This window comes from Pseudomonas sp. TSO6, from assembly GCF_056098905.1.
On record NZ_JBLZWV010000022.1, the window covers coordinates 113,814 to 171,154 of the forward strand.

Genomic DNA, 57,341 nt, shown 5'->3' on the forward strand with positions numbered 1-57,341 from the left:
CAAGTCGTAGGGCTAGAGGCGGTGCTGCAAGAGCCCGCACTCCCATGGCACGCGGCAACCAGCTACTTCCGGTGTGTGGGTCATGCCAGTCAGGACATGATTGTTGCCATGCACCTGTACACCACTGCCTTGGAGCGGCAGTTGGGGCATCGCTGCAACTACTTCGTCAGTTCCATGACGAACCTCACCTAAGCGCACGGGCAATAAGCGTCCAATGGAGAAGGATAAGCACGTGAAAATTCTGATGATCGACTCATTACAGGTGAACTACGTCGAGCAAGGCGAGTTCGATGGCCTGCGTGATGACGGCTGCGAGATCAAGGTGACCTGTACCCCGACGCCCGTGCAGCTGGCATGGGCCGATGGCATCGTTGCATTCCATTCCGTGAAGGTTGACAGCGCACTGTTGGCGCAAGCGTCGCGATGTCGGGCTCTAGTGAAGGCAACCACTGGGGTGGATGATGTTGATATGGCCGCCCTGATGACTAAAGGTATCCGCTTTGCCAACATCGGCCAGGTGGGTGTGGAGGAGGTGGCCGAACACAGCTTAGCGCTTGTGCTGCTAGCTCAGCGCAGGCTGCTTGACTATTTCCAACATACCCAGCTGGGTGGATGGTGCTGGCGTGAGTGCGGTACCCACTCGCCGGGTGGGTTGCTCAAGCCCTGCCATGATACGGTTCTCGGGGTTTTGGGTTATGGCGCCATCGGCCGGGCAGTGGCCAGGCGTGCGGCTGTATTTGGCTACCAGGTGAAGTTCCATGATCCAGCGTTAGTGCATTGCCCTGATGGGGTGGCGCAGGCTTGTTCGTTCGAGGCATTGCTGGAGCAAGCCGACATTCTGACGTTGCACCTGCCGCTGACGCCGGCGACTCACCACCTGTTCAATCAGTGCAATCTGGCCAGGCTCAAACCTGGGGCGGTACTGGTCAACACATCCCGAGGCGGGCTGATTGACACCGACAGTTTGTTGTGGGCGCTGGACAATGGGCAAGTGAGTCAGGCGCTGCTTGATGTCGTCGAGCACGAGCCGGCGATCCTACCTGCACTGCGTGCACATGCACGCGTGGCGCTGACGCCCCATGCTGCGTTTTGCAGCGAACGGTCATTGTCGACCTTAAAGGCACGTGCGCTTCAAGCACTGCTGGCCATGCTGGAGGAAACCTCGTTAGTGACTGCCAACCAGTGGTGGCCCAAAGATCGGGAGGGCGACGCACATGCCTGAACCGATCATCAAGCGTAATCCTGAAGGGAATAGCGAGTTACCGGTCTGGTTCGACCGGGCAATCGCTCAAGACATTCGGGTGTACGGGCAACGGCTGGCTGCTAGGCAACTGCTTATGAATACCTTTGGAAACATCGCGGTGCGCCGCAGTTGCCCACATCGCCGGCGCGATGTCATTTACACCAAACACGGTGGTCTGTCCCTGGAAGAGTGTGGGCTGGAGAATATTGTGGTGCTCGACTTGCTTACAGATGAGTTGGTGCACGGCACTACGAGGCCCAGCTTGGGGCACCGGATGCACCGAGAGATTTTCAGTTGTCGCCCGGACATCAATGCCACCGTGCACCTGCATCCCAATGAAGTGCTGGCGTTCTTTTCGGTCATGCGCTGGCGAACGATGAAGTATGTCTCCAATGATACGGCCCTGGTGTTGGGCAAGCCTCCATGCATCCTTGGCGAGGGCGTGAATATCGAGCTGGACATACGGGCCATTTCTCAATGTGTGACTACGACCAACTGCATCGTCATGCCTGGTCATGGTATCACCACCTTAGGGCGTAATCTCTCAGAGGCATTTCATCGTGCCCTAGCATTCACAGCGGAGGTCGGGCGGCTAATTGTTAGCCAGCAGCTGGCTGTCGCTAGTGGCCGCCCTGTGGTCTATGCAAGCGAAGACGATGTTCGGCATATGTATCGGCAGGGCGAGGAAGTTATTTATGGAGGGGGCAGCTTGTGAAATTGCATTCGCATACCCTGTCTGCAGGGCACTGGAAGGCACCGGAGCGGGACTTCTCCTCGGTGTTGCTCGACCTCAACGAGAATCAGTTTCTCGAGTCCTTCCTTAAGACATTCCTCTCCGATGCCTTGGCTCCGAGGGATCTATACACCTACCCTAACTACCGACAGTTGCTCGATGGGCTCAGTGACTACTGTCAGGTACCTCGCCAGAACCTTCTGCTGACCAATGGCGCCGACCAGGCCATCGACCTGGTGGTACGTCTTATCTTCCCGCCGGGTGCGCAGGTGGTTGTTCCGTCACCCGTGTTCTCGTTCTACTACCAGATGCTGGACGTCAATGGTGTGGGCACAGTCGTGGTGCCATACGAGCGGCGCGGGCAATCATTCCACCTTCCATGCAATGTTGTGCTCGAAGCCTTGTCAGGTCGTGATGGGCTGATTCTGTGCAATCCGAACAATCCGTTGGGAGTGCAGATTGAGCCTGATGATCTGCACCGCTTGATAGTTCGCTGCGTTGAACTTGATAAGCCAGTGATTGTTGATGAGTGCTATTACGAGTACCTACGCCACTCTTGCCTTGGAACCTTCAGCGGCCTTGAGCAGTTGTTCGTTATCCGCTCGTTTTCCAAGTATTTCGGCTTGGCTGGTTTGCGTCTCGGCTACGTGGTGGCCAGCACCCATGCTGTTAGGCAGTTGCTCAAATTGCGTGGTCCTTGGGATATCAACCACGCGGCTGTCAAGGCGGCCCTGCATTGCCTAGCCAATCAGCCAGAAATCGCAGCGGCGCATGGTCGCCAAGATTGGGTACGTACGCGGATTGTTGAGTGTTGCCAAGGCCTGGGAATCGGCGTCATTGATACCCTTGCCAACTTCCTACTCCTCGAGGACGGCCCTGATCAGCGTATGGCCAAAGCGTTGCACAGGGCGAGGATACGATTCAGCGATTGCTCAGTATATCCTCATGCTGGTTCATTGCTGACCAATGTGCTGCGGGTGGCAATTCCAAAGGATGACGATCTGCAGTCGTTTATCCAGGCATTGCAAGAAGCATGAATCCAGCGCTCGGGGCAGGGACGCCCCGCATTAACAGTCACCGACATCAGCCAAGAAGTCGCAGGATGCAGGTATGCCTATACAACAACAATATTCTTTGATCAGAAAACTCTATACCTCCCAGCCACGCGAGATGTTGCTCGACCTCGATGTCTTGCAACACATTGGAATATCGAGCCAGAGGGCTGCCAGCTATGCTAGGAATGGTTGGCTGAATCGCGTAGCTCGCGGTATCTATGCCTTTCCAAATAATGAGCTGAGCCTTGCGGTGGGCTGCTCATACCTGGAACGTCAGAATGCCTGCCTACATTTAGGAGGTAGCAGTGCGCTTCGCGAAGTTTATGAAAATGATCCTCCGCTAGTATTGTGGGGCGATAACCGAGCCTCATTGCCTCGGTGGTTTACCGAGCGTTATCCGGTGCGCTATGTGTATGCACGATTGTTTGATTGGAGTGGTGAGATAAATCTGCGCACATCGACCCTTGAGCGGCGGGGTGGGGTGCTCAGGTCAGTGCCCGAGCGTGCGTTGCTGGAGATGCTCTATGAAGTCGGCAGCAGCCGTGATTTGCTGAAGGCCAGAGAGTGTTTCTATGCCGCTGGCGAGGTCTGTCCTTTGGCCAGTGGCCAACTACTCCAGTGTTGCACCAGCGTGAAGGCTGTGCGCTTGTACCTGCGCTTAGCTCGTCAGGCGAGATTGCTGGATGTCGATGAGTTGCTCGGGCTCTGGAATATTCAAGTTGGTAGCGAGCGTCGCTGGATTTCAAGGTTCAAGGACGGCACGACGTTGTGCCTCGGTCCTCATGGGTAGCGCCGTAAGCCACGGCATTAAGCGAATGAGCCCGCTAATGCATAAGGTGGCATTGCTCAAGTTGCTGTTTGTCCTGGCCAACGGGGTCGGGTCGTTTGCGGCGTTATTTATGAATCGGCACTTTGCTTTGGCAGATGCTGAACTGGCGACTACGGTGTCGCTGATGATCATCAGCTATTTGGCCGGAAACCTGCTGGGTGGACAACTGCCAGGTCGTGTGGGCAGTCGACTTCTTCTGTTGGGCTGTTCGTCGACGGCGCTGCTCGCGCTGTTGGGCAGTCTGCTGCCGATCTTACCCATCGCAATCGGCATGATTTTGCTTTTTATGTTCAGTGCGGGCGCCATCACACCGCTTTTCAGCGTGATGACCGCCCGGGCTGCACCGTCAGACGATCAGGTGGGGGCCTTTGCCTATCTTCATCTAGCCAGTAATGCAGGTGGTGTCCTGCTGTTCGTCGTAGGGGGTGTTCTTCTTAGTTGGCAAAGCCAGTATCTCTTGTGGTTTACCGCAGCGATTAGTCTAGTTTGCCTGGTGACGAGCGCTGCCTTGGCTCTGCCGCTAACCGGAAGTCATCTCGATGCTAAGGATACGCCGCTTAAGGCAAAGGATGTGCCGATACCCGCGGTGGTGATCTTGGCGGGTGTGATGTTTTTCGTATTGTCCCTGCTTGATGGTCAGCGCGAATACCAGTTCCCTCTCTGGTTAGAAGCATTGGGGGTGAGTGATGCGGCTCATCTTTTTGGAGTGGCAGGAATTGTTAATGGGTTACTGGTTATTGTCCTAACTCGACCGCTGATTGCCTTGAGCCGGCGTTGGTCTGCCATGGCTAACATGGCGCTGGCGGCGATCTGCTACGGCATTGGTTTCGGCGCCTATGCCTTGGTCGATACTTGGCCCGCAATACTATTGTTAGTGGTGATCTGGACCTTGGGAGAGATCATCGGTATCACCTACATGGCGACCTTGATTGCCCAGCGAGCGCCGGTGTCGCGACAAGGGTTTTTGTTTTCCTTGATACCTGTAATTCAGGCTGCGGCACGAGTGCTATGCGTAATCTTGGCTGTGCCGATGCTGGCTGGCCTTGGCTTCAGTGTTACCTGGACGGTTTTTGGTTGCGCGGGTGTGATTTTTGGCCTGACCTGTCTCTTCCTACGACGTGGAAGGCTTGATTACTGACAGAAGGGACTTGAAGGCATGAGCAAGGTTGTTGTTATTACTGGTGGCAATTCCGGTATCGGAGAGGCGTGTGCATGGAAATTTGCCAGAGAGCAATACACAGTCATTGTGTGCGGACGTGATCATGTTCGGAACCTTCGTGTGTGTGAGGGTATCAACAGGGAGATGGCGTGTGCGCATTCGTACTCGGTCGATTTGCGTAGCCCTACCGAGTTGACCGACCTTTTTAAGCAACTGGCTCTCGATCACCCACCCATAAATTGTCTCGTCAACAGCATCGGTATTGACGGTCGATCATTCACGATGACCGAGGACTATCCCGAGGCTGATTTCGATGATGTCATGTCCACGAATGTACGTGCGCCATGGCAATGCATGAAGGCGGTGTTGCCTGCAATGCGTGAGGCGGGACATGGCACCATTGTCAACGTCGCCTCGCTAGCGGGTCTGAATGCCAGTGTCACGGGTGGCTCTGTATACACTGCCAGCAAGCACGCGCTAGTTGGAATTACCAGAGCCGTTGCAAAGGAATATGCCCCTTATGGCGTCCGGGTCAATGCCGTGTGTCCGGGGTTTGTATCAACGCCATTGGCGAAGCATGTACTGGGGAGCAAATTTGATTCGGTGTGTGCCTCGCAGCCTATGCGGCGAGTCTGTGAAGCCCATGAGGTTGCTGAGCTTGTGTACTGGCTTAGCTCGGAGGCGGCTTCTTATGTAACTGGTGTGGCGGTACCAATCGATGGTGGATTCCGCGCTTAGAGTTCGCCCGGAGTTTTGGCAGCGCGTATTCGAATCATGCATGAAAGAAGCCCAGGGCTTTCGCAGCCCTGGGCCTTTCTTCAGCGGCAAGCCACTATCAGTGGAACTGCTCTTCCTCGGTCGAGCCGGTCAGCGCAGTCACCGACGATGCGCCACCCTGAATCACAGTGGTCATGTCGTCGAAGTAGCCAGTACCCACTTCCTGCTGGTGCGCCACGAAGGTGTAGCCCTTGCTGGCGTCAGCGAATTCCTGCTCCTGCAGCTTCACGTAGGCGGTCATGTCGTTGCGGGCGTAGTCGTGCGCCAGGTTGAACATGCCGTGCCACATGTTGTGGATGCCCGCCAGGGTGATGAACTGGTGCTTGTAGCCCATGGCCGACAGCTCGCGCTGGAACTTGGCGATGGTGGCGTCGTCCAGGTTCTTCTTCCAGTTGAAGGAAGGCGAGCAGTTGTACGACAGGATCTGGTCCGGGTACTCCTTCTTGATCGCTTCGGCGAAGCGACGGGCTTCGTCCAGGTCCGGCTTGGCGGTTTCGCACCAGATCAGGTCGGCGTATGGCGCGTAGGCCAGGCCGCGGGAGATGGCCTGGTCGAGGCCGGCGCGGACCTTGTAGAAGCCTTCACGTGTACGCTCGCCAATCACGAACGGCTGGTCGTACGGGTCGCAGTCGCTGGTCAGCAGGTCGGCGGCGTTGGCGTCGGTACGGGCCAGGATGATGGTCGGTACGCCCGACACGTCAGCTGCCAGGCGCGCGGCCACCAGCTTCTGTACGGCTTCCTGGGTTGGTACCAACACCTTGCCGCCCATGTGGCCGCATTTTTTAACCGAGGCCAGCTGGTCTTCGAAGTGCACGCCCGCGGCGCCTGCTTCGATCATGTTCTTCATCAGTTCGTAGGCGTTCAGTACGCCGCCGAAACCGGCTTCGGCGTCTGCCACGATAGGCGCGAAGTAGTCGATGTAGCCTTCGTCGCCCGGGTTCTTGCCGGCTTTCCACTGGATCTGGTCGGCGCGGCGGAACGAGTTGTTGATGCGCTTGACCACGGTCGGTACCGAGTCAACCGGGTACAGCGACTGGTCAGGGTACATCGACTCGGCCGAGTTGTTGTCGGCGGCAACCTGCCAGCCGGACAGGTAGATGGCCTGGATGCCAGCCTTTACCTGCTGTACTGCCTGGCCACCGGTCAGGGCGCCCATGCAGTTGACGAAATCTTTTTCTGGGCGGAAGGACGGGTGGGCACCTTGGGTGACCAGCTTCCACAGTTTTTCTGCACCTTGGCGGGCCAGGGTGTGCTCTGGCTGGAGGGAGCCACGCAGGCGAACGACATCAGCGGCGGTGTAGGTACGGGTCACGCCTTTCCAGCGCGGGTTTTCGGCCCAGTCTTTCTCGAGGGCTGCAATTTGCTGTTCGCGTGTCAGTGCCATGGAAATAAACCTCGTCGCATCGATCTTGGGTTAATTGTGCTGATGCTCGGGTGCAGATCAGGGCGCTTGGCGGCTGTCCTGTTCTAAGGAGTGCGGCGGCGAACGCGAAGGCTCGAAGGGGAAGGGTGGGCAGCCCAGGCGAAGGTGTGCTCCGGCAGGTCGGCTCGTGGTTGCCTTGCTGCGGTGCTACGCGATTGCCAGTACTGCGGTGATGCGCTTCCGTCCCTCGGGACAACTTCTTCGTTGCAGTCGCAATCCCGTCGAACCGCCTTGTGGGCCGTATAGACACGAGGCGCCTCCAGGGGTGGGAGGAGCACGCCTCGAAGGCCCTTGCCAGGGCCCCTGATTAGCGGGAGCGAGGCCATCATGCCCTTGGGAAAAAGACCCTGTCAAATGTTTTGTAGTGGTTTTTTTCGCTTACTACATCTTTGGTCTAATGCGACTTGTCAGTCAGTTTCAAGGCCTTTGGTCGAGGCCTTGAATTGCCTGGGATCAGTCGAGAAGGTCGACTTTTACCCGCAAAGTCATGTTTTCACCGCGCTGGGTGCTGTAACTGCGGCTTGACGCGCTCCGCTCGGCTTGGCTCTGCTGGTTGTAGCCTGCCAGGGTGATCCATTCACCGAGCTTTCCGGTGACTGTCGTGTCGGTACTTTGCACTTTCACTACATCTGCACGTTCCTGGCTGATGCGATCATTATTGGTGCTGATTTGCAGACGAACCGTGTCACCGCTCAAGCTTGGCGTGACGTAGAAGCCCTGGGTCACGTTGCGGTATTCGGTGTTGCTCTCTATGCGCCCATAGCCGTCGGTGCTGGTGCTGGTGATCGGGATGCTCTGGCCTACCTGAATGAGCGCAGGCTGGCCTTCGCTGGCTTGCACCTGCTGCATGCCGCCTTCGCGGTTGCTGGTGCCGTAGTGGATGACGCGTGCGTTGCCGCGGTTGTCCTGGAAATTGCTGTCGTTGTTGTCGACGCTGATCAGCAGCCGCTTGGGAGCAGTGTCCAGTTGCTGCAGCAAGGCGCGCAGGTCGTCGATGCGCTCGGGGCTGGCGTTGACGATCAGCTTGTTCTCGAAGGCGTTCACCGTGCCGTCCTTGCCGATGAATGCCTGCGCGGCAGGCAACAGTTCGGCGCTGGCGCGGTGCTGCAGCGGCACCACCTCGGTAGCGGCCTGCGCGGCGAGGCTGGCAAGCAGCAGCAGGGAAGTGAAAAGGGGGCGTAGCGGCATGTCCATGATCTCCGCAGGTGGAATGAACATGATGGCAAATTTGCCGGCTTCCTGCCGGATCTGGATCACGCCGGCGCTGTTCAGAAGGTCGTATTAACCTTATTTATCTTGTAGGCTATAAATTATAGTAGGCAAGATAATTGAGGATAATGACATGGCTGCTGTTCGCCCGCTCCTGCGCCGTGATCAACTGGCCAACGCTCTGGCCCAAGACCTGGCAGGCGAGTCGCTGATCGATTACAGCGCTGGCATGTTCCTGGCCGCGCCCCGGCGCACGGGCAAGAGCACCTTCCTCAACAACGACTTGATACCGGAATGCATACGGCGCGGCTGGCGACCGGTTTACGTGGACCTGTGGTCGGCCCGCCACGCGGCCCCGGCGCAGCTCATCAGTGGCGCCATCGGCACTGCGCTGGCCAGTTTCGAAGGTGCGCTGGCCAGGACCGCGAAAAAGGCTGGTATCGAAAAAATAAACCTGCTGCGCACCCTGAGCTGGGATTTCACCCGCCCGCAACTGCCTGCGGGTACTACCTTGGCGCAGGCACTTTCCGTGCTGCATCAAGTGTCAGGGCAGATGGTAGTGCTGATCATCGACGAGGCTCAGCACGCCCTTAACAGCGAAGATGGCCTCAATGCCATGTTCGCGCTGAAAGCCGCGCGTGACCACCTCAACCGTGGCGACCGTCCGGACGGCTTGCGCCTGGTGTTCACAGGCTCCAGCCGCGACAAGCTGGCCAACCTGGTACTCAAGAGCAAGCAGCCGTTCTTTGGTGCCACCATCACGCCGTTCCCGTTACTGGGGCGGGAATATGTCGAATTCATCACGGGTTTGTGGAACCGGCGCCTGGCCGATAGCAATCAGTTCAAGGTAGAGGACCTGGCGTACGCTTTCGAGCTGGTCGGCCGTCGCCCGGAAATGCTCAACAAGCTGTTGGCCGAAGTCAGCGTCGGCCTGGGTGAGGCGGGCAACTTGGGCGATCTGCTGCGCACTGGGGCACTCAACCATCAGGCTGGTGTCTGGAGTGACTACGAAAGTGCCTGGAACGAGCTTTCGCCGTTGCAGCAGGCGGTGCTTGAGGTAATGGCCGAGCGCACGCTAGGCCGACATCCGTTCTCGCCGTTCACAGAGCAGACCTTGATCGACATCAGACGCAAGCTGGAGCAGGCCCAGGCAGAAGCCAACGCCAATACGCCTAACGTACAGAAGGCCCTCGATGCTCTGCGCGACAAGGAGCTGGTGTGGAAGGCCAATCGTGGCGAGTACGCGCTGGAGGATGCTTCCATGGCTGAATGGCTTGCCCGCGACAAGGCAGTTGCTGGCCGTAGATGAACCTTTGAGTTGTCCCGCCAGTCGCACTCAGAGGGAGTGCATGGGGTGATCGCATGAGGGGTGGCCTGTTCTTGCTGTTGTGGCTTTGTAGCCTTGGTGCAGAGGTAGCAGCCGATGGGCTGCGCATCAAGCAACTGCAGCGCTGCGGCGACCTGCTCGGCGAAGGCGGGCAGCAATGGTGCCTGCGTGCCGAGGGGCTCGGTGCAGATGTGCCAAAGGTATGGCTGGGCGGTGTGCGACTGCCAACAGCTGATATCGAGCGCAAAGGTGACCGGCTTACCCTGAACCTGGCGAAAAAAGCCCAGCGCAGCGCGCCCCTTTGGCTGGAATATGATGGGCGCACCAGCAACCCGATCTGGCTAACCCGCCAGCGCAGTCATGTTGTAGCAGCAGGGCCTGATGAAGTGGCCAAGAACATGGATGGCCTGACTACCTATGTCGATCTGGTCAGCCTGTTGATCGAAGAACAACACGACGGCCTTGGCGAGGCCCGGCGCATTGCCGGTAAATACGGCGCCCAGGTTGTCGGTGCCATACCGCCGCTGAATGTCTATCAGCTGCGCTTACCGGTGGACGACCTGGTGCAGCGTGACGCGATGATCCTGCGCATGGGCAGTGAGGTCAGCGTGGATGCCGTAATTGTCGAGGAGTCCGCCCCGGAGGGTGGGGAAGAGGGCAGCGGGCGCGACACCAGGGCCATCGACCAAGCGGATGAATGGGCGGCCAACCGCTTCATGGACGCGCTGTATTTCTACCAGCGACGGATTGGCGCCTCGCGCTTGCCGGTGCAGCCCGTGCGGGTCGGGGTAATCGAGCGTGAAGTGGACTTTGACGCCCCGGGGTTCAGCCAATACCGAGGCGGCTGCGAACAGGGTCAGACGTGCGTGTATGCTCGCGACGGTGATCGCCCGACAAGCCACGGTAGCCATGTCGCAGGCATTCTCGCCGCGCAGGGTGAGGGTTTTTTGCCGGGGCTGGGCAAGCACAGCCCTGGCTTCGAGATGATTGTAGAGCGCAACTCGGATGCAGGTATCACCGCCAACATTGCTGCATCGGTGAACCTGGTCGAGGATGGCGTGCGGGTGCTGAACTGGAGCTGGGGCATCCACCGGGTCGGCGCACGCGACGTCAACGGTGATGAGGTTGATTCGCTGGTGCGTTCCGGGCTGGCGATGAGTGGCTACGAGGAGTTGCTTGAGGAGTTCTTCCTCTGGCTGCGCAAAGAGCACCCGGATGTGGTGGTGGTGAATTCGGCGGGCAACGGTGCGTCGTGGTCAGGTACCGATGAATACCGCCTGCCGTCGTCGTTCATCACCGAACAACTGCTGGTGGTGGGCGGGCACCAGCGCAGCGACAAGGCGACGGCGGTCGAAGCCCCCGACCATGTGCGCAAGCGCCACAGTTCCAACATCGACATGCGCGTGGATGTCAGTGCTGCTGCCTGCATACGCCCGGCGGCTGCCGCGGCTGCGCATTGCGGCACATCGTACGCAACACCCCTGGTGACTGCCACCGTGGCGGCGATGCTGTCGATCAACCCGGCCCTGACCCCGGAACAGGTGCGCATGCTGTTGCGGCGCAGTGCCCTGACCCTGGGCACCGAGCAGGATTTCGAGGCGATGGATGCCGAAGACCTGACGGCGCCGATCCTGCCTTCGGAGCGTGGTGGGCGCCTGAACCACCCCGACTTGGGGCGTTCGGCGCGCCTGGACATGCAGCGCGCGCTGGACCTGGCAGTGCAGAGCCGGGAGCGGGTGCGCTGAACGGTGGCCGCTGTCAGACAAATTCCGTAACATCGCGGCCCTCGTTTTTGTAACGTCCGCCCGCACTGCCCCACAGGAAGCCCATGAAGCCCGCCCGACTACGCGCCGACCTGCTCGCCGGCCTGACCACCTCGTTCGCCTTGGTGCCCGAGTGCATCGCCTTTGCCCTGGTGGCTCATCTCAACCCGCTGATGGGCCTGTATGGCGCTTTCATCATCTGCACCCTTACGGCGCTGTTTGGCGGTCGACCGGGGATGATTTCCGGCGCGGCCGGCTCGATGGCGGTGGTGATCGTGGCACTCGTTGTGCAGCACGGCGCGCAATACCTGCTGGCCACGGTTTTGCTGGGTGGCGTGGTGATGATCCTGTTCGGCTTGCTACGGCTGGGTAAACTGGTGCGCCTGGTGCCGTACCCGGTCATGCTCGGCTTCGTCAACGGCCTGGCCATCGTCATTGCCATGGCGCAGCTTGAGCACTTCAAGGCGGGTGAGCACTGGCTCAGCGGCGCGCCGCTGTACCTGATGATCGGCCTGGTGGCACTCACCATGGCGGTGGTCTACGTCCTGCCGAAACTGACCCGTGCGGTGCCGCCAGCGTTGGTGGCGATCCTTGGCGTGGGCCTGCTGGTGTACCTGCTCGGCCTGCCCACCCGCACTTTGGGCGACATGGCGCACATCGCCGGTGGCCTGCCGGGGCTGGCACTGCCGGATGTGCCCTGGAACCTGGAAACCCTGAAGATCATCGCCCCCTACGCCGTGCTGATGGCCATGGTCGGCCTGCTGGAAACCTTGCTCACCCTCAACCTGACCGATGAAGTGACCGAGAGCCGTGGCTTTCCGGACCGCGAGTGCGTGGCATTGGGCGCGGCGAACATGGTTTCGGGCCTGTGCGGTGGGATGGGTGGTTGCGCAATGATCGGCCAGACGGTGATCAACCTCAGTTCCAATGGCCGCGGCCGGCTGTCCGGGGTAGTGGCCGGGGTGATGATCTTGCTGTTCGTGTTGTTCCTGTCGCCGCTGATCGAGCGTATTCCGCTGGCGGCGCTGGTCGGGGTTATGTTCGTGGTGGCTCAGCAGACCTTCGCCTGGGCGTCGCTGCGGGTGCTGCACAAGGTGCCGGTGAACGATGTGCTGGCGATCATTGCAGTGACCGTGGTCACCGTGTTTACCGACCTGGCCATGGCGGTGCTGTTCGGCATCATCATCGCGGCGCTGAACTTTGCCTGGCAGCATGCGCGGGAACTCTATGCGGACAGCCATGAGGATGCGGAAGGCGGCAAGCGTTATCAGGTCCATGGCACGCTGTTCTTTGCCTCGACCGCCTCGTTCCTCAACCAGTTTGACCCGGCCCAGGACCCGACCCAGGTCACGCTGGATTGCCAGCATTTGAGTTTTGTCGACTATTCGGCGGTTGCGGCGCTCAAGACCCTGCGTGAGCGGTATGCGAAGGCGGGCAAGCATTTGCGCGTGGTGCATTTGTCAGAGCGGTGCAAGAAACTGTTGAAGCGGGCTGGCGAGCAACATTGAAAATTATGGCTGCCTGTACCGGCCTCTTCGCGGTTAAAACCGCTCCTACAAGGGTATGCGATCCCTTGTGGGAGCGGCTTTAGCCGCGAAGGGGGCGGGACAGGAGAGCCGCTTACTCCCCGCGGTTTTTCTTGACGATGCCATCGGCAATGCTCGCCGGGGCTTCGGCATAGCGGGTGAACTCCATCGAGAAGCTGGCCCGGCCCTGGGTCATCGAACGCATCGAGGTGGCGTAGCCGAACATCTCGCCCAACGGCACTTCGGCACGGATCACCTTGCCGGCCGGTGTTTCGTCACCGTCCTGGATCATCCCGCGGCGCCGGCTGAGGTCGCCCAGAATGTCGCCCTGGTATTCCTCCGGCGTCACCACCTCCACTTTCATCACCGGTTCCAGCAACACCGCGCCGCCTTTCTGCGACAGCTGCTTGGTGGCCATCGAAGCCGCGATCTTGTAGGCCATTTCGTTGGAGTCGACATCGTGGTACGAACCGTCGAACACGGCGGCCTTGAGGCTGATAAGCGGGTAGCCGGCAAGCACGCCGTTCTTCATCTGCTCTTCGATACCCTTCTGGATCGCCGGGATGTACTCGCGCGGTACCACGCCGCCAACGATTTCGTTGATGAACTCCAGACCTTCCTTGCCTTCGTCGCCGGGGGCGAAACGGATCCAGCAATGGCCATACTGGCCACGGCCGCCGGACTGGCGCACAAAACGCCCCTCGATTTCGCAGGTGTTGCGGATTTTTTCCCGGTAGGCCACCTGCGGCTTGCCGATGTTGGCCTCGACGTTGAACTCGCGGCGCATGCGGTCGACGATGATGTCCAGGTGCAACTCGCCCATGCCCGAGATGATGGTCTGGCCGGTTTCTTCGTCGGTACGCACGCGGAATGACGGGTCTTCCTGGGCCAGCTTGCCCAGGGCGATGCCCATTTTTTCCTGGTCGGCCTTGGTCTTGGGCTCCACGGCCACGGAAATCACCGGGTCAGGGAAGTCCATGCGTTCGAGGATGATCGGTTTGTCCATGTCGCACAGGGTGTCGCCGGTGGTCACGTCCTTCATGCCGATCAGCGCGGCGATGTCGCCGGCGCACACGTCCTTGATTTCGGCACGCTGGTTGGCATGCATCTGCACCATGCGGCCGATGCGTTCCTTCTTGCCTTTAACCGAGTTGAGTACCGCGTTGCCTGAGCTGAGCACGCCGGAATAAACGCGGGCGAAGGTGAGGGTGCCGACGAATGGATCGGTGGCAATCTTGAAAGCCAGGGCCGAGAACGGCTCTTTGTCGTCGGCGTGCCGTTCCAGGTGCTTGTCTTCATCGTCCGGGTCGGTGCCGCGAATGGCGGGGATTTCCGACGGGGCGGGCAGGTAGTCGATTACCGCATCGAGCATCAGCGGTACGCCCTTGTTCTTGAAAGAGGAGCCGAGGATGGTCGGAACGATTTCGTTGGCGATGGTGCGTTTGCGCAAACCGGCCTTGATCTCGTCGATGCTCAGCTCTTCGCCTTCGAGAAACTTGTTGAGCAGTTCGTCATTGGCCTCGGCGGCTGCTTCTACCATGTGCGCGCGCCATTCGTCGGCAAGCGTCTGCAGTTCGGCGGGTATGTCTTCTTCGCGGTAGCTGGTGCCGTGGTCAGCGTCGTTCCAGTAGATGGCTTTCATCTTCACCAGGTCGATCTGGCCGATGAAGTTCTCCTCGCTGCCGATGGCCAGCTGGATCGGTACCGGGTGGTGCCCCAGGCGTTGGTCGATCTGCTTGACCACACGCAGGAAGTCGGCACCCTGGCGGTCCATCTTGTTGATGTAGGCCAGGCGTGGCACATGGTATTTGTTGGCCTGGCGCCAGACCGTCTCGGACTGTGGCTCTACCCCGTCAGCACCGCTGAACACCACCACCGCGCCATCGAGCACGCGCAACGAGCGCTCCACCTCGATGGTGAAGTCGACGTGGCCGGGGGTGTCGATGATGTTGAAGCGGTACTTGTGCTCAAACTGCTTGGTCGAGCCTTGCCAGAACGCCGTGGTCGCCGCCGAGGTGATGGTGATGCCGCGTTCCTGCTCCTGGGCCATCCAGTCCATGGTCGCCGCGCCATCGTGCACCTCGCCCATCTTGTGGTTGACCCCGGTGTAGAACAGGATCCGCTCGGTAGTGGTGGTCTTGCCGGCGTCCACGTGGGCGACGATGCCAATATTGCGGTACAGCTCGATGGGCGTTGTGCGGGCCATGGCGGACTACCTGCGAATGGGCGGATTCCACCACGTTAGCAGACCGGTGGAATCCTGCCCTGCCGCCGGGCCGTCAGTCGGCCTGGGCTTGCAGCATCCACTGGCCATCCACTTCACGGGCCAGGCCGCTGGCCGTCAGCAGCGCCAGCAGACGGGAGTGCAGGGCGGCTTCGGTGAAGGTCTTGAGGGTGGTCAGGTCCAGTGTGCCGACCAGGTTGAGGTCGGCCTTGGTGTACGAAAGCCAGGCCTTTTTCAGTACCTGGGCGACATCGCTGCCCGAGGTGCTGGCGAAGCGGCGGTGGCACTGGCGGCTTTCGAAGGTGAAGGTGTGGGCGTGGCTGTAGGTGCTTTCGTCGCCATCTTCAGTGCAGCGGTGGCAGCGGCACGGGCCTTCGCCGAAGGCGTTGCGCAGGTAGCTGTTGAAGTCCACGACGGGCTTGAGGGACAGGCGTTTGTCGACATCGAACAGGTCGGCGATCAGGGGTTCTTCGGCGCTCACTCGGGATCCTCGTGTGGTGTGGCGTGCATCGGCGGGCACCCTAACAGATCGGGGCATTCAGATCACCTGTAGAGACAACAGAGACCGCCTGCCGTACTCTACGCGCCCTTACGCCTATACACCCACTGAGGTAACCCCGCTTGAGCACCAAGTACCCGTACACCGCCACCGTGACCATCAGCGCCGAAGACCGTGGCGGAGATACCGAAGCTTCGGAAAACCCCAGCATGCGCGTGGGCCTGGAAGCGGTGACCGAAACCCTGAAGAAGGTGCATTTCGTCGGTACGCTCGCGGCACCTGAAAAACAGGCCACGCACATCTGCGTGACCCTGGAGAACGGCCTGACCTACTACGGCCCGATCGTCAACGGCCACGCCGAACTCGAAGGCGGCTGGATCGCCTTCGAATCCGACATGCTGACCCCCGAAGAACTGGGCCTGTAAGCCTCAGTTCAGCTCCACCAGGCACTGCTCGAGGATATCCAGGCCTTCCTCGAGCACCTCGGCCTCGATGGTCAACGGTGCCAGCAGGCGGATGATGTGCCGCGCCTTGCCGCTGGGCATCAGCAGCAAGCCCTTGGCCCGTGCCGACTCCATTACCTTGGCCAGTTGCGCCGGCGCCGGGCTGCCGTCGGCATTGACGAATTCGATGCCGCGCATGGCGCCCACACCCGTCAGGCGGCCGATGTACGGGCTCAGGCCCGACGCCTTCCAGCGCTGGTGGCGGCTGACGATGGCCTGCTCCTGGCGCTCACCCCAGGTGGCGATGTTCTCGTCGGTCATCTGCGCCAGGCTGGCCAACGCCGCCGCACAGGCAATCGGGTTGCCCGAATAGGTGCCACCGAGGCCGCCCTTGGGCAGTGCTGCCATCAATTCCTTGCGCCCGACCACCGCACCCAGCGGCATGCCGCCGGCAATGCTCTTGGCCAGCAGCAGCAGGTCGGGCTCGAGCCCTAAGCGCGGGAAGGCGAAGCGCTGGCCGGTGCGGCCGAAGCCGGACTGGATCTCGTCGATGATGATCAGGATGCCGTGTTGGTCGCAGAAGCGGCGCAAGGCTTGGGCGAAGGCCGGGTCGAGGGCGAGGAAACCGCCTTCGCCCTGCACCGGTTCGAGGATGAACGCTGCCACGTCTTCCACGGGCAGCTCGACGCTGAACAGGCGTTCCATGGCCTTGAGTGCCTGCTCGCAGGTAACCCCGGTATCCACGCCAGGGTAGGGCAGGTGGTACACCGGCCCGGGCAGCTCGCCGACCCGTTGCTTGTACGGTGCCACCTTGCCGTTGAGGTTCAGGGTGGCCAGGGTGCGGCCATGGAAACCGCCGTCGAAGGCAATGATGGCGCGCTTGCCTGTAGCACCGCGGGCAACCTTCAGGGCGTTTTCTGCCGCTTCCGCACCGCTGTTGGTGAGCATGCCGGCCAACGGGTAGCTGACCGGTACGAACTGGCTCAGCTGTTCCATCAGCGCCAGGTACGGGCCATGGGGCGCGGCGTTGAAGGCATAGTGGGTCAGGCGGGTGGCCTGGGCCTGGATCGCTTCGACCACGGCGGGGTTGCAGTGGCCCAGGTTGAGCACGCCGATACCGCCGACAAAGTCGATGTAACGTTTGCCGTCGGTGTCCCAGACTTCGGCATTGCGGCCATGGGAAAGTGTGATCGGGTGAACGATGGCGATGGATTGGCTGATACTTTCCTGGTTCATGGGCACGCGGGACCTTTGTTCAAGTTTCTTATTATCCAAGCGTGTTGAGGGGTTATGCCGCAAACGAATTATTCGATTGCGGTCATTCCCTGAATTCGTGATCTGGCCGGTTTTTGCGACTACCATTCCGGCCCTATCGCCGGCAAGCCAGCTCCCACAGGCACGGCGCAGGTTTTGATGGCTGTGGAGTACCTGTGGGAGCTGGCTTGCCGGCGATAGGGCCAGTGCAAGAACAATCAGTCCCCCTCAGCCACCCGCTCCCGGATCCACTGCACAAAGGCCCTGATCTTGGGCACTTCGGCAGCATGCTCGGCATGCGCGATAAAGTGCTTGCCGTTGCTCGCCACCGGGTGGTCCCAGGCCACCACCAGCTTGCCCTCGCTCAGCTCCTCGGCCACCAGGTAGCGCGGAATCAGGGCGATACCGCAGCCGGCAATCGCCGCGCGAATGCACAGGTAGAACGTGTCGAAACGCGGCCCGTGGTAGCTGTTCTGGCTGTGCAGCCCCAACCCCAGGAACCATTCATGCCAGGCCTCTGGCCGTGACACGCACTGCAACAGGCGGTGCTCGGTCAGCGCCTGGGCGCTTTCAAAGGGGTGGTTGGCCAGCAACTGCGGGCTGCACACCGGCACCACTTCTTCGCTGAACAGCTCGATGCAGGTTGCCCCAGGCCAAGTGCCCTGGCCGAAGAAAAAGGCCACGTCGGCCTTGGCCTGCACCAGGTCGAATGGCTCCAGTTCGTTGCGCACATCCAGGTGGATACGGGGGTAGCGATCGCCGAAACCCTTGAGTTTGGGCACCAGCCAGCGCGCACCAAAGGTGGGCTGGGTGGCGATGCGCAGTACTTCGGTTTCGTCGCCGTAGCTGAGGATGTAGCGGCTGGAAATATCGATCTGGGTGAGGATCTTGTTCACTTCGGTGAGGTACAGCGCGCCGGCCGGTGTCAGGTGCAGGCGCCGACGAATGCGCTGGAACAGCGAGTGCGAAAGCATGTCTTCGAGCTGCGCGACCTGCTTGCTGACGGCGCTCTGGGTCAGGTGCAGTTCCTGGGCCGCGCGGGTGAAGCTGAGGTGGCGGGCGGCCGCTTCGAAGCACTGAAGGGCGGTGGTCGAAGGCATCAGGCGTTTGGACATGACAGGCAAATACCGAGCAAAAAAGGAAGGAGTTCATTCCAAAGCGGAATCATGTGGTTCGAAAAGGTCGTTTGTTGACCCCGGCCTATAGATTAATACTGACCTGGATCAACGATTACAACCGGTCATGTGAAGAGGAGGTCTGTACCCGCTTCCGGCATCTGCAAAACAACAAAAACGACTATCAGAAATTTACAAGAATTCTGCTCCGACCTTCAGCCGCCTCAAAGCGGCCGACCCATTCGAGGGTTCTTCATGGCTTCGCAAGACAACAAGAAACAGCGTTCCCTGCAGCACGGCCTGACCTCCCGTCAGGTTTCCATGATCTCCATTGCCGGCATCATCGGCGCCGGCCTGTTCATCGGCTCGTCGAACGCCATCGCCACCGCCGGCCCGGCCATCCTCATTTCTTACGCCATGACCGGCCTGCTGGTATTGCTGGTGATGCGCATGCTGGGCGAAATGGCCATCGCCAACCCTAACAGCGGGTCGTTCTCCACCTATGCCTCCGAGGCCATCGGCCCTTGGGCAGGCTTTACCATCGGCTGGTTGTACTGGTGGTTCTGGGTGCTGATCATTCCGGTCGAGGCGATTGCCGGCGCCGACATCCTGCATGCTTACTTCCCAGGCGTACCGTCCTGGTTGTTCGCCTTCCTCATCATGCTGGTGCTGTCGGGTACCAACCTGATCAGCGTGAAGAACTTCGGCGCCTTCGAGTACTGGTTCGCGCTGGTCAAGGTGGTGGCGATCATTGCCTTCATCGTGGTCTGCAGCCTGGCGGTGTTCGGCTTCTGGCCGCTGGCCGAGGTGTCCGGGGTCAGCCGGCTGTGGGAAAACGGCGGCTTCATGCCCAACGGGTTCGGCACTGTGCTCGGTGGCGTGCTGATCACCATCTTCTCGTTCTTCGGCGCCGAAATCGTCACCATTGCCGCTGACGAAACCGCCAACCCGAAAGACAAGATCCGCCGTGCCACCAACCTGGTGGTGTACCGCATTGCCATCTTCTACCTGGCGTCGATCTTCCTGGTGGTGTCGCTGGTAGCCTGGAACGACCCCGCGCTGAAAGCGGTCGGTTCGTTCCAGCGCGTGCTGGAAGTGCTGAACGTGCCGGGCGCCAAGCTGCTGGTCGACCTGGTGGTACTGGTGGCGGTGACCAGCTGCATGAACTCGGGCTTGTACACCGCGTCACGCATGCTCTATTCGCTGGGCGCCCGCGGCCAGGCACTGAGCATGACCAAGCGTATCTCCGGTTCGGGCGTGCCGACCGTGGCGGTCATCTTCTCGACGCTGGCCGGTTTTGCCGGGTGCCTGGTCAACTATGTGTTCCCGGGTAAGGTCTTCGGCTTCTTGCTGTCCACCACCGGCGCCATCGCCTTGCTGGTGTACTTGGTGATTGCCGTGTCGCAGCTGCGCATGCGTGCCCGCGCCGACCGTGAAGGGCGCCCGCTGGAGCTGAAGATGTGGCTGTTCCCATGGCTGACCTGGCTGGTGATCGGCACCATCGTCATGGTGCTGGGCTACATGCTGTTCAGCGATGCCTACCGCTATGAAACGCTGATGACCGCTGGGGTGACTGCGTTCATCCTGCTGGTTTCGCTGACCCAGCGGCATGCCAAGGTGGTTGCCCAGGCGGCCTGATGTATCTGCTTTAATGGGGGCGTTGCGCGCCCCCATTCCAACAAGCACAGGAAGCGTATGACTGACCACCCACTTTCCCTTCAGGCCCTCGCGGCGCCGGAAGGCACCTGCTACGGCTGCGGTTGTTCCCACCCCAGTGGCCTGCATCTGCAAAGCCACTGGGACACCGATGGCATCCACCTGGTATGCCGCCATGCACCCGACAGCACCTTTATCGGCTGGCCTGGCCTGGTCTACGGTGGCCTGCTGGCGATGCTGGTCGATTGCCATTCCAACTGGACGGCCATGGCCTACCACTACCGCAACGAAGGCCGCGAGCCGGGCAGCCTGCCGCGTATCGACTGCGTTACCGGCACACTCAACCTGACCTACCTGAAACCCACGCCGATGGGCGTCGAGCTTTTGCTCAAAGCCCGAGTGGAAGGGGAAGTGGGGCGCAAGAGCCGGGTGCTTTGCGAAGTCTGGGCCGAGGATGTGCTGACCGTGACCGCCGACTCGGTGTTCGTCCGTGTCGATACCGAAAAGCTCAAGCTCAAGGCCCACGGCAAGGCTTGAGTGACCCGGGCTGATGAGTGGTCGGTGATGGTCAGCGGCCGGGGATGTCTCTAGAGTGACAGGTCCATTCCCCTGGCAAGGTTGATCATGACCGATCTCAGTGCTTTCCCTGTTACCCGCAAGTGGCCCGCCAAACACCCCGAACGCCTGCAGCTGTACTCGCTGCCGACGCCCAACGGCGTCAAGGTGTCGATCATGCTCGAAGAAATCGGCCTGGCCTACGAGGCGCACAAGGTCAGCTTCGACAACGATGACCAGTTGAGCCCTGAATTTATCTCGCTCAGCGCCAACAACAAGATACCGGCCATCCTGGACCCCAACGGCCCGGGCGGGCAGCCGTTACCGCTGTTTGAGTCAGGGGCGATCTTGCAGTACCTGGCGGAGAAAAGTGGGCAACTGCTCAGCCAGGAGCCTGCACAGCGTTACCAGACCCTGCAGTGGCTGATGTTCCAGATGGGCGGTATCGGGCCGATGTTCGGCCAGGTCGGGTTCTTCCATTTCTTTGCTGGCAAGGACTATGAAGACAAGCGCCCGCGTGACCGTTATGTCAACGAGTCCAAGCGGCTGCTGGGTGTGCTGGACCGGCACTTGAAAGGCCGGGAGTGGATGGTGGACGAGTACAGCATTGCCGACATCGCCATCTTCCCTTGGGTGCGCAACCTGGTGGAGCGCTACAACGCCCGGGACTTGGTGGGTTTTGACCAGTTCAAAGAAGTGCAGCGGGTGCTGGCCACGTTCCTCGAACGGCCAGCGGTGCAGCGCGGCCTGAAAATCCCGAGCTGATAACGCAGAGCCAGCCACGCACACCGGTCCCTGTAGGAGCGGCCTTGTGCCGCGAAAGGGCCGCAAGGCCGCTCCTACAGAGGGCGTAGTACAGGTTAGAAAATGTGGCTCAGCAGCCAGTACAGGCTGCCAGCCAACAGCATCGCCGCCGGCAGGGTCAGCACCCAGGCCATCAGCAAGTTGAGCAGCGTGCGCTTCTGAATCCCCGACCCATTCGCCACCATGGTCCCCGCCACCCCCGAGCTCAGCACGTGGGTGGTCGAAACCGGCAACCCGAACATGTCCGCTGCGCCAATGGTGCACATGGCAACGACCTCCGCCGAGGCGCCTTGGGCATAGCTCAGGTGGGTCTTGCCGATCTTCTCCCCCACGGTCACCACGATGCGCCGCCAGCCAACCATGGTCCCCAGCCCCAGCGCGATGGCCACGGCCACCTTGACCCACAGGGGAATGTAGCGGGTGGCGTCGTCCAGTTGGGTCTTGAACAGTTGCACATGGCTGCGGGTGTCGGCGTCGAATGCCACCAAACGGTTTTTCTCGATCAGGCGAATGGCTTCGCTGGTCAGGTACATGTCATTGCGAACGTTGGCCATGGCTTCGGCGGGTATGCGCTTGAGCGAGCCGTAGCCTTTGACCTCTTCACCGATCATCCCGGTCAGCGCTGCCAGCGCCGGTACCAGTTGCGGGCTGGCCTTGGGTTCGCCAATGAATGCGGTCAGCGTCTGGCGTGGGTCGGCCGGAGGCGCTTGCGGGTTGCTGCGCACCAGCGCCTGGCGGGTCACTTCGGCGACGGCGGAAAACTGCAGGGCCTGCTCATTGGGCATGGTCTTGTTCAACGCATACGCCATTGGCAGGGTGCCGACCAGAATCAACATGATCAGGCCCATGCCTTTCTGGCCGTCGTTGGAACCATGGGCGAAGGACACCCCGGTGCACGTCAGGATCAGTACGCCACGAATCCACCATGGCGGCGGTGTCTGGCCTTGCGGCGCCTGGTATAGCGCTTGACGCTTCACCAGTGCTCGAAGGGCGAGCAACAACAAGGCGGCGCAGGCAAAGCCGATCAGGGGGGAGAACAGCAGGGCGTAGCCCACCTTGCTGGCCTGGGCCCAGTCCACGCCGCTGGTGCCGTCACGCCCATGCATTAGCGCATTGGCCACACCCACACCGATGATCGAGCCGATCAGGGTGTGCGAGGATGATGCCGGCAGCCCCAGCCACCAGGTGCCCAGGTTCCAGATGATCGCCGCCAACAGCAGGGCAAAAACCATCGCGAAGCCGGCCGAGGAGCCTACCTGTAGAATCAGCTCCACCGGCAGCAGGGCAATGATGCCGAATGCGACCGCGCCACTGGAAAGCAGCACGCCCAGGAAGTTGCACAGGCCCGACCACACCACCGCGACCGGTGCCGGCAGCGCATTGGTGTAGATCACGGTGGCCACCGCATTGGCGGTGTCGTGGAAGCCATTGACGAATTCGAAGCCCAGGGCAATTAACAGTGCCAGGCCCAACAGCAGAAACGGCGTGACTGTGGTGATCACCGTGCCGCTGGCGTTTACATCCTGCTTCAGGCTCCAGGCGGTGTAGGCGATACCGGCCAGCAGCAGGCCGAAGAACAACACGAGGGTGGCGCGCCCAGGCTTGTGGGCAAGCTGCGGGCGGGCGTCGCGCTGGGCCAGGTGCGGCTGGCTGGCCAGTGACGGGGTTGCCATGATGGCTCCGGTTGGCGTTGGGCAAGTTGCCGAAGGCCTTGAGCATAGAAACAATTCGCAACCCGACCGTGACCTCGATCAATGAATTATCTAGGCTCAAGACGGACGGTAAAAGCAGGAGAAACCCATGATCCGCTGCAAGCGTGTCTACGATGCAGCCGCAGCCGACGATGGCCAGCGTGTGCTGGTAGACCGCCTATGGCCGCGCAACCTGCGCAAGGAAAACCTGCACGGGCAGTGGTTGCGCGAAGTGGCACCCTCGCATGATTTGCGCAGGGCGTTTCACCAGGGCGCGGTCGACTTTGCCGGTTTTACCCAGCGCTACCAGCAAGAGCTGGCTGCCCACCCCGAGCATTGGTACCCGCTGCTGGACCTGGCCGGAAATGGGTCACTAACCCTGCTTTATGCAGGCAAGGACACCGAGCACAACAACGCCCGGGTGCTGGCCGAATGGCTGGAAAGCGAACTGGACCGGCATGGGCCTGGCAGTTCACCGGTATGCTATGCCCAGTGAGTGATATTTGCTGCACCGGCCTTATCGCCGGCAAGCCAGCTCTACAGGTACAACACTGGCTTCAAGTCTATCGCTGTGCCTGTGGGAGCTGGCTTGCCGGCGATGAGGCCGGCCCTGCCAAACTCCAGAGCCCATTGTGCGATGCCGCTACATTTGATTCCTGCCAACGACAGTCACCGTTCGTTTGCCCGCGACCTGACGCGGCGCGCCATGCTGCCGTACTACCGTGAATTTGACCTGCTCTGGATCGAGGACGCCTTCGACCAGGCCTGGGGTTGGCGCGAGCAGTGGCTGATCAGCGAAGGCGACAGCCTGTTGGGTTTCTGCAGCCTCAGCCAGGACCGCCAGGCACTGTTTATCCGCGAGTTGCACCTGTTGCCCGAGCATCGCGGGCGCGGTGTCGGCAGCTGGGTGTTGGAGGAGCTGGCGCTGTGGGCCGGGCAACGGCGCCTGCCGTTGCTGAGGCTGATGGTGTTTCGCAGCAACCCGGCGCGCGGGTTGTACCAGCGCCATGGCTTCGTCGAAATGGGTGAGGACGCGTGCTTTGTGCGCATGCAGCGCACGATTGGCTAGTAGCGCAATGATGGCTTGTCGCGACCGAAGCGCAGGGGCATAGTAAACCCAGGCGCTCACGGTCGCCCGCAGACGGGGCGGTTAGGGATGAGCGTGATCAGGGGATAAGGAGAAGCCCACAATGAACGGGATTGGTCCGCGGCTGCGGGAAGAGCGTGAGCGCCTGGGCATGACCCAGCGCGTGTTTGGCGATATCGGTGGGGTGGAGCCCAATGCCCAGGGCAAGTACGAAAGCGGCGAGCGCACGCCACGGGTCGATTACCTGGCAGCCCTCGCGGTCAGGGGGGTGGATGCACTGTACGTGCTTAGCGGCATCCGCACGCCGGCCCCGCTGGAGGGCCTGAGCACGGATGAGTCGGGGCTGCTGGGCGCCTTCCGGCAATTGCCCATCGACGACCAGGCGGCCATCTGGCACCTGCTGGGCCGCTTGAGCAGCGATAGAAAACCCAGGCAAACAGTGAGGCCTGTCACTGTTGAGCGTCAGGCGTTTCTTACAGAAGTAATGCGTTAGACCCGTTTGGAAAAATTTTGTTAAGGTGGCGGGATCCAATCGCCCTGTTGACGAGGTGTGTGCTTGATTAGGGTCTTAGTGGTCGACGATCACGATCTGGTACGAACCGGTATCACCCGCATGCTGGCCGACATCGATGGCCTGCAGGTGGTGGGTGAGGGGGACTCGGGCGAGTCCGCGCTCAAGCTGGCCCGTGAGCTGAAACCGGATGTGGTGCTGATGGACGTGAAAATGCCCGGCATCGGCGGCCTGGAGGCCACCCGCAAATTGCTGCGCAGTCACCCGGACATCAAGGTAGTGGCCGTGACCGTGTGCGAGGAAGACCCGTTCCCCACGCGCCTGTTGCAGGCCGGTGCGGCCGGTTACCTGACCAAAGGCGCAGGCCTTGACGAAATGGTCCAGGCCATCCGCCTGGCGTTTGCCGGCCAGCGCTACATCAGCCCGCAAATCGCCCAGCAGCTGGCGCTTAAACCGTTCCAGCCGCAGGGGTCACCGTTCGACACATTGTCGGAGCGGGAAATCCAGATTGCCCTGATGATCGTCGGCTGCCAGAAAGTGCAGATCATCTCAGACAAGTTGTGCCTCTCGCCCAAGACCGTCAATACTTACCGTTATCGGATCTTTGAAAAACTCTCGGTCACCAGCGACGTCGAACTGACCTTGCTGGCCGTTCGCCACGGTATGGTCGACGCAAGCCTGTAAAACCTCATGTCCCAAGCTTTTGATGCCAGCGCATTCCTGGCGACCTGCAGTGGTCGCCCGGGCGTTTACCGAATGTTCGACGCCGAAGCCCGGCTGCTTTACGTGGGCAAGGCCAAGAACCTCAAAAAACGCCTGGCCAGCTATTTCCGCAAAACCGGCCTGGCGCCCAAGACCGCCGCGCTGGTAGCCCGTATCGCCCAGGTTGAAACCACCATCACCGCCAACGAAACCGAGGCGTTGCTGCTGGAGCAGAACCTGATCAAAGAATGGCGGCCGCCGTACAACATCCTGCTGCGCGACGACAAATCCTACCCCTACGTGTTCCTGTCCGACGGCGAGTTCCCGCGGTTGGGGATTCACCGTGGGGCGAAGAAGGCCAAGGGCCGCTACTTTGGCCCATACCCCAGCGCCGGGGCCATCCGCGAAAGCCTCAGCCTGCTGCAAAAGGCCTTTTCGGTGCGCCAGTGCGAAGACAGCTACTACGCCAACCGCACCCGGCCGTGCCTGCAGTACCAGATCAAACGCTGCAAAGGGCCCTGCACCGACCTGGTCACCGCCGAGGAATACGCCGACGACGTGCGCCATTCGGTGATGTTCCTTGAAGGCCGTAGCCAGCAATTGGGCAACGAGCTGAATGCCGAGATGGAGAAGGCCGCCATGGCCCTCAATTTCGAAAAAGCCGCCGAGCTGCGCGACCAGATTGCCCTGTTGCGCCGCGTGCAGGACCAGCAGTACATCGAGGGCGGCAGCGGCGACGTCGATGTCATCGCCGCCTTCGTAAACCCGGGTGGTGCCTGCGTGCACCTGATCAGCGTGCGCGGTGGCAGGGTGCTGGGCAGCAAGAACTTCTTCCCGCAGGTGGGCATCGAGGAGGAGGTGGCCGAGGTCATGGCCGCATTCCTCTCCCAGTACTACCTGGGCAACGCAGAGCGCGAACTGCCCGGCGAGCTGATCGTCAACGTTGTTCACGAAGACTTCGACGCCATCACCGAAGCACTGCACACGCTGCGGGGCCGTGAGCTGACCATCAGCCACCGGGTACGCGGCACGCGCGCCCGCTGGCAGCAGCTGGCAGTGACCAATGCCGAGCAGGCGCTCAATGCTCGCCTGGCCAACCGCCAGCACATGGCTGCACGCTTCGAGGCCTTGGCCGAAGTACTGGGCCTGGACGAAGTGCCGCAGCGCCTGGAGTGCTACGACATCAGCCATTCCAGTGGCGAAGCTACCGTGGCCAGCTGTGTGGTATTCGGCCCGGAAGGCGCGCTGAAGTCCGACTATCGCCGCTTCAACATCGAAGGCGTCACGGCCGGCGATGACTACGCCGCCATGCACCAGGCCCTGACCCGCCGTTACGGGCGCATCAAGGACGGTGAGGGCAAGCTGCCTGACGTGTTGCTGGTGGACGGCGGCAAGGGGCAGCTGAACATGGCTCGCGATGTGATGCAGGAACTGGGCTTCACCGACCTGACCTTGCTCGGTGTAGCCAAGGGCGTAACCCGCAAGGCCGGTTTTGAAACCCTGTACCTGAACGACGTGCACCACGAGTTCACGCTGAAAGGTGATTCACCGGCCCTGCACCTGATCCAGCAGATCCGCGACGAAGCCCACCGTTTCGCCATTACCGGCCACCGCGCTCGCCGCGGCAAGGCCCGCCGGGTGTCCAGCCTGGAGGATGTAGCCGGGGTAGGGCCCAAGCGCCGGCGCGACCTGCTGAAACATTTCGGCGGCCTCCAGGAGCTCAACCGCGCCAGTGTCGATGAAATCGCCAAAGCCCCCGGCATCAGTAAAAAGCTTGCCGAGTCGATTTATGCCAGCCTGCATAGCGAGTAGAATGCCGGGCTCAACTTGCAGCCAGTCGTACCGATGAATATTCCAAACCTGCTCACCGTTCTACGCGTCCTGCTCATTCCGTGCTTCATTCTGCTGTTCTACATGCCCTATCACTGGAGCTACATGGCAGCCAGCAGCGTGTTTGCCGTTGCCGCCGCCACCGACTGGCTGGACGGCTACCTGGCGCGTCGCCTGCAGCAGAGCACGCCGTTCGGTGCCTTCCTCGACCCGGTGGCCGACAAGCTGATGGTGGCGGTGGCTTTGGTGCTGCTGGTGCAGACCCACGCCAACTTCTGGCTGACCCTGCCGGCGGCGGTCATCATCGGCCGCGAAATCGTGGTGTCGGCCCTGCGCGAGTGGATGGCCGAGCTGGGCGCGCGGGCGCACGTGGCGGTGTCCAACCTTGGCAAGTGGAAGACCGCGGCGCAGATGCTGGCGCTGGTGATCCTGCTGGCCAACCCGCCAGCGGTAACGTTCTGGGTGATTCTGGGCTACGGGCTGCTGCTGGTGGCGGCGGGGCTGACGCTGTGGTCGATGGTGCACTACCTGCTGGCTGCCTGGCCGCACCTGCGCGAAGGCTCCGAGCAGAAATAAACTTTTTTTGAATCAAGGGGTTGACGCTGTTTTAGAAATCGCTAGAATGGCACCCATCACGACGCGGGAATAGCTCAGTTGGTAGAGCACGACCTTGCCAAGGTCGGGGTCGCGAGTTCGAGTCTCGTTTCCCGCTCCAAATTCGATCCTCAGTGCGTCGCTGGGATCAAGAAAGAAGAGGCCATAGGGCCTCTTTTTTTATGCCTGCATTTTATTGATGTTCTCCTTTCTCAAGGCAAACACAAGCCCTGTAGCAGCAGCCTTGTGCTGCGAAGAGGTCATTGCAGCCGAAGATAATCTTCAGCCTTACCGGCCTCTTCGCAGCACAAGGCTGTTCCTACAGGTTGATGCGTTAGTCTGAGTGATGGTGCAAGACCGTTGCTCTGATAGCCCCGCGCAGGGTTGCCGGGCTATTTCAGAAAGTTCAGGTCCAGTGGGTAGTCCAGAATGATTCGGGTCTGGTCCAGGTCATTGGCGATTGCGCCGTAGTCGCCGCCCGTGCGCATCGACGCATGCAGCAGCCGCACGGAAAGGTTTTTCGCAGGCCCTGACTGCACCACGTATTTCACCCACAGGTCCCGTTCCCATTGCGACCCGTCGCGCACCGCCTCGAACCGTGTGTAGGCACCCCCGGCATCGCGGCCATCGATATCGGTACCGCGTATGTAGCGCGCTGTGAAGCTCAGCCCAGGGACGCCAAAGACGGCAGCGTCCAGGTCGTAACGTGCGCTCCAGGCCCTTTCGTTGGGGCTGTTGAAGTCGCTGCCTTGTGAGGCCGCATCCAGTTCGATGTCGAAACTGTTCCATACATAGTCGAAAGGCTGGTCGCCATCGATGCGGGTATAGGCAACTTCGAACTTGTGACCACCCATTGCGTAGCCCACCCGGGCACTCCAGGCATCGTTGCGTATGTCGCCAAGCAGCGAGGTGCCGGTGTCGCGGGTGCGGTAGTAATTGGCGCCGGTATTGAACACGCCACCCACCTTCAACGGCACCCGGTATTCGATGGATGCAAATTGCTGGTTCCAGATATTGTCCAGTTCGGACCCGAACAGCTTGACCTTCACGTTGTCGAGGCCGGTGTAGATACCGCCGTAATAACTGACAAAGTCACTGTCGGCCTGGCGGCCACCGTACGCGGTACCCAGCTTGCCGCCGTGATTGGTGGCTGCCCGGTCGCTGCTGGAGGTGAAGCGCCCTCCATTGAGGGCCAGCCCTGCGAAGGTATGATCGGTGACGTTCCAGCCTCGCAGCGTTTGCGGCAGCAGGCGGATATCACCGTATTTGAGTACGGGTGAATCAGGGAAGAGGTCGCCATAGGCCAGTTCAGTGCTGCCAACGCGCATCTTTACCGCGCCACCGGCCTTGGCGTACTCATGCTTGGGGTCGCCCTGGTTGTCGCGCGCGACGATGCCGCCATTGCCGACACCGTCGCCAACCCGGCCTTTGCCACCGTCGAGCTTTATTGCGCCCATGTAATGCAAGTCTAGGCCGAACCCTACCAGCCCTTGGGTATAGCCGGAATTGAACTTGGCCATCACACCTTGCGCCCATTCCTGGCGATAACTTTGCCGCTCACGGGCCGGGTTGAGGTAGCTGCCGTTGCGGTTGTCGGCGTTCCAGTAGAAGTTTCGCAAGCCGACCGTGGTGGTACTGTCTTCAATAAAACCATGGTCCGATTCTGCCGCGCAGGCAATCGAGCCAAACAGGCAGGCACTCGCGCCTGCCATCCCCAAGGTGAAAGTTTTGAACGACATGAAGACTTCCTTATTGCCAGATTCAAGAACGGCAGCGTGAAGATTTATTGTTATTGCCCCTGCGTCTGCGTCTGCGGCGGGCAGCCGGGGGCCTGATCGCTAACTTGCGGGTGCGGCAAGTTGCGCTCTTTATTGTTGTATTACTCGGTAGGCCGGGTTGCTCGAGGCAACCCGGAGCACATCGGGTTTTGCCTCAGGCAGTCATGCCGGTAAAGAAGCGCGCGGCATTTTCATCCAGGGTCGCAATGTCGTAGCCACCCTCCTGGACCACCACGCAAGGCAGGCCCAGCGCCTTGATCCGCTGCCCCAGCAGGCGGAACCCTTCATGGCTGACGTGTACCTTGGACTGCGGGTCGTTTTCGTAGATGTCAAAGCCCAGCGACAGCACCAGCACGTCCGGGGCGAAGGCGCGCAGCGCCGTTGCCGCCTTGTCCATGCAGGCAAAGAAATCCGCTTCGCTGGCGCCATGGGCCATGGGCAGGTTCAGGTTGAAGCCAGCCCCTGCGCCAGCCCCGGTCTCATCATCGAACCCGGCGACCACCGGGTAGAAGTTGGTCGGGTCGCCATGAATCGACACGTACAACACATCGTCCCGCTCGTAGAAGATTTCCTGGATGCCTTGGCCGTGGTGCATGTCGGTGTCGAGCACTGCGACTTTGCCGAATTTGCCACGCAGCACCTGGGCGGCGATTGCGGCGTTGTTCAGGAAGCAGAACCCACCTGCCGCTTCGGCGCGGGCATGGTGCCCTGGTGGCCGGCACAGGGCATAAGCGGCCTGGTCGCCTTCGATCACCGCATGTGCCGCGGCTACCGCGCTCTGCGCCGACCAGTAGGCGGCCTGCCAGGTGTGCTCGCCGATCGGGCAGCTGCCATCGGCCAGGTAGCGGGCCGTCTTGCCGAGGATACCGCGCAAGGGGTTGCCTTCACGGATGTAAATGTTCGACATCACCTCGTCGCCCCAGTCTTCCGGCACTTCGTGCCACTGCTGGTAGGCACTGCCCAGGTAGTCCAGATACGCTTGGCCATGCACGGCCGCCAGCGGGGCCAGGCCGTGGTCGGCTGGTTCGAGCAGCGGGTAGCCGAGTTTTTCGACTACTGCCAGTAGCGGGTCGATGCGGGCCGGCACTTCCTGCGGTTGGCGCATCTGGCCACGCGACAGGTAGGAGCGGGGGTGGTGCAGGCGTTGAGCAGGATGGAAAAACGTTTTCATGAATCACCTCTTGGTAACGCGTGCGGTCAATAACCCAGTTCGGGATCGACCAGATTGTTCAGTCCCAGCCCGGCGCTCAGGCGCGACACGTTGTCGGCCACTTGCCGGGCGATGCACAGGTCGGACGCGGCCGACGCCATGTGCGGTGTCACCCACACGCCGGGCGTGTGCCACAGCGGCGAATCGGCAGGCAACGGCTCCTGTTCGAACACATCGAGCAATGCGCCGCGCAACTGCCCGCTGGCCAGCGCCTGGCGCAGGTCGTGCGGGTTGAGGTGCTGGCCACGACCACAGTTGATCAGGGCGCTGCCTTCGGCCATGTGCCGGAATACGGCATGGTTCAGTACGCCATGCGTGCTGGCGGTGAGGGGCAGCAGGTTGACCAGCACATCCAGCCCGGCGAGGAAGCCTTGCAGCGAAGCCGCGCCTGCGAAGGTGGTTACGCCATCGATCTGGCGCGGCGTGCGGGCCCAGCCGCGCACGTCATAACCCGCCGCCGCCAGCCGCTGCGCCACTGGTGCGCCAATCGCGCCCAGGCCCATCACGCCAACCCGGAAATCCCCCGCCTTGCGCTGTACCGGGCGCTGCCAGTGCTGGCTGGCATTGCCGGCGATCACCCGGTCGAAGCCCCGGTGAAAGTGCAGCACGCCCCAATGCACGTACTCGCTCATGCCCTGGGTGTGGTCAGGGTCGACCACCCTGCACACGGGCAGCGACGCATCGCGTGAGCTGTCCTGGGCCAGGTGATCGATGCCCGAGCCGATCGAGTGCACCAGGCGCAGGTTCGGCAAGCGGCCAAGGCTACCTTCGGGCGGGAACCAGCATACGGCCACTTCGGCGTGCCTTGCGCCGGCATCTTCCGGGCGCAACACGTTCAGCTGCGGGGCGTGCTCGGTGAACAGCGCGGCCAGCCAGTCAGTCAGCGCCGGGTTCTGGCAAAGCAATACGAGGCTGGCCATGTCAGCTGCACCACTCGCTGCGCTGCGCGTCGATCAGGCTGAGCGCGGCCTGCCAGGCCATGTCGATGATGCCGTCGATGCCATCGCGCCCGAACTGTGCGGCGGTGTGCCGGCACACTTCCTCGCTGGGGATGTTCAACGCCACGCCGGCAGACATCGCCTGGATTTGAGCCTGGCAAGCGCGCTCCAGGAAATAGATTTCGTGGAACGCTGCCGCCACGTTGCTACCTGCGGCCAGCAGCCCATGGTTGCGCAGGATCATCGCCTTGTGCGTACCAAGGTCGGCGACCAGCCGTTCGCGTTCTTCCAGTGACAGCGCGATGCCTTCGTAGGTGTGATACGCCAGGTTGCCGTAGAACTTCAGCGCGTGCTGGGTCAGCGGCAGCAGGCCGTCACGTTGTGCTGCCACCGCCATGCCCGCTGCCGTGTGGGTGTGGATGATGCAGTGCAGGTCCGGGCGCGCCTCGTGGATCGCCGAGTGGATGACAAAGCCGGCCGCATTGACCTTGCCGCCGTTGAAATGGCTGTCGACCACGTTGCCGTCCAGGTCGATCAGCACCAGGTCGCTGGCGCGCATCTTCTCGAATGCCACGCCATAGCGGTTGATCAGGAAGTGCCGGTCAGGCCCGGGTACACGCAGGGTGATGTGCGTGTCGATCAGGTCGGTCATGCGGTAGTAGGCGATCAGGCGATACAGCGCAGCCAGCTCGCAGCGTGCTTGCCATTCGGTTTCTGACATGGCGTGAGGCTTGTTGCTCATCAGGCGATTCCTTGCGAAGTGGAGAGGGCGACCGGCCTGGCGCTGGCGTTGCGCAGGTGCGAGAGCCCCAGCACGCCGGCCAGCGACATCAAGGCCAGCACGCTGAAGAACAGCGCCAACGGTAGCCATTGCCCGGCGAACTGGCCGGCAACGAAAGTGCCCAGCATTGGCGTAAGGCCACCGGTCAGGCCGCTGCCCAGCTGGTAGGCGATCGAAATGCCCGAGTAACGGACCCGGGCCGGGAATGCTTCGGCCATGTAGCCGGCAATCACGGCATACAGCGCCGACAGCAGGACCACGGCCATGGCGATACCAGCGGTCATGTAGACCACGTTGCCGGTCTGCACCAGCAGGAACATCGGATACGGCACCACCATGCACAGCGCCGCGACCCACTTCAGGAAGCGCCCTTCACCAAGGCGCTCGGCGAGCATGGCCGAACAGGGTTGCGAGAGAAACTGCAGGATGGTGACCACGAACAGGCAATCGAGAATGGTGGTCTTGGCGATGCCCTGATACTGGGTGACGTAGGTGATCATGAAGGTGTTGGTGAAGAAGAACCCGCCAGAGCCTATGGTTACGGCCAGGGCTGCGAAGACGATGTTCCGCCAGTGGTTGCGCAGCACTTCGCGCACCGGGTTGTCGCTGGTCTGGTCGCTGTCCTTGACCTCGGCAAATTCTGGTGACTCCGGCACGCCGAACCGGATCAGCAAGCCGACGATCATCAGCAGCCCGCTCATCAGGAACGGAATACGCCAGCCCCAGCTCATCAGGTCTTCCGTCTCCATTGCAGTGATGAAGCGGAAGGCGATCAGCGCCAGCAGCAGGCCCGCCGGGCTACCCCACTGGGCAAACGAGGCGAAGAACACCTTGCGGCCCTTGGGCGCATGCTCGCTGGCCATCAGCACCGCGCCGCCCCATTCGCCACCGACTGAAATACCCTGCAGCAGGCGCAGGAATATCAGGCCGATGGGGGCCCAGATACCGGCCTGTGCGTAGGTCGGCAGCAAGCCGATACAGGTGGTGGCCACGCCCATCAGCACAATCGTGACCAGCAGCATTTTCTTGCGCCCCAGGCGGTCGCCCAGGTGGCCGAACACCATGCCGGCGAACGGCCGGGCGATAAAGCCCACGGCAAAGCTGCCGAACGCGGCCATGGTGCTGAGCATCGGGTTTTCGCTGGGGAAGAACAGCTGCCCGAGCACCAGGGCTGCGGCGAAGGCGTAGATGTAGAAATCGTAGAATTCGATGGTGGTGCCAATAAAGGCAGCCGCCGCGGCACGACGCGGGGTGGGGGTATTGCTCTTCATCTGAGGCTCCTGGGCGTCATTGTTATAGGCAGGAGAAGGAGAGCCCTGCACGGGCAGGGCAAAGGCACTCTGGCGGTGCGTTGCTAGATGTTGAGCCAAGTCCTATGCTAGGAAAAGCTTCTAATTTAAATACTCAAGTATAAGACCAACAAATAATGACGCCGACATCGACGCCCCCGGCAAGAGACCCGGAAGCCAAGCGTTTCCTTAACGACCGCCTTGACTGGAACCTGTTGCGGACGTTTCTGGTAATCGGCCAGGAGGGCAGCATCAGCCGGGCTGCGGCACGCCTGCACCTGAGCCAGCCGGCCGTCAGCCAGGCGTTGCGGCGTTTGGAGGAGCAACTGGACAGTGCCTTGGTGGTACGTCGTGGGCCACGCATCAACCTGTCACAGGCGGGGGAGGAGGTGATGCAGATCGCGGCCGAGCTGTACGGCACGGTCTCGCGCCTGGGGCCTGCGCTGGACAGCCCGGCCGAGACAGTGACGGGCAAGATCCGCCTGCTGAGCATCAGCCGCATCCAGTCCCGTGCCTACGATGACTTTCTTGCGCAATTTCACAGTGACTATCCCCAGGTGGAGCTGGAGATCGATGTGCTGCGCAGTTCGGATGTGGCCAGTGGCTTGTTGCAGAAGACCGCCTCGTTCGGCCTGAGCCTGTGCCGCACGCCCCAGCCCCGCCTGGAGCAACGGGTGCTGCTTGAACAGCGCTACGCGTTTTTTTGCGGCAAGCGCCATCGCTTGTTTGGTCGCAAGAACCTTACTGTTGCGGATCTGCAGGGCGAGAACTTCGTGAGCTTCACCAGTGACCAGATGGGCGGCAACCTGTCACCGTTGACAGTGTTTCGCGATCAGCAGGGGTTTACCGGGCGTATTGTGGCATCGTCACCGAGCCTGGATGAGATCCTGCGGCTGGTGGGGGCGGGCTATGGCATCGGCTGCCTGCCGGAGCACATCGTCGCGGCGGATGTACAGGCCAATGAGCTGTGGCGTCTGCCGCCGTGGGAAGGGGTGATCGATGTGAACGTGTATCTGCTGTGGAACCGTGAACAGAAGTTTACCCAAGCCGAGTCGATCTTTCTGGAGCGGTTCCAGCAGATGCTCATGACCACAGACCCGGCGGAGCGCTTTTGACCGGCTTGCCAGTGCGCGATCAGGCCCAGAGACCAAACACTACCAACGCCGCCACGCCAAGCCCGACCGCAATCGAGCACCCACCCAGCGACAGCGCCGCCCGGCCTTGCCGGTACCAGCCGTCATGGCCCAGTTGCCGTGCCGGCGCCAACAGGCTGCGCCAGCGCAGTTCGGTTTCGTGAAACGCGTGCAGGTTTGCCGTATCCGCATCCAGCCAGCGACGAAAGTCGATCCGTTCGCAAGCTGTCACCTGGGGGCTTTGCAAGCGCACATACCATTGCCCGGCCACACTCGACAGTACATCACGGCGCGAGCGACCGGCCTGCAGCGCCTGGTCCATGTTCCGCTCGATGCTCGCCAGGGGCAGGTCGAGGCGGGCGGCGATGGTGGCGAAGTCCAGTTGGTCGAGGCGGTTGAGCAGGAATACTTGCTGCACGCGCCGGGGCAGCCGCTTCAGGGCGTGCAGCAGGGCGTGGTCGGCATCGTGTTCGGCAACAGGCGTTGGGTGTTCAAGCGGCAGTAGCAGACGGGTCATGGACAGCTCCTTGCTTGAAGGGGGAGGGGTGGGGGCATCTTCCTTGATGCGAGACCAGCGTAGGCGAAACGAGATTGATTCTCAAGTGCTGATTCCGCAAAGTTTTGTAATGAGCGTTCACGCCCTGAAACACCTTTGCTATCATGCGCGCCATCACGATCTTCATTAGCCTGAAGAGCAAAAAAAAAGACCCGGCAAAAAGCCGGGTCAAAAACCGTGATTAGCCTGATGAGGAGATAATCTGAGAGCGACCTAAGCTCCAGGTTATCCAGCAGATCTCGCGATCAGCTGAGTGCAATAATAATCGTTATCATTTGCCAGTCAAATGAATTTTCGCTAATTCGGTAAAAAAGTTTTACCGATGCGCTTCCTTGTCCCGGCAGTCGGGGCTTCTGCCGTTCGCGGCCATCACGTTCTCTCCCTCCTTTTTTACTCAGAAATCCGGATCTGCGGCGCGCTTGTGCTCCAGCAGGGCGCGGGCCATGTCCATCATGTGCATCAACGCGTAGGTCAGCTCGCGCTGGCTGCCGTGCTGGTGGCTGGCGGTTTCCTGCGCTGTAGCGGCGGCGCAGCGCAGCAGGGCGATGGCGTGCTCCCGGGCCTGGTCGCCGGTGACGCTCTCGTGCAGGGCCCAGATCTTGTTGTCGAGGGTCGGGCGCTGCGGCTTGGGGTTGAGGTAGTAGTCGAGGGCGCGGCGGGCGGCTTCGCTGTCGAGATCTGTTTCGTCGTTTTTCGGTGGTTTCATCCTGATACCTGCTAGAGCCAGTAGGGGAAGGGGTCCGACCGATAATAATACCTAGGGTATTTTAATGCCCTTTGATAAATAATACTGAATGTTTATTGAGCGGTTAAAGGCAGTCCGTATCGTGCCAGCGATGAATATGGATAAATGGATTGCCCTCGTCCGTGACCGGATGGAGGAGCTTGGGCTCACTCAAGAGCAGCTTGCCGAGCGCGTTGGCGTGTCTCAAGGCAGCGTAGGGCATTGGGTGAACAAGCGGCGTCAGCCGAAGATCGAGTCGATGAACCGTACGTTCGTCGAGATTGGCATGCCTCACTACAACGTCAGCCTGCAACTGCGCATCCAGGGGCAGGTTGGCGAGGAGCGTGGCGTTTATCAGATGGATGACGCCGATGACGATCTGGACCTCATGCAATACATCGTGTGTTTCCGCTACCCAGTGTTGGCCTGGAGCGAGCTAGGTGTTGAAGAGCGTGAGGAGCCGGGTGTGTTCGAGCAGACGGACTACCTGGCCCAGGGCAAGGCTTTCTGGCTGACGGTTGAAAATGACGCGATGAGCGCTGTCAGTGGTCGGAGCGTGCCACAGGGCATGCGGATGCTGGTCGACCCGGGCGTGGAGGCTGAGGCCGGGCGCTTGGTTATCGCTCGTCAGCCGGGCAAGTCGGCGATTTTCCGCGAGTTGGCCGAGGAAGGTGGGCAGCGTTATTTGAAGGCACTGAACGGCAACTACCCGGCGCTACTATGCGAAGAAGGTTGCGAGATCCTGGGAGTAGTCGTGCGGGTGCATGGGGCCTTCTAGATTGCCGGGGCTGCTGTGCAGCCCATCGCCGGCAAGCCGGGCTCCCACAAGTACGGTGCCGACCTCAAGCATTGCGCTGGCTCTGTGGGAGCGGGTTCACCCGCGAAGAATGCAACGCGGTGTATGGCACCGGCTTTGCCGGTGTTCGCGGCTAAAGCCGCTCCCACAGGTACAGCGTTGCGCTGAAGTTGGCGCATCACTTGTGGGAGCGGGCGCGCCCGCGAAGAATCCAACGCGGTGTATAGCACCGGCTTTGCCGGTGTTCGCGGGCATGCCCGCTCCCACAGTGATCGCTGAGCAAGGCAGTTGCCCCGGTTTCCTCACTCAGCCAGTTCGACCAACACAGTCCCTTCGCTGACCATATCGCCTTCCTGGCAGAACAACGCCTTCACTGTCCCAACATGCGGCGCACGAATGCTGTGTTCCATCTTCATGGCCTCTAGCACCACCAGTGCAGTACCGGCTTCAACTACCTGCCCCGGCTCGACCAGCACCCGTACAATGCTGCCGTTCATGGGCGCGCCCAGGCCGCCTTGATGGCCATGGCCGGCCTCGGCTTCGGCAATCGGGTCGAAGGCCTGAATGGCGTGCATCTCGCCATCCCAGTGCAGGTACAGGGTGCCACTGCGGCGGATTGCCAAATGCTGGCGGCGCACACCTGCCTGATCGTGCACCAGTTGCTCACCCGCTAGCTGCCAGGTGGACGCAGCGCTGCGCTCCAGGGCAACCGCCTGGTCCTGCCCGGCGCTTGCCAGATGCAGGCTGCTGCGTGCCGGCAGGCCCAAGCGCAGGCCGTTGTGCGCACCCCACGGCGAACTGCGGTCGTCATCACGCTTATGCTCAGGCTGCCCCTGCAGCCAGGCTTCGGCTGCCGCTTCCCAGAAGCCCGCCGGCAGCGCATGGGGCGCCGGCAGCAACACATCCTGGTGGCGGGGAATGAAGCCGGTGTCCAGCTCTGCCGCCGCAAACGCCGGGTGGGCGAGAATGCGGCGCAGGAAAGCAATGTTGGTCTTCACCCCGCCAATGGCGAACTCGTCGAGCATGGCCAGCAAGCGCAGGCGCGCCTGTTCGCGGTTTTCACCCCAGGCAATCAGCTTGCCGAGCATCGGGTCGTAGAAGGGCGACACCACGTCGCCTTCGCTGACCCCGCTGTCCACCCGCCGGCCTTCGCCTGGCGCCGACTCACGGTACAGCGCCAGCGTGCCGGTCGCGGGCAGGAACTCGTTGGCCGGGTCTTCGGCGTACAACCGCACTTCGATGGCATGGCCGATCAGCGGCACCTGCTCCTGAGTGATCGGCAGGGGCTCGCCGCAGGCCACGCGAATCTGCCAGGCCACCAGGTCCAGGCCGGTGATGGCCTCGGTGACCGGGTGTTCCACTTGCAGGCGGGTGTTCATCTCCATGAAGAAGAACTCGCCACGGGCATCGAGCAGGAACTCCACGGTGCCGGCACCCACGTAGCCGATCGCCTGGGCCGCACGCACCGCCGCTTCGCCCATGGCCCGGCGCAGTTCGGGCGACAAGCCGGGGGCAGGGGCTTCTTCGACCACTTTCTGGTGGCGGCGCTGAATAGAGCAGTCGCGCTCGTTGAGATACAGGCAGTTGCCGTGCTGGTCGGCAAACACCTGAATTTCGACGTGGCGCGGCTTGAGCACATACTTTTCCACCAGCATGCGCGCATCGCCGAACGACGACTGCGCCTCACGCTGGGCCGAGGCCAGGGCGTCGGCCAGCTGGCTTTCTTCCTCCACCACTTTCATGCCCTTGCCGCCGCCGCCGGCGCTGGCCTTGAGCAGCACCGGGTAGCCAATGCGTTCGGCGGCGGCGCGGAAGGTGTCCAGGTCCTGGGCTTCGCCGTGATAGCCCGGCACCAGCGGCACGCCAGCGGCGTCCATCAGCGCCTTGGCCGCCGACTTGCTGCCCATGGCGTCGATGGCGGTGGCAGGTGGGCCAAGGAAGATCAGCCCGGCCTGTTCGATAGCGCGGGCGAAGCCAGCGTTCTCCGACAGAAAACCATAGCCCGGGTGAATCGCCTGGGCACCGCTGGCCTTGGCAGCGGCCAGCAGCTTGTCGACCAGCAGGTAGCTTTCGGCGGCCTTGGTACCGCCCAGGTCGACGCGGATATCCGCTTCGCGGCTGTGCCGGGCGTCACGGTCGGTGGCGCTGTGCACGGCAACAGTGGTCAGGCCCATGGCCTTGGCGGTGCGCATTATCCGGCAGGCGATTTCGCCACGGTTGGCGACCAGCAGGGTGGTCAAAGCGGGGCGGCTCATGGGCGCGTTTCCTTCTTGTCATCGGTTTGCCAGGCGGGGCGGCGTTTTTCCAGGAAAGCGCGCAGGCCCTCCTGGCCTTCGGCGCTGACGCGGATGCGGGCGATGGTGTTCTCGCAGTAGCGGCGCAGGGCCGGGCTGAGTTCGCCGTCGTCCACTTCGCGCAGCAAGTCCTTGGTGGCGCGCAACGCTTGCGGGCTGTTCTGCAGCAGGTTGTTCACCCACGCTTCGACCTGGGCGTCCAGCTCACTGGCCGGGTACACCTCGGCCAGCAGCCCCAGCTCGCGGGCCCGTATGCCGCTGAAACGCTCGGCAGTGAGGGCATAGCGGCGCGCGGCGCGTTCACCAATAGCCTTGACCACGAAGGGGCTGATGACTGCCGGGGCCAAGCCAATGCGGACTTCCGACAGGCACAACTGGGCGTCTTCGGCGCCGATGGCCATGTCGCAGCAGCTGATCAGGCCCAGCGCGCCGCCAAAGGCTGCACCTTGTACCACGGCCAGGGTAGGGGCCTTGAGGCGGTGCAGGGCGTACATCAGTTCGCCCAGTTCGTGGGCGTCATCCAGGTTGGTGTTGAAGTCCAGCTGCGCCGACTGCTGCATCCAGGCCAGGTCGGCGCCGGCGCTGAAGTGCCTGCCACGGCCGCGCAGCAGCACAAAACGCAGGCTGGCGTCTTCGGCCAGGCGGTCGATGGCCACGATCAGCTCGCGGATCATCTGCGCGTTGAAGGCGTTGTTCTTGTCCTCGCGGCTCAGCCACAGGGTGGCGAAGCCGCGTGGGTCGCGGATCACTTCAAGGGTGCTGAAATCGCTCATGGGTCACATCCGGAAAATGCCGAAGCGGCTCTGTTCGATCGGTGCGTTCAGCGCGGCAGACAACGCCAGGCCAAGCACATCGCGGGTTTGTGCCGGGTCGATGACACCGTCGTCCCACAGGCGGGCGCTGGAATAGTAGGGGTGGCCCTGGTGCTCGTACTGGTCGAGGATCGGTTGCTTGAGCCTGGCCTCGTCCTCGGCACTGAAGGGCTGGCCGCTGCGCTCGCTTTGCTCGCGCTTGACCTGCGCCAGCACGCCAGCGGCCTGTTCGGCACCCATCACGCCAATGCGCGCGTTGGGCCACATCCACAGGAAGCGTGGGTCGTAGGCGCGGCCGCACATGCCGTAGTTGCCGGCGCCAAAGCTGCCGCCAATGATCACCGTGAACTTCGGCACCTGGGCACAGGCCACGGCGGTGACCAGCTTGGCGCCGTGCTTGGCGATGCCGCCTTCTTCGTACTTCTTGCCCACCATGAAGCCGGTGATGTTTTGCAGGAACAGCAGCGGGATGCCACGCTGGCAGGCCAGCTCGATGAAGTGCGCGCCTTTTTGCGCGGCTTCGGCGAACAGGATGCCGTTGTTGGCCAGGATCGCCACCGGGTAGCCATGCAGGTGGGCGAAGCCGCACACCAGGGTGGTGCCGAACAGGGCTTTGAACTCATCGAACACCGAGCCATCGACCAGCCGCGCGATCACTTCACGCACGTCGAACGGTTGCTTGGCATCGGCTGGCACCACGCCATACAGCTCGTCGGCGGCATACAGCGGCGCCACCGGGGCCAGGCGCTGCAGCTTGCCCAGCTTGTGCCAGTTGAGGTTGGCCACGCTGCGCCGGGCGATGGCCAGGGCGTGCTCGTCGTTATCCGCGTAGTGGTCGGCCACGCCGCTGGTGCGGCAATGCACATCGGCGCCACCCAGGTCTTCGGCGCTCACCACTTCACCTGTAGCGGCCTTTACCAGCGGCGGCCCGGCGAGGAAGATGGTCGCCTGCTGGCGCACCATGATCGCTTCGTCGGCCATGGCCGGTACGTAGGCGCCGCCAGCTGTGCACGAGCCCATCACCACGGCGATCTGGGGGATGCCCTGGGCGCTCATGTTGGCCTGGTTGAAGAAGATCCGCCCGAAATGCTCGCGGTCGGGGAACACTTCGTCCTGGCGCGGTAGGTTGGCGCCGCCCGAATCCACCAGGTAGATGCACGGCAGGCGGTTCTGCTGGGCGATGGTTTGCGCACGCAGGTGCTTCTTCACCGTCAGCGGGTAGTACGAACCGCCTTTGACCGTGGCGTCGTTGGCCACGATCATGCATTCCACGCCTTCGACGCGGCCGATGCCGGCGATCACGCCAGCGGCGGGCACGTCTTCGCCGTATACCTCATGCGCAGCCAGCTGGCCGATTTCGAGGAATGGCGAGCCCGGGTCCAGCAGGCGGTCGATGCGTTCGCGCGGCAGCAGCTTGCCACGCGACGTGTGCCGTTCCTGGGCTTTGGGCCCGCCGCCCTGTGCCACCTGGGCGAGCAGGCCGCGCAGGGCCTGAACCTGTTCGAGCATGGCCGCGCTGTTGCCGGCGAACTCCGCCGAACGCGGGTTGATCTGGGTGTGCAAGGTAGCCATGTGCGCCCGTCCTTTATGTTCAGCGGGTTTCGTTGAACAGTTCGCGGCCAATCAGCATCCGGCGGATTTCGCTGGTGCCGGCACCGATTTCGTACAGCTTGGCATCGCGCAGCAGGCGGCCCGCCGGGAATTCGTTGATGTAGCCGTTGCCACCGAGAATCTGGATCGCCTCCAGGGCCATTTGCGTGGCGCGTTCGGCGGTGTACAGGATTACCCCGGCAGCGTCCTTGCGGGTGGTCTCGCCACGGTCGCAGGCTTGGGCCACGGCGTACAGGTAGGCGCGGCTGGCGTTCAGTTGGGTGTACATGTCGGCAATCTTGCCCTGGATCAGCTGGAACTCGCCGATGCTTTGGCCGAACTGCTTGCGGTCGTGTATGTAGGGCACCACCAGGTCCATGCAGCTTTGCATGATGCCGGTTGGGCCACCGGACAACACCACACGCTCGTAGTCCAGGCCGCTCATCAGCACGCGTACGCCGCCGTTGAGCTGGCCGAGTATGTTTTCTGCCGGCACTTCCACGTCATCGAAGAACAGCTCGCAGGTGTTGGACCCGCGCATGCCCAGCTTGTCGAACTTGTTGCTGCGGCTGAAACCTTTCCAGTCACGCTCGACGATGAACGCGGTAATGCCGTGCGCGCCCTTGTCCAGGTCGGTCTTGGCGTAGATCACGTAGGTGTTGGCGTCAGGGCCGTTGGTGATCCAGGTCTTGCTGCCGTTGAGCACGTAGTAATCGCCGCGCTTTTCGGCGCGCAGTTTCATCGATACCACGTCGGAGCCGGCGTTGGGCTCGCTCATGGCCAGCGCACCGATGTGCTCGCCGCTGATCAGCTTGGGCAGGTACTTGAGCTTCTGTTCATGGGTGCCGTTGCGGTTGATCTGGTTGACGCACAGGTTGGAATGGGCGCCGTAGGACAGTGCCACCGAGGCCGAGGCGCGGCTGATTTCTTCCATCGACACCACGTGGGCCAGGTAGCCAAGGCCGGCTCCGCCATACTCTTCCGATACCGTGATGCCCAGCAGGCCCATGTCGCCGAACTTGCGCCACATGTCGGCGGGGAACAGGTTGTCGTGGTCGATCTGCGCGGCCCGCGGGGCCAGTTCGGCGGCAACGAAGGTGCGCACCTGGTCGCGGAGCATGTCGATGGTTTCGCCCAGGGCGAAGTTCAGGGAGGGGTAATGCATGCTGGGGCACCTTCTTGTTCTTGAAATTGGGTTACATCGCAGCTTGGGGATCCACCCCGCTCCCACAGGGGTCGGCGTGGCGCCTCGAGTGGATGTCGTTCATCACCTTTACGTTAACGTAAACCTGCATGAGGTCACTGTCAATCCGCTCATCACCTTTACGTAAACGTAAATCTGCGCCAGAGTATTCCCGCTTGCTTCAGTCGTGCCCAGAACAACCACAAGAAGGGACACCCATGAGTCAACCGAGCTATACCCGCGGTCGCCAGGACCAAGCCTTGCTGACCCAGACCATCGGCCAGGCCTTCGATGCCACGGTGGCCCGCTGTGCCGATGGCGAGGCGCTGGTGTCGCGCCACCAGGGCCTGCGCTACAGCTGGCGGCAGTTGGCCGAACAGGTCGAAGTGCATGCCCGCGCGCTGATGGCCCTGGGCGTGAACACCGGCGAGCGTGTCGGCATCTGGTCGCCCAACTGCGCCCAGTGGTGCATTTTGCAGCTGGCCAGTGCCAAGGTCGGCGCCATCCTGGTCAACATCAACCCGGCCTATCGCGTAGGTGAGCTGGAATACGTGTTGCGTCAGTCCGGCTGCCGCTGGCTGGTGTGTGCAGATGCCTTCAAGACGTCTGATTACCACGCCATGGTCCAGGAACTGGTGCCAGAATTGGCCTGCGCCACGCCAGGTGAACTGGTCAGTGAGCGCCTGCCGGACTTGCGCGGCGTGATCAGCCTGGCCGCCAACCCGCCTGCCGGCTTCCTGCGCTGGCATGCACTGGCCGAAAAGGCTGGGCAGACAACGCTAGAGGCCTTCACCGCCCGCCAGCAAGGCCTGCAATTCGACCAGCCGGTGAACATCCAGTACACCTCCGGCACCACCGGTGCGCCGAAAGGGGCGACGCTCAGCCACTACAACATCCTCAACAACGGTTTCATGGTCGGCGAGAGCCTGGGCCTGACCAGCGCCGACCGCATGGTGATCCCGGTGCCGCTGTACCACTGCTTCGGCATGGTCATGGCCAACCTCGGCTGCATCACCCACGGTAGCACCATGATCTACCCCAACGACGCCTTCGACGCCGAGCTCACGTTGCGCGCCGTTGCCGAAGAGCGCGCCAGCATTCTGTATGGCGTGCCGACCATGTTCATCGCCATGCTCGACCACCCAGCACGTCAGCAGTTGGACCTTTCCACCCTGCGCAGCGGCATCATGGCCGGTGCCACTTGCCCGATCGAGGTGATGCGCCGGGTTATCGACCAGATGCACATGGCTGAAGTGCAGATCGCCTACGGCATGACCGAAACCAGCCCGGTGTCGTTGCAGACCGGCCCCGACGACGAGCTGGAGCTGCGCGTGACCACGGTCGGGCGTACTCAGCCGCAGCTGGAAACCAAGCTGGTGGACGCCGAGGGCTGCATCGTCGCGCGCGGCGAAATGGGCGAACTGTGCACCCGGGGTTACAGCGTGATGCTCGGTTACTGGAACAACCCCCAGGCCACGGCGGATGCCATCGACCCGGCTGGCTGGATGCACTCGGGCGACCTGGCGGTGATGGATGAGCACGGCCATGTGCGCATCGTCGGGCGCAACAAGGACATGATCATTCGCGGCGGGGAGAACATCTACCCGCGTGAACTGGAGGAGTTCTTCTACACGCATCCGGCTGTGGCCGATGCGCAGGTGATCGGGGTCCCGTGCAGCAAATATGGTGAGGAGGTGGTGGCCTGGATCAAGCTGCACCCAGGGCACAGCGCCACGGCCGATGAGCTGCACGGCTGGTGCAAGGCGCGCATCGCGCATTACAAAGTGCCGCGGCATTTCCGCTTCGTGGAGGAGTTCCCGATGACGGTGACCGGGAAGGTGCAGAAGTTCAGGATGAGGGAGATCAGTGTGGCGGAGCTGGCCATTGAAACGGTCGGTTGATGCATTGAGTCTGCCGGCCCTTCGCGGGCAAGCCCGCTCCTACACTTACACCGTAGGCCTGTAGGAGCGGGCTTGCCCGCGAAGGGCCGTCAGCGTCAGCGCAAGTCAATCTTGCCCAGTTGCTCGGCCACTTCGCGAAGAGTGCTGTAATCGCGTCTGAAACGCTGGTGGTAGCGTTCCTCAAGATACCTCAAGGCAGCGTCACGTTTGTCCCAGCACATATGTTCAAGCGGTGTGCCCGCATTTGGCTCGACAACACCTGCCTCTTGGAAGCAATCAACCACATCCTGTTCAAGCGCCCCTGTTTCCCGCCCGGTCATGCTGTCCACGATGATGAGTTCTCCCGACATCTGATCAGGAGAACTCATCATCAGCACAAGCAACCGATCCGGCTACTGGCAGACATACCAGTTGCCTCGTCTATCCTTACACCTTCACCGGTGGCTCATCACTCGGCGGGTCACCCACCGTCGGCGGCACCGTCGGCTTGATCGGCACCGCGTCCGGGTCTTCTTCCGGCACGGGCGGCGGCAAACTGGGGTCGTCGATGTTTGGGTCGGGGGTTTCCGGTGGAATAGGAATGTTCATCGTCTGACCTCGCGTGGCTGGAATGAAGGAGTGCTGAAGGCTCTGACCGCTGGCAATTGCCATTCGCTCATTTTTTTGAAGCCCACGCCTGTGCCCGGCTCTGAACCCTTACCTCCAACAGCCGACGGAGCAAGATCAATACCACTAAGCCAATGCCGTCTGGGCAAAACAGAGGCGTAACTGCTAAGCGAGCTATGGGCCGAGCATGATGCTCGGCTTATAGGGTAATTATGGCATTGTAGTTCGGGGGTCTTGATTCTGACGGTCGTCGCGCACTTAACCTATTTAATGTCTCGCCGCTAACATCACATTTTGGTACTCTTCCACTCTCTTGCGGGTTTCATAATAGTAATCCAAGGATCGTTTCAAGTCTTCAGGGTGGTTTTTAGGGTTTGAAGAACTTCTTGCAAATCGCTCAAGGAAAAGTCTTGTCAAAGAAGTTTGCCGGCCATCATCGTCATAGCTTATATTGCGCTGCATCATGATATTCTCGTGTTGTTCAATGTATCCCACATCAGTCATGTGGCTTGCCCAAATGCGCCCTGGATCGTTCAGTTTAAGGTGACCTGTTCCCTTTGCAAGAACGTTGGGAGGTAAATGTTTGACCCTGGCGGTGACTCCGGTCGGGTCGCGAGAATAGTCATTCATCAGTCTAGAGACGGCGTTTACTTGTATGTTACGGTCCCTGTGAAAGTCTGTATTTGCCGCTTTGTAGGCGCCTTTACTTGCAGGTTTCATAGCCTGCTTCAGACCTCTTTGGAGGATCCCGGCTATGAAAAGAATTGCGGAGGTTCCATGTGGGTCGATACGGTTAACCGGGTCCCCATTGCAGTATGCATAGGCATTAATTCCGCCACGCCCAAATGGGCTGAGGAAGTCCGGACTAGTGAACCTTGGCAGTGCAGGGCTGTACATGCGATAGCCTTGCCCTAGGTGGTAGCCGTGTGTATGAATATCGAAGTATGCTCCGTTGAAACCAGATGTGTAGGGTCCCTGAATCAGCATCTTGGTGTAACCGTAAGCATTGTAATTGATATGGCTGGTAGCAGTAGTGTTGGCGGTTGTTTGCATGGGATTGCCTGCGTCGTATGTGCGGCGTTTGCAAATGAATGCTTCGGTTGATGTGCCAGGCCGCTGTTCATCGGTTTGAAGCCATCGTTTTTATACAATCTATTCTGGTTTACATTATTGGTGCTGATGCAGTGCACTGCTGTAAGCGTGCTTCTCAGCCCCTGATCATGACTATGTATGACGATAGCTCCGCAGTTCAACTGGCAGAATTATCAGGTGGCGTGGTCTACCCTTAAGCCTTCACCGGTGGCTCCTGCCTCGGCGGGTCGTCCACCGTCGGCGGCACCGTCGGCTTGATCGGCACCTCGTCCGGCTCTTCTTTCTGCACGGGCGGCGGCAAGCTGGGGTCGTCGATGTTGGTATCGGGGGGGCCGGTGGAATGGGAATGTTCATGGCCTGACCTCGCGTGGGTGGAATGAAGAGGTGCTGACCGCTGGCAGCTGCCGTTCGCTCTTTTTTTTGAACCCCACGCCTGTGCCCGGCTCTGAATCCTTACCGCCAATGCCACCAGGGAGCCAGGACCGATGTCGCGTAACGAGCCCTTCGAAAGCGTACCGATGGCGAATGATCACCCCGACCAGGCCATCAGCCTGGCCCAGGCGCTGCTGGCGCCGCGCATCGTGATCGAAGACTGCAGCCCCGTGCTCGACGGCGGCACCTTCGCCGCCAAGGCCATCAGCGGCCAGCCGGTCGCGGTCAGCAGCAAGGTCTACAGCGACGGCCATGACCGCCTGGCGGTGATGCTCAACTGGCGCCAGGCCAACAGCCGGCGCTGGCATTGCGTGCCGATGCAATCGGCGGGCAACGACCTGTGGCTGGCCGAGTTCACCCCCACCGTACTTGGCCCGCACCTGTTCAGCATCGAGGCCTGGGTCGACCCGTTCGCCACCTATAGCCATGACCTGGAGAAAAAGTACAACGCCGGTGTCGAGGTAAAACTGGAACTGGAAGAGGGCCGCTTGATGCTGGGCAAAGGCATCGAGCTGTGCAGCGGTGCCGTGCGCGATGAGCTCGAAGCGCTACAGCAGCGCCTGGCGGAGCTGGATACCGACGGGCAGGTGGCACTGTTGCTGGGCCCGGACGTTGCGCACCTGATGAGCGAAGCGGGGCACCGCAGTTACCTGGCCCGCAGCCGCGAGTTCCCCGTCGATGTCGACCGCCCGGCCGCGCAGTTCGCCAGTTGGTATGAGCTGTTCCCGCGCTCGATCACCGATGACCCGCAGCGCCACGGCACCCTCAATGACGTGCACCAGCGCCTGCCTATGATCCGTGACATGGGCTTCGATGTGCTGTACTTCCCGCCCATCCACCCCATCGGCACGCAGCACCGCAAGGGCCGCAACAACGCCCTCAAGGCCGAGCCCGGCGACCCTGGTAGCCCGTACGCTATCGGCAGTGCCGAAGGCGGCCATGACGCCATCCATCCGCAGCTGGGCACGCGGGAAGACTTTCGTCGACTGGTTGCCGCCGCCGCCGAGCATGGCCTTGAAATCGCCCTGGATTTCGCTATCCAGTGCTCGCAGGACCATCCATGGCTCAAAGAGCACCCCGGCTGGTTCAGCTGGCGCCCGGACGGCACCATTCGCTACGCCGAGAACCCGCCGAAAAAGTACCAGGACATCGTCAACGTCGATTTCTACGCCCCGGACGCCGTCCCTTCGCTGTGGCTGGCGCTTCGCGACGTGGTGCTCGGCTGGGTAGAGGAGGGCGTGAAGACTTTCCGCGTCGACAACCCGCACACCAAGCCACTGCCGTTCTGGCAATGGATGATCGCCGATGTGCGCGCCCGCTACCCGGATGTGATCTTCCTTGCCGAGGCGTTCACCAAGCCCGCGATGATGGCGCGCCTGGGTAAGGTCGGCTACGCGCAAAGCTATACCTACTTCACCTGGCGGAACACCAAGCAGGAACTGCGCGAATTCTACGAGCAGCTCAACCAGCCGCCGTGGAGCCAGTGCTACCGGCCGAACTTTTTCGTCAACACGCCGGATATCAACCCGTTCTTCCTGCACACCTCCGGTCGCGCCGGCTTCCTCATCCGCGCCGCGCTGGCCACCATGGGTTCGGGCCTGTGGGGCATGTACTCCGGCTTCGAGCTATGCGAAAGCGCGCCGCTGCCGGGCAAGGAGGAATACCTGGATTCGGAGAAATACCAGATCCGCCCGCGCGATTTCACCCAGCCGGGCAACATCATTGCCGAGATCGCCCAGCTCAACCGCATTCGCCGGCAGAACCGCGCCTTGCAAACCCACCTGGGCGTGGCGTTTTTCAACTGCTGGAACGACAACATCCTGTACTTCGCCAAGCGCACGCCCGAGCGCGACAACTACATCCTGGTGGCGATCAGCCTGGACCCGCACAACGCCCAGGAGGCGCATTTCGAGCTGCCGCTGTGGGAGCTGGGCCTGGACGACGACGCCGACACCTTGGGCGAAGACCTGATGAACGGCCACCGCTGGACCTGGCATGGCAAGACCCAGTGGATGCGTATCGAGCCCTGGCACCAGCCATTCGGGATCTGGCGCATCGAAAAAGCCCGTTAACAAGGCTAAGACTGTGCCCCTGTAGGAGCGGGTTTACCCGCGAACACCGGCGAAGCCGGTGCCATGCACCGCGGTGTCATCTTCGCGGGTAAACCCGCTCCCACAGGGATCTAGCAAGCTCGGATGTCTGTGCATGTAATTGAAAGGAGTCACCCATGGCCAAGCGTTCCCGCCCGGCAGCCTTCATCGATGACCCGCTGTGGTACAAGGACGCCGTCATCTACCAGTTGCACATCAAGTCGTTCTTCGACGCGAACAACGACGGCATCGGTGATTTCGCCGGCCTGATCAGCAAGCTGGACTACATTGCCGAACTGGGCGTCAACACTTTGTGGCTGCTGCCTTTCTACCCTTCGCCAAGGCGCGACGACGGCTACGACATTGCCGAATACAAGGCCGTGCACCCCGACTACGGCAGCATGGCTGACGCCCGCCGCTTCATCGCCGAGGCACACAAGCGCGGCCTGAGGGTAATCACCGAGCTGGTCATCAACCACACCAGCGACCAGCACCCGTGGTTCCAGCGAGCTCGCCATGCCAAGCATGGCAGCAAGGCGCGGGACTTTTACGTGTGGTCGGATGACGAACAGAAGTACGACGGCACGCGCATCATCTTCCTCGACACCGAAAAGTCCAACTGGACCTGGGACCCGGTCGCCGGCCAGTACTTCTGGCACCGCTTCTACTCGCATCAGCCAGACCTGAACTTCGACAACCCGCAGGTGCTCAATGCGGTGATCAAGGTGATGCGCTTCTGGCTTGACCTGGGCGTCGACGGCCTGCGCCTGGACGCCATCCCCTACCTGATCGAACGTGACGGCACCAACAACGAAAACCTGCCCGAGACCCACACGGTACTCAAGGCCATTCGCGCCGAAATCGACGCCAACTACCCCGACCGCATGCTGCTGGCCGAGGCCAACCAGTGGCCCGAAGACACCCGCCCGTACTTCGGCGAAGGCGAGGGCGACGAGTGCCACATGGCCTTCCACTTCCCGCTTATGCCGCGCATGTACATGGCCCTGGCCATGGAGGACCGCTTCCCGATCACCGACATCCTGCGCCAGACGCCGGAAATCCCGGCCAACTGCCAATGGGCGATCTTTCTGCGCAACCACGATGAGCTCACCCTGGAAATGGTCACCGACCGCGAGCGCGACTACCTGTGGAACTACTACGCCGAAGACCGCCGCGCGCGCATCAACCTGGGCATTCGGCGGCGCCTGGCACCGCTGCTGCAGCGTGACCGCCGGCGCATCGAGCTGCTCACCAGCCTGCTGCTGTCGATGCCCGGCACACCCACGTTGTACTACGGCGACGAGCTGGGCATGGGCGACAACATCTACCTGGGCGACCGAGACGGCGTGCGCACTCCCATGCAGTGGTCGCCCGACCGCAACGGCGGCTTTTCCCGCGCCGACCCGCAGCGCCTGGTGCTGCCGCCGATCATGGACCCGCTATACGGCTACCAGACGGTCAATGTCGAGGCCCAGAGCCACGACCCCCACTCGCTGCTCAACTGGACCCGGCGCATGCTGGCCGTACGCAAGCAGCAGAAGGCCTTTGGCCGCGGCACCCTGCGAACCCTTACGCCCAGCAACCGGCGAATCCTCGCGTATATCCGCGAGTACACCGATGCCGATGGCAACACCGAAGTCATCCTGTGCGTGGCCAACGTGTCCCGCGCCGCCCAGGCTGCCGAACTGGAATTGTCACAATACGCCGACAAAGTACCGGTGGAGATGCTCGGCGGCAGCGCCTTCCCGCCCATCGGTCAACTGCCGTTCCTGCTCACCCTGCCACCCTATGCCTTCTACTGGTTCCTGCTGGCCGCCCATGACCGCATGCCCAGCTGGCACATCCAGGCCACCGAGGGGTTACCCGAATTGACCACGCTAGTTTTGCGCAAGCGCATGGAAGAACTGCTGGAAGCACCCGCCCGCGACACCCTGCAAACCACCATCCTGCCGCAATACCTGCCCAAGCGGCGCTGGTTCGCCGGCAAGGAGGGGCCCATTGACGAGGTGCGCCTGCGCTACGGCGTGCGCTTCGCTACCGCTACCACGCCCGTGTTGCTCAGCGAAATCGAAGTGCTCAGCGGGGGGACGGCCAACCACTACCAGCTGCCGTTTGGCCTGCTGCCCGAAGACCAGATCAACACAGCGCTGCCGCAGCAGTTGGCCTTGTCGCGGGTGCGCCGTGCCCATCAGGTTGGCCTGATTACCGATGCCTTCGTGCTCGAACCGTTTATCCGCGCAGTACTGCACGCCTGCCAGGATGGCCTGCGCCTGCCCTGCGGCAGCGGCGCGGGCGAACTGCGTTTCGAATGCACCGACCTGCTGGCAGCCCTTGGGTTGAACGATGAAAGCGCCGTGCGCTACCTCAGCGCCGAGCAGTCCAACAGCTCGGTGGTGATCGGCGACCGCGTGGTGCTCAAGCTGATCCGCCGGGTCAACCCGGGCATTCACCCGGAACTGGAAATGAGTGCCTACCTGACCGCTGCCGGCTTTGCCAATATCTCGCCATTGCTGGCTTGGGTCAGCCGGGTGGATGAGCAAAACGCCCCACACCTGCTGATGATCGCCCAAGGCTACCTGAGCAATCAGGGCGATGCCTGGGCCTGGACCCAGAACACCCTGGAACGGGCTATCCGCGACCAGATGGCCCCACCCAGCCGCGATGCCGAGGCACACACCGATGCCTTGGTGGAGCTCACCGGCTTTGCCGCCTTGCTCGGCCAGCGCCTGGGCGAGATGCACCTGCTGCTGGCCGCGCCCACCGACGATGAGGCCTTCCGCCCACGCCCCAGCGATGCTGACGACAGCCAGCGCTGGGGTACGCAGATCAGCGCCGAACTGAACCACGCCCTCGACCTGCTGGCCCAGCACCGTGACGCCCTCGACCCCGACAGCCAGGCCCTGGTCGACGACCTGCAACAGCAGCGCGACGGCCTGGCCCAGCACATCGCCAACCTGGCGGAGCAGGCCGAGGGTGGCTTGCTGATGCGGGTGCACGGCGACCTGCATCTGGGCCAGGTGCTGGTGGTGCAGGGGGATGCCTACCTGATCGATTTCGAGGGCGAACCGTCCCGTCCACTGCAAGAACGCCGGGCAAAACACAGCCCGTACAAGGATGTCAGCGGCGTGTTGCGATCCTTCGACTATGCTGCTGCGATGATCCTGCGCAGCGCCTCTGCGGTCGACCTTTCCGGCCCGGCGCAGCAGGCTCGTCAGCGGGTTGCCCGGCAGTACCTGCATCAGTCGCGCCACGCCTTTGTCGAAGCCTATGGCCTGGCCACCGCCGCCATGCCCCATGCCTGGCAACAGGCCGAGGGCGAGCGCGCCGCACTGGAATTGTTCTGCCTGGAAAAAGCCGCCTACGAGATCACATATGAAGCCGAAAACCGTCCGAGCTGGCTGGCCGTGCCTTTGCATGGCCTGCATGGACTGATCAGTACCTGGGGAGAGTCATAAATGAATGCAACCACGCGTGAAAACGGCGGCCTTCGGCAACGGGACCTGGATGCCCTGGCCCGCGCCGAGCACGCCGATCCCTTCGCAGTGCTAGGCCCCCACGGCGATGGCCAAGGCGGGGTGTTTATCCGCGCCTTCCTGCCCAATGCGCTGAGTGCACGGGTGCTGGCGCGCCATGATGGGCGCGTCCTGGCCGAAATGGTGCAAAGCGCAGTACCGGGCTTGTTCACGGCGCACCTCGATGATGCACAAGCCTATCTGCTGCAAATTGGCTGGGCCGGTGGCGAGCAAGTCACCGAAGACCCTTACAGCTTTGGCCCGCAACTGGGCGACATGGACTTGCACCTGTTCGCCGAAGGCAACCACCGCGACCTGTCCGGGCGCTTCGGCGCCCAACCGATCCAGGTCGAGGGTATCGACGGTGTATGTTTCTCGGTGTGGGCGCCGAATGCCCGGCGGGTGTCGGTGGTGGGTGACTTCAATAACTGGGACGGCCGCCGCCACCCCATGCGCTTGCGCCACAGCGCCGGGGTGTGGGAGCTGTTCGTGCCGCGCCTGGGCGTGGGCGAAACCTACAAGTACGAGGTGCTGGGCAAGGATGGGATACTGCCTTTGAAAGCAGACCCGCTGGCCCGCGCCACTGAATTGCCGCCGAGTACCGCATCCAAGGTGGCCGGTGAACTCAGCCACGCGTGGCAAGACCAAGACTGGATGGCACAACGCGCGCAGCGCCATGCCTACAGCGCACCCCTGTCGATCTACGAGCTGCACCCAGGCTCCTGGCGCTGCGAGCTGGACGAGGCAGGCGAAGTCGGGCGCTACTACAACTGGCGCGAACTGGCCGAGCGGCTGGTGCCCTATGTGCAGGAACTGGGCTTTACCCATATCGAATTGCTGCCGATCATGGAGCACCCGTTCGGCGGCTCCTGGGGCTATCAGCCACTGTCGATGTTCGCGCCCACCTCACGCTATGGCAGTGCCGAGGACTTTGCCGCGTTCATCGATGCCTGCCACCAAGGCGGCATAGGCGTGCTGCTGGACTGGGTGCCGGCGCATTTCCCCACAGACGAACACGGCCTGGCGCGTTTCGACGGCACTGCCCTGTACGAATACGACAACCCCCTGGAGGGCTACCACCAGGACTGGAACACACTGATCTACAACCTCGGCCGCAACGAAGTGCGTGGCTTCATGATGGCCTCGGCGCTGCACTGGCTGAAGCACTTCCACATCGACGGCCTGCGGGTCGATGCGGTGGCCTCGATGCTGTACCGCGACTATTCGCGCAAGGCCGGCGAATGGGTGCCCAACCGCCACGGCGGGCGCGAGAACCTGGAGGCCATCGACTTCATCCGCCACCTCAACGGCGTGGCTGCCCATGAGGCCCCCGGTGCATTGATCATCGCCGAGGAGTCCACCGCCTGGCCCGGCGTCAGCCAGCCGACCCAGCAGGGCGGCCTGGGCTTTGCCTACAAGTGGAACATGGGCTGGATGCACGACACCCTGCATTACATCCAGAACGACCCGGTGCATCGCAACCACCACCATAACGAGATGAGCTTCGGGCTGATCTACGCCTATTCCGAACACTTCATCCTGCCCATCTCCCACGACGAAGTGGTGCACGGCAAGCACTCGCTGATCGACAAGATGCCCGGCGATCGCTGGCAGAAATTCGCCAACCTGCGCGCCTACCTCACTTTCATGTGGGCGCACCCAGGCAAGAAGTTGCTGTTCATGGGCTGCGAGTTCGGCCAGTGGCGTGAGTGGAACCATGACAGCGAGCTGGACTGGTATCTGCTGCAGTACCCCGAGCACCAAGGCGTGCAGCGCCTGGTGGGCGACCTCAACCGCCTGTACCGCGAAGAGCCGGCGCTGCACGAGCAGGATTGCCAGCCGCAGGGCTTCCAGTGGCTGATCGGTGACGACGCGCAAAACAGCGTGTACGCCTGGCTGCGCTGGAGCAGCAGCGGCGAGCCGGTGTTGGTGGTGGCCAACTTTACCCCGGTACCACGCGAGGGCTACCGCATTGGTGTGCCGTTTGGCGAGCGCTGGCAGGAATTGCTGAACAGCGATGCCGAGCTGTATGCAGGGTCCAACGTAGGCAATTTGGGGGCAGTGGCCAGTGAGGCACTGGCCAGCCATGGGCAGCCATTGTCGCTGGCGCTGAATTTGCCGCCGCTTGGGGTTCTGATAATGAAGCCGGCCTGATAGGTTGCCTGTACTGGCCTCTTCGCAGCACAAGGCTGCTCCTACAGGTGGGCGCATTCCCTTGTAGGAGCAGCCTTGTGCTGCGAAAGGGCCGGGCCTGCCTACCACCGCATCCGCACGCCAAGGCTGCCAATCAGCCCGTTCAGGTCATTGTCATCCACATCGCTGCTGTAATCGGCGCTGACAAACAAGGCTACCGAAGGCGTCACCCGCGCCACCAGCCCCAAGCCCAGTTCCACCGTAGTCGAGTAGCGTGAGCTGGAGATCTTGTCGACCTGGTCCAGCTTCACCTCGTCGGGATTGCTGAAGTCGTACCACACGTTGGTCCGCACATAGGGTTCGATGGGCATGCCGCGCACTTCGTAGCGCCCGGACAATTTCGCACCGACCCGGCCGCTCCAGCTCGGCTGGCTGTCGAAGGCCCGCAGGGTTTCTTCCTGCACCTGGTTGCCGGGGAAGAACTGCTGGTTGATCAACTGTGCCTGGGGTTCGATCACCCAGTTGCCGCCCAGGCGGATCGGGTAGCCGCCTTCCACCGAGAACGTCATCGCATGGCCGCTTTCGTCAAGGCGCTGGCCGCTTTCACCGCGGCCCATTACATCGATGCGTGAGCCCATGGCCACCGCATCCAGGTGCCAGCCCTGTTCATGGGTCATGCTCCAGTACACGCCCAGGCTTTCCCCGCTCAGGTTCACCGCGTGGCGCTGCTTGTCGCCCAACAGCGGGCGCATGCCGTTGAAGCTGCTCTGCAGGTTGTTATGCCCCACGAAAATCCCTGCGCGGTGCACGTTGCCCGCTGCAGTCTCACGCACGAACAGGTCCGGGCCGATTGTCAGTTGCTGGCTGGGGGCCTCCAGTTGGTCTGGGGGTTGCGTGCCACTGCGCGAGGTGGTCGGGAAAAACTGTGCCCACTGGCTGGCGATCAGGTCCGGTGCTGTCTGCCCGTGGCGCGCGCTCATGGTTTGCGAAAACGCACTCAGGGTGCCGATGCTCAAGCCACTGGCGCTGACCGGGTCGAGCGACATCTGCGGCATTGCAGGCTGTTGCAGAAAACCGGGCGAGGTGGGGTCACCCTGCAGTTCGTACGCGAAAGTTTCCACCGGGGTTGCCAGAAGCAGCGACGTGGAAACCGCGTAGAAAATGCTGTCGAAGCGCAAGGGGTTCGAGGTGCTTTTCATGGCGGATCTCCTGTTGTTTTTGTGGGGTACAGCCCGAGGACCTGGCCTGTTGTCACGAGCTGTACGGCAAAAACAGTGGGCGACCCAAACCAGCACGCCAGCCTTTGCAAGCGCGCACGAGGGCGCGAGCTAGAGGCCCGGCGCGAGATCTTTACTGCTTGGTAATGTTCAGCTAAGGAGAGGACGCCGCTTGCGTCAAGAAAGCGTGAAAGAACTGTTCAGGTTGTGTAATTTCTCTCAAGCACTTGATTTCTCGAGAAAAACGCCAGGGTATAGCGGGGTTCGCTATTTCCCGCTTCGTGGCTATGAAGAATGATTGCTAGAGCCTGACCTCCACCGCCAATGGCAAGTGATCTGACAGGTGCGACCAAGGTTTGTGCCCCAGAATCCGCGGCCCATGGCTTTCGGCGTTGCGCAGGTAGATGCGGTCCAGGGGCAACAGCGGCAGGCGGGCAGGGTAGGTGCGGGCGAGGTGGCCGTGGTGGCGCTCGAACGCTTCGTGCAGGTCAGGCTGCAGGCCGAGGGTGCGGTTGCCGCGGCTTTTCCAGTCGTTGAAGTCGCCGGCAATGATCACCGGTGCGTCGGCGGGCAATGACTCGAGCAATTTGCGCAGCAGTTGCAGTTGCTTCTGCCGGTGGCTTTCCAGCAATGACAGGTGCACACAGATGGCATGCACCTGATGCTTGCCGGGTACGTCGAGGATGCAGTGCAACAGGCCACGGCGTTCGGGGCCGGTGATCGACACGTCGAGGTTGCGGTGTTCGATGATCGGGTACTTGGACAGCAGCGCATTGCCGTGGTGGCCGTCGGGATAGACCGCATTGCGGCCGTAGGCAAAGTCGCTCCACATACTGTCGGCGAGGAATTCGTACTGCGAGGTCTGCGGCCAGCCCGGGTAGCGCGCGGCGTGGCGGTCGTGGCTGCCAAGCACTTCCTGGAGGAAGACGATGTCGGCCTGGGTGCTGCGCACCGCCTCGCGCAGTTCCGGCAGGATGAAGCGCCGGTTGAAGGCGGTGAAGCCCTTATGGGTGTTCACCGTCAGTACCCGCAGCCGCTTCACGGCCGCGGCCTGGTTGACGCTGGCGAAACCATTACTGCCGGCTTCGTGGCTCACAATTCCTCCTCGATCGCAGGTGCATGTGTGTCGCCTGTTCCGGCCCTATCGCCGGCAAGCCAGCTCCCACAGGTTCTGCACCGCCTGATGGCCTGCACCATACCTGTGGGAGCTGGCTTGCCGGCGATAGGGCCGGTGCAGCCAACCAGTACACAGACAGGCTGATGGC

General features: G+C 61.8%; 49 protein-coding genes and 1 tRNA gene (1 of these 50 only partly in view). 27 read left to right on the plus strand and 23 right to left on the minus strand.

Going from position 1 to position 57,341, the window contains the following annotated elements; translation table 11 throughout:
• The 7 genes from ACN6NG_RS07980 to ACN6NG_RS08010 form a co-directional block, all read left to right on the plus strand.
• Positions 1-192, plus strand: the 3' end of a protein-coding gene (locus ACN6NG_RS07980; protein ID WP_474313408.1) for an ornithine cyclodeaminase family protein. 810 nt of this gene lie to the left of the window's left edge; the window shows 192 of its 1,002 coding nt (coding positions 811-1,002); the start codon falls outside the window, past its left edge; it ends in the stop codon at positions 190-192.
• 40 nt (positions 193-232) lie between these two features.
• Positions 233-1,222 carry an NAD(P)-dependent oxidoreductase gene (locus tag ACN6NG_RS07985; protein ID WP_474313409.1) on the plus strand — a complete coding sequence of 330 codons (990 nt, stop codon included), beginning with the start codon at positions 233-235 and terminating at the stop codon, positions 1,220-1,222.
• A complete protein-coding gene (locus ACN6NG_RS07990; RefSeq protein WP_474313410.1) occupies positions 1,215-1,958 on the plus strand; it encodes a class II aldolase/adducin family protein in 744 nt (247 codons plus the stop codon). The genes ACN6NG_RS07985 and ACN6NG_RS07990 overlap by 8 nt, the downstream gene beginning before the upstream one ends.
• Complete coding sequence (locus ACN6NG_RS07995) at positions 1,955-3,013, plus strand: pyridoxal phosphate-dependent aminotransferase (protein ID WP_403007905.1); 1,059 nt, start codon at positions 1,955-1,957, stop codon at positions 3,011-3,013. The genes ACN6NG_RS07990 and ACN6NG_RS07995 overlap by 4 nt, the downstream gene beginning before the upstream one ends.
• A 73-nt stretch (positions 3,014-3,086) precedes the next feature.
• Complete coding sequence (locus ACN6NG_RS08000) at positions 3,087-3,821, plus strand: type IV toxin-antitoxin system AbiEi family antitoxin domain-containing protein (protein WP_474313411.1); 735 nt, start codon at positions 3,087-3,089, stop codon at positions 3,819-3,821.
• 37 nt (positions 3,822-3,858) lie between these two features.
• Complete coding sequence (locus tag ACN6NG_RS08005; RefSeq protein WP_059395964.1) at positions 3,859-4,998, plus strand: MFS transporter; 1,140 nt, start codon at positions 3,859-3,861, stop codon at positions 4,996-4,998.
• An 18-nt stretch (positions 4,999-5,016) separates the two neighbouring features.
• On the plus strand, positions 5,017-5,757 hold the full coding sequence (locus tag ACN6NG_RS08010) for an SDR family NAD(P)-dependent oxidoreductase (RefSeq protein ID WP_081238126.1): 741 nt from the start codon (positions 5,017-5,019) through the stop codon (positions 5,755-5,757).
• Positions 5,758-5,854: 97 nt separating this feature from the next.
• Here ACN6NG_RS08010 and aceA read toward each other — a convergent pair whose 3' ends face one another.
• Positions 5,855-7,180 (minus strand): isocitrate lyase, encoded by a 1,326-nt coding sequence (gene aceA, locus ACN6NG_RS08015; RefSeq protein WP_012273289.1) that lies wholly within the window; start codon positions 7,178-7,180, stop codon positions 5,855-5,857.
• A gap of 492 nt (positions 7,181-7,672) precedes the next feature.
• Positions 7,673-8,437: a secretin N-terminal domain-containing protein gene (locus tag ACN6NG_RS08020; protein ID WP_474313456.1), complete on the minus strand. Its 765-nt coding sequence runs from the start codon at positions 8,435-8,437 to the stop codon at positions 7,673-7,675.
• A 124-nt stretch (positions 8,438-8,561) separates the two neighbouring features.
• On the opposite strand from ACN6NG_RS08020, the gene ACN6NG_RS08025 reads away from it, so the two are divergent.
• The 3 genes from ACN6NG_RS08025 (at position 8,562) to ACN6NG_RS08035 (ending at position 13,026) form a co-directional block, all read left to right on the plus strand.
• Positions 8,562-9,737 (plus strand): ATP-binding protein, encoded by a 1,176-nt coding sequence (locus ACN6NG_RS08025; protein WP_474313415.1) that lies wholly within the window; start codon positions 8,562-8,564, stop codon positions 9,735-9,737.
• A gap of 53 nt (positions 9,738-9,790) precedes the next feature.
• Positions 9,791-11,500, plus strand: a complete 1,710-nt coding sequence (locus tag ACN6NG_RS08030) for a S8/S53 family peptidase (RefSeq protein WP_474313417.1) — start codon at positions 9,791-9,793, stop codon at positions 11,498-11,500.
• An 83-nt stretch (positions 11,501-11,583) separates the two neighbouring features.
• A complete protein-coding gene (locus ACN6NG_RS08035; RefSeq protein WP_353456828.1) occupies positions 11,584-13,026 on the plus strand; it encodes a SulP family inorganic anion transporter in 1,443 nt (480 codons plus the stop codon).
• A 112-nt stretch (positions 13,027-13,138) separates the two neighbouring features.
• Here ACN6NG_RS08035 and fusA read toward each other — a convergent pair whose 3' ends face one another.
• Both fusA and ACN6NG_RS08045 read right to left on the minus strand, forming a co-directional pair.
• A complete protein-coding gene (gene fusA / locus ACN6NG_RS08040; protein WP_063424917.1) occupies positions 13,139-15,250 on the minus strand; it encodes an elongation factor G in 2,112 nt (703 codons plus the stop codon).
• Between the two features lie 73 nt (positions 15,251-15,323).
• The gene (locus ACN6NG_RS08045) at positions 15,324-15,749 is read right to left on the minus strand and encodes a hypothetical protein (protein WP_474313420.1); all 426 of its coding nucleotides are present in this window, start codon (positions 15,747-15,749) and stop codon (positions 15,324-15,326) included.
• 140 nt (positions 15,750-15,889) lie between these two features.
• On the opposite strand from ACN6NG_RS08045, the gene ACN6NG_RS08050 reads away from it, so the two are divergent.
• Positions 15,890-16,192: a hypothetical protein gene (locus tag ACN6NG_RS08050; protein ID WP_016488209.1), complete on the plus strand. Its 303-nt coding sequence runs from the start codon at positions 15,890-15,892 to the stop codon at positions 16,190-16,192.
• A 3-nt stretch (positions 16,193-16,195) separates the two neighbouring features.
• Here ACN6NG_RS08050 and ACN6NG_RS08055 read toward each other — a convergent pair whose 3' ends face one another.
• Together ACN6NG_RS08055 and gcvA are read right to left on the minus strand one after the other, a co-directional pair.
• The gene (locus tag ACN6NG_RS08055) at positions 16,196-17,446 is read right to left on the minus strand and encodes a 2-aminoadipate transaminase (RefSeq protein ID WP_474313422.1); all 1,251 of its coding nucleotides are present in this window, start codon (positions 17,444-17,446) and stop codon (positions 16,196-16,198) included.
• A gap of 236 nt (positions 17,447-17,682) precedes the next feature.
• A complete protein-coding gene (gene gcvA / locus ACN6NG_RS08060) occupies positions 17,683-18,579 on the minus strand; it encodes a transcriptional regulator GcvA (protein ID WP_016488207.1) in 897 nt (298 codons plus the stop codon).
• A gap of 255 nt (positions 18,580-18,834) precedes the next feature.
• On the opposite strand from gcvA, the gene ACN6NG_RS08065 reads away from it, so the two are divergent.
• The 3 genes from ACN6NG_RS08065 (at position 18,835) to ACN6NG_RS08075 (ending at position 21,555) form a co-directional block, all read left to right on the plus strand.
• Complete coding sequence (locus ACN6NG_RS08065; RefSeq protein WP_063424918.1) at positions 18,835-20,217, plus strand: amino acid permease; 1,383 nt, start codon at positions 18,835-18,837, stop codon at positions 20,215-20,217.
• A 57-nt stretch (positions 20,218-20,274) separates the two neighbouring features.
• A complete protein-coding gene (locus ACN6NG_RS08070; protein ID WP_049276670.1) occupies positions 20,275-20,772 on the plus strand; it encodes a PaaI family thioesterase in 498 nt (165 codons plus the stop codon).
• Between the two features lie 87 nt (positions 20,773-20,859).
• Positions 20,860-21,555: a glutathione S-transferase N-terminal domain-containing protein gene (locus ACN6NG_RS08075; RefSeq protein WP_061203194.1), complete on the plus strand. Its 696-nt coding sequence runs from the start codon at positions 20,860-20,862 to the stop codon at positions 21,553-21,555.
• A gap of 95 nt (positions 21,556-21,650) precedes the next feature.
• Here ACN6NG_RS08075 and ACN6NG_RS08080 read toward each other — a convergent pair whose 3' ends face one another.
• Positions 21,651-23,267: an inorganic phosphate transporter gene (locus ACN6NG_RS08080; RefSeq protein WP_474313426.1), complete on the minus strand. Its 1,617-nt coding sequence runs from the start codon at positions 23,265-23,267 to the stop codon at positions 21,651-21,653.
• A gap of 127 nt (positions 23,268-23,394) precedes the next feature.
• Here ACN6NG_RS08080 and ACN6NG_RS08085 point away from each other — a divergent pair, with 127 nt between their 5' ends.
• From ACN6NG_RS08085 to ACN6NG_RS08115, 7 genes are all read left to right on the plus strand, one after another.
• Complete coding sequence (locus ACN6NG_RS08085) at positions 23,395-23,781, plus strand: DUF488 domain-containing protein (RefSeq protein ID WP_474313427.1); 387 nt, start codon at positions 23,395-23,397, stop codon at positions 23,779-23,781.
• 141 nt (positions 23,782-23,922) lie between these two features.
• Complete coding sequence (locus ACN6NG_RS08090; protein WP_063424922.1) at positions 23,923-24,354, plus strand: GNAT family N-acetyltransferase; 432 nt, start codon at positions 23,923-23,925, stop codon at positions 24,352-24,354.
• A 121-nt stretch (positions 24,355-24,475) separates the two neighbouring features.
• A complete protein-coding gene (locus tag ACN6NG_RS08095) occupies positions 24,476-24,865 on the plus strand; it encodes a helix-turn-helix domain-containing protein (RefSeq protein ID WP_016498767.1) in 390 nt (129 codons plus the stop codon).
• Positions 24,866-24,928: 63 nt separating this feature from the next.
• Positions 24,929-25,567 (plus strand): response regulator transcription factor GacA, encoded by a 639-nt coding sequence (gacA, locus tag ACN6NG_RS08100; protein WP_023047491.1) that lies wholly within the window; start codon positions 24,929-24,931, stop codon positions 25,565-25,567.
• A gap of 6 nt (positions 25,568-25,573) precedes the next feature.
• Positions 25,574-27,397: an excinuclease ABC subunit UvrC gene (gene uvrC / locus ACN6NG_RS08105; RefSeq protein WP_041167660.1), complete on the plus strand. Its 1,824-nt coding sequence runs from the start codon at positions 25,574-25,576 to the stop codon at positions 27,395-27,397.
• 33 nt (positions 27,398-27,430) lie between these two features.
• Entirely contained in the window at positions 27,431-27,991 is a 561-nt protein-coding gene (pgsA, locus tag ACN6NG_RS08110; protein WP_016498771.1) for a CDP-diacylglycerol--glycerol-3-phosphate 3-phosphatidyltransferase, read from the plus strand.
• A gap of 63 nt (positions 27,992-28,054) precedes the next feature.
• Positions 28,055-28,130 (plus strand) — tRNA-Gly (locus ACN6NG_RS08115).
• A 271-nt stretch (positions 28,131-28,401) separates the two neighbouring features.
• Here the strand turns inward: ACN6NG_RS08115 and ACN6NG_RS08120 are convergent.
• The 5 genes from ACN6NG_RS08120 to ACN6NG_RS08140 form a co-directional block, all read right to left on the minus strand.
• On the minus strand, positions 28,402-29,748 hold the full coding sequence (locus ACN6NG_RS08120; protein WP_474313430.1) for an OprD family porin: 1,347 nt from the start codon (positions 29,746-29,748) through the stop codon (positions 28,402-28,404).
• A 193-nt stretch (positions 29,749-29,941) separates the two neighbouring features.
• On the minus strand, positions 29,942-30,958 hold the full coding sequence (locus tag ACN6NG_RS08125) for a histone deacetylase family protein (RefSeq protein ID WP_474313431.1): 1,017 nt from the start codon (positions 30,956-30,958) through the stop codon (positions 29,942-29,944).
• 26 nt (positions 30,959-30,984) lie between these two features.
• Positions 30,985-31,917 carry a 2-hydroxyacid dehydrogenase gene (locus tag ACN6NG_RS08130; RefSeq protein ID WP_474313433.1) on the minus strand — a complete coding sequence of 311 codons (933 nt, stop codon included), beginning with the start codon at positions 31,915-31,917 and terminating at the stop codon, positions 30,985-30,987.
• A 1-nt stretch (position 31,918) separates the two neighbouring features.
• A complete protein-coding gene (locus tag ACN6NG_RS08135; RefSeq protein ID WP_474313435.1) occupies positions 31,919-32,677 on the minus strand; it encodes a class II aldolase/adducin family protein in 759 nt (252 codons plus the stop codon).
• Positions 32,677-33,987 carry an MFS transporter gene (locus ACN6NG_RS08140; RefSeq protein ID WP_474313437.1) on the minus strand — a complete coding sequence of 437 codons (1,311 nt, stop codon included), beginning with the start codon at positions 33,985-33,987 and terminating at the stop codon, positions 32,677-32,679. The genes ACN6NG_RS08135 and ACN6NG_RS08140 overlap by 1 nt, the downstream gene beginning before the upstream one ends.
• Before the next feature lie 155 nt (positions 33,988-34,142).
• On the opposite strand from ACN6NG_RS08140, the gene ACN6NG_RS08145 reads away from it, so the two are divergent.
• A complete protein-coding gene (locus tag ACN6NG_RS08145) occupies positions 34,143-35,120 on the plus strand; it encodes a LysR family transcriptional regulator (RefSeq protein WP_474313440.1) in 978 nt (325 codons plus the stop codon).
• Between the two features lie 19 nt (positions 35,121-35,139).
• Here the strand turns inward: ACN6NG_RS08145 and ACN6NG_RS08150 are convergent, their stop codons facing one another.
• Positions 35,140-35,655: a DUF4880 domain-containing protein gene (locus ACN6NG_RS08150; protein WP_019473643.1), complete on the minus strand. Its 516-nt coding sequence runs from the start codon at positions 35,653-35,655 to the stop codon at positions 35,140-35,142.
• 433 nt (positions 35,656-36,088) lie between these two features.
• Positions 36,089-36,400: a DUF6124 family protein gene (locus ACN6NG_RS08155; RefSeq protein WP_341796281.1), complete on the minus strand. Its 312-nt coding sequence runs from the start codon at positions 36,398-36,400 to the stop codon at positions 36,089-36,091.
• Positions 36,401-36,488: 88 nt separating this feature from the next.
• Here ACN6NG_RS08155 and ACN6NG_RS08160 point away from each other — a divergent pair, with 88 nt between their 5' ends.
• Positions 36,489-37,196, plus strand: a complete 708-nt coding sequence (locus ACN6NG_RS08160; RefSeq protein ID WP_474313442.1) for a LexA family transcriptional regulator — start codon at positions 36,489-36,491, stop codon at positions 37,194-37,196.
• A gap of 320 nt (positions 37,197-37,516) precedes the next feature.
• On the opposite strand, the gene ACN6NG_RS08165 is transcribed toward ACN6NG_RS08160, so the two are convergent.
• The 4 genes from ACN6NG_RS08165 to ACN6NG_RS08180 are packed head-to-tail and all read right to left on the minus strand — an operon-like array spanning position 37,517 to position 43,075.
• The gene (locus ACN6NG_RS08165) at positions 37,517-39,469 is read right to left on the minus strand and encodes an acetyl/propionyl/methylcrotonyl-CoA carboxylase subunit alpha (protein ID WP_474313444.1); all 1,953 of its coding nucleotides are present in this window, start codon (positions 39,467-39,469) and stop codon (positions 37,517-37,519) included.
• A complete protein-coding gene (locus ACN6NG_RS08170) occupies positions 39,466-40,281 on the minus strand; it encodes a gamma-carboxygeranoyl-CoA hydratase (protein WP_474313446.1) in 816 nt (271 codons plus the stop codon). Before ACN6NG_RS08170 ends, ACN6NG_RS08165 begins: the two co-directional genes overlap by 4 nt.
• 3 nt (positions 40,282-40,284) lie before the next feature.
• Positions 40,285-41,892, minus strand: a complete 1,608-nt coding sequence (locus tag ACN6NG_RS08175) for a carboxyl transferase domain-containing protein (protein WP_016498805.1) — start codon at positions 41,890-41,892, stop codon at positions 40,285-40,287.
• 19 nt (positions 41,893-41,911) lie between these two features.
• The gene (locus ACN6NG_RS08180) at positions 41,912-43,075 is read right to left on the minus strand and encodes an isovaleryl-CoA dehydrogenase (RefSeq protein ID WP_341796277.1); all 1,164 of its coding nucleotides are present in this window, start codon (positions 43,073-43,075) and stop codon (positions 41,912-41,914) included.
• 236 nt (positions 43,076-43,311) lie between these two features.
• On the opposite strand from ACN6NG_RS08180, the gene ACN6NG_RS08185 reads away from it, so the two are divergent.
• Positions 43,312-44,994, plus strand: coding sequence for an AMP-binding protein (locus ACN6NG_RS08185; protein ID WP_474313447.1), 1,683 nt, complete (start codon positions 43,312-43,314; stop codon positions 44,992-44,994).
• A 95-nt stretch (positions 44,995-45,089) separates the two neighbouring features.
• On the opposite strand, the gene ACN6NG_RS08190 is transcribed toward ACN6NG_RS08185, so the two are convergent.
• The 3 genes from ACN6NG_RS08190 to ACN6NG_RS08200 form a co-directional block, all read right to left on the minus strand.
• Complete coding sequence (locus ACN6NG_RS08190) at positions 45,090-45,371, minus strand: hypothetical protein (protein ID WP_474313448.1); 282 nt, start codon at positions 45,369-45,371, stop codon at positions 45,090-45,092.
• Between the two features lie 49 nt (positions 45,372-45,420).
• On the minus strand, positions 45,421-45,582 hold the full coding sequence (locus ACN6NG_RS08195; protein WP_197897880.1) for a hypothetical protein: 162 nt from the start codon (positions 45,580-45,582) through the stop codon (positions 45,421-45,423).
• 285 nt (positions 45,583-45,867) lie between these two features.
• Complete coding sequence (locus ACN6NG_RS08200) at positions 45,868-46,653, minus strand: RHS repeat-associated core domain-containing protein (protein ID WP_353456812.1); 786 nt, start codon at positions 46,651-46,653, stop codon at positions 45,868-45,870.
• 524 nt (positions 46,654-47,177) lie between these two features.
• On the opposite strand from ACN6NG_RS08200, the gene ACN6NG_RS08205 reads away from it, so the two are divergent.
• From ACN6NG_RS08205 to glgB, 3 genes are all read left to right on the plus strand, one after another.
• Positions 47,178-49,196, plus strand: a complete 2,019-nt coding sequence (locus ACN6NG_RS08205; protein ID WP_474313449.1) for an alpha-1,4-glucan--maltose-1-phosphate maltosyltransferase — start codon at positions 47,178-47,180, stop codon at positions 49,194-49,196.
• 155 nt (positions 49,197-49,351) lie between these two features.
• The gene (treS, locus tag ACN6NG_RS08210) at positions 49,352-52,669 is read left to right on the plus strand and encodes a maltose alpha-D-glucosyltransferase (protein ID WP_474313450.1); all 3,318 of its coding nucleotides are present in this window, start codon (positions 49,352-49,354) and stop codon (positions 52,667-52,669) included.
• Positions 52,670-54,880 carry a 1,4-alpha-glucan branching protein GlgB gene (glgB, locus tag ACN6NG_RS08215; protein WP_063424951.1) on the plus strand — a complete coding sequence of 737 codons (2,211 nt, stop codon included), beginning with the start codon at positions 52,670-52,672 and terminating at the stop codon, positions 54,878-54,880. It begins immediately after the preceding gene.
• 101 nt (positions 54,881-54,981) lie between these two features.
• On the opposite strand, the gene ACN6NG_RS08220 is transcribed toward glgB, so the two are convergent.
• A complete protein-coding gene (locus ACN6NG_RS08220) occupies positions 54,982-56,058 on the minus strand; it encodes an autotransporter domain-containing protein (RefSeq protein WP_474313452.1) in 1,077 nt (358 codons plus the stop codon).
• 319 nt (positions 56,059-56,377) lie between these two features.
• The gene (locus ACN6NG_RS08225) at positions 56,378-57,172 is read right to left on the minus strand and encodes an endonuclease/exonuclease/phosphatase family protein (RefSeq protein WP_063424955.1); all 795 of its coding nucleotides are present in this window, start codon (positions 57,170-57,172) and stop codon (positions 56,378-56,380) included.
• Between the last annotated feature and the right edge of the window lie 169 nt (positions 57,173-57,341).

Excerpts from the sequence above, each read along its gene's own strand:
- aceA (WP_012273289.1), bottom strand. The coding sequence starts at position 7,180 with ATGGCACTGACACGCGAACAGCAAATTGCAGCCCTCGAGAAAGACTGG.
- ACN6NG_RS08130 (WP_474313433.1), bottom strand. The coding sequence starts at position 31,917 with ATGGCCAGCCTCGTATTGCTTTGCCAGAACCCGGCGCTGACTGACTGG.
- ACN6NG_RS08070 (WP_049276670.1), top strand. The coding sequence starts at position 20,275 with ATGACTGACCACCCACTTTCCCTTCAGGCCCTCGCGGCGCCGGAAGGC.
- ACN6NG_RS08120 (WP_474313430.1), bottom strand. The coding sequence starts at position 29,748 with ATGTCGTTCAAAACTTTCACCTTGGGGATGGCAGGCGCGAGTGCCTGC.
- ACN6NG_RS08155 (WP_341796281.1), bottom strand. The coding sequence starts at position 36,400 with ATGAAACCACCGAAAAACGACGAAACAGATCTCGACAGCGAAGCCGCC.
- ACN6NG_RS08175 (WP_016498805.1), bottom strand. The coding sequence starts at position 41,892 with ATGGCTACCTTGCACACCCAGATCAACCCGCGTTCGGCGGAGTTCGCC.
- ACN6NG_RS08055 (WP_474313422.1), bottom strand. The coding sequence starts at position 17,446 with ATGAACCAGGAAAGTATCAGCCAATCCATCGCCATCGTTCACCCGATC.
- ACN6NG_RS08035 (WP_353456828.1), top strand. The coding sequence starts at position 11,584 with ATGAAGCCCGCCCGACTACGCGCCGACCTGCTCGCCGGCCTGACCACC.
- uvrC (WP_041167660.1), top strand. The coding sequence starts at position 25,574 with ATGTCCCAAGCTTTTGATGCCAGCGCATTCCTGGCGACCTGCAGTGGT.
- ACN6NG_RS08150 (WP_019473643.1), bottom strand. The coding sequence starts at position 35,655 with ATGACCCGTCTGCTACTGCCGCTTGAACACCCAACGCCTGTTGCCGAA.
- gcvA (WP_016488207.1), bottom strand. The coding sequence starts at position 18,579 with ATGTCCAAACGCCTGATGCCTTCGACCACCGCCCTTCAGTGCTTCGAA.
- ACN6NG_RS08010 (WP_081238126.1), top strand. The coding sequence starts at position 5,017 with ATGAGCAAGGTTGTTGTTATTACTGGTGGCAATTCCGGTATCGGAGAG.
- ACN6NG_RS08075 (WP_061203194.1), top strand. The coding sequence starts at position 20,860 with ATGACCGATCTCAGTGCTTTCCCTGTTACCCGCAAGTGGCCCGCCAAA.
- ACN6NG_RS08065 (WP_063424918.1), top strand. The coding sequence starts at position 18,835 with ATGGCTTCGCAAGACAACAAGAAACAGCGTTCCCTGCAGCACGGCCTG.
- ACN6NG_RS08135 (WP_474313435.1), bottom strand. The coding sequence starts at position 32,677 with ATGAGCAACAAGCCTCACGCCATGTCAGAAACCGAATGGCAAGCACGC.
- ACN6NG_RS07990 (WP_474313410.1), top strand. The coding sequence starts at position 1,215 with ATGCCTGAACCGATCATCAAGCGTAATCCTGAAGGGAATAGCGAGTTA.
- ACN6NG_RS08180 (WP_341796277.1), bottom strand. The coding sequence starts at position 43,075 with ATGCATTACCCCTCCCTGAACTTCGCCCTGGGCGAAACCATCGACATG.
- ACN6NG_RS08080 (WP_474313426.1), bottom strand. The coding sequence starts at position 23,267 with ATGGCAACCCCGTCACTGGCCAGCCAGCCGCACCTGGCCCAGCGCGAC.
- treS (WP_474313450.1), top strand. The coding sequence starts at position 49,352 with ATGGCCAAGCGTTCCCGCCCGGCAGCCTTCATCGATGACCCGCTGTGG.
- ACN6NG_RS08020 (WP_474313456.1), bottom strand. The coding sequence starts at position 8,437 with ATGTTCATTCCACCTGCGGAGATCATGGACATGCCGCTACGCCCCCTT.
- ACN6NG_RS08185 (WP_474313447.1), top strand. The coding sequence starts at position 43,312 with ATGAGTCAACCGAGCTATACCCGCGGTCGCCAGGACCAAGCCTTGCTG.
- ACN6NG_RS08205 (WP_474313449.1), top strand. The coding sequence starts at position 47,178 with ATGTCGCGTAACGAGCCCTTCGAAAGCGTACCGATGGCGAATGATCAC.
- ACN6NG_RS08095 (WP_016498767.1), top strand. The coding sequence starts at position 24,476 with ATGAACGGGATTGGTCCGCGGCTGCGGGAAGAGCGTGAGCGCCTGGGC.
- ACN6NG_RS08005 (WP_059395964.1), top strand. The coding sequence starts at position 3,859 with ATGCATAAGGTGGCATTGCTCAAGTTGCTGTTTGTCCTGGCCAACGGG.
- fusA (WP_063424917.1), bottom strand. The coding sequence starts at position 15,250 with ATGGCCCGCACAACGCCCATCGAGCTGTACCGCAATATTGGCATCGTC.
- ACN6NG_RS08170 (WP_474313446.1), bottom strand. The coding sequence starts at position 40,281 with ATGAGCGATTTCAGCACCCTTGAAGTGATCCGCGACCCACGCGGCTTC.
- ACN6NG_RS08025 (WP_474313415.1), top strand. The coding sequence starts at position 8,562 with ATGGCTGCTGTTCGCCCGCTCCTGCGCCGTGATCAACTGGCCAACGCT.
- ACN6NG_RS08140 (WP_474313437.1), bottom strand. The coding sequence starts at position 33,987 with ATGAAGAGCAATACCCCCACCCCGCGTCGTGCCGCGGCGGCTGCCTTT.
- ACN6NG_RS08160 (WP_474313442.1), top strand. The coding sequence starts at position 36,489 with ATGTTTATTGAGCGGTTAAAGGCAGTCCGTATCGTGCCAGCGATGAAT.
- ACN6NG_RS08200 (WP_353456812.1), bottom strand. The coding sequence starts at position 46,653 with ATGCAAACAACCGCCAACACTACTGCTACCAGCCATATCAATTACAAT.
- ACN6NG_RS08145 (WP_474313440.1), top strand. The coding sequence starts at position 34,143 with ATGACGCCGACATCGACGCCCCCGGCAAGAGACCCGGAAGCCAAGCGT.
- glgB (WP_063424951.1), top strand. The coding sequence starts at position 52,670 with ATGAATGCAACCACGCGTGAAAACGGCGGCCTTCGGCAACGGGACCTG.
- ACN6NG_RS08030 (WP_474313417.1), top strand. The coding sequence starts at position 9,791 with ATGAGGGGTGGCCTGTTCTTGCTGTTGTGGCTTTGTAGCCTTGGTGCA.
- ACN6NG_RS08195 (WP_197897880.1), bottom strand. The coding sequence starts at position 45,582 with ATGAACATTCCTATTCCACCGGAAACCCCCGACCCAAACATCGACGAC.
- pgsA (WP_016498771.1), top strand. The coding sequence starts at position 27,431 with ATGAATATTCCAAACCTGCTCACCGTTCTACGCGTCCTGCTCATTCCG.
- ACN6NG_RS08000 (WP_474313411.1), top strand. The coding sequence starts at position 3,087 with ATGCCTATACAACAACAATATTCTTTGATCAGAAAACTCTATACCTCC.
- ACN6NG_RS08220 (WP_474313452.1), bottom strand. The coding sequence starts at position 56,058 with ATGAAAAGCACCTCGAACCCCTTGCGCTTCGACAGCATTTTCTACGCG.
- ACN6NG_RS08165 (WP_474313444.1), bottom strand. The coding sequence starts at position 39,469 with ATGAGCCGCCCCGCTTTGACCACCCTGCTGGTCGCCAACCGTGGCGAA.
- ACN6NG_RS08125 (WP_474313431.1), bottom strand. The coding sequence starts at position 30,958 with ATGAAAACGTTTTTCCATCCTGCTCAACGCCTGCACCACCCCCGCTCC.
- ACN6NG_RS08090 (WP_063424922.1), top strand. The coding sequence starts at position 23,923 with ATGCCGCTACATTTGATTCCTGCCAACGACAGTCACCGTTCGTTTGCC.
- ACN6NG_RS08085 (WP_474313427.1), top strand. The coding sequence starts at position 23,395 with ATGATCCGCTGCAAGCGTGTCTACGATGCAGCCGCAGCCGACGATGGC.